Annotated in this window: 55 protein-coding genes and 1 tRNA gene (2 of these 56 cut by a window edge); 20 read left to right on the forward strand and 36 right to left on the reverse strand. The window is 62.7% G+C overall.

Annotated elements, in window-relative coordinates; all coding sequences use genetic code 11:
- The 3 genes from RX330_RS22880 to RX330_RS22890 all read left to right on the forward strand — a co-directional run.
- Positions 1 to 351: the 3' portion of a helix-turn-helix domain-containing protein gene (locus RX330_RS22880; RefSeq protein WP_317239901.1), read on the forward strand. The gene continues 171 nt to the left of window position 1, outside the view; 351 of the gene's 522 nt are visible here — the last part of the coding sequence; its start codon lies off the left edge, out of view; the stop codon is at positions 349 to 351.
- Between the two features lie 15 nt (positions 352 to 366).
- The gene (locus RX330_RS22885) at positions 367 to 582 is read left to right on the forward strand and encodes a hypothetical protein (protein ID WP_317239902.1); all 216 of its coding nucleotides are present in this window, start codon (positions 367 to 369) and stop codon (positions 580 to 582) included.
- Between the two features lie 313 nt (positions 583 to 895).
- Positions 896 to 1,942 carry a type I restriction enzyme HsdR N-terminal domain-containing protein gene (locus RX330_RS22890; protein ID WP_317239903.1) on the forward strand — a complete coding sequence of 349 codons (1,047 nt, stop codon included), beginning with the start codon at positions 896 to 898 and terminating at the stop codon, positions 1,940 to 1,942.
- A 349-nt stretch (positions 1,943 to 2,291) separates the two neighbouring features.
- Here RX330_RS22890 and RX330_RS22895 read toward each other — a convergent pair whose 3' ends face one another.
- Together RX330_RS22895 and RX330_RS22900 are read right to left on the reverse strand one after the other, a co-directional pair.
- Positions 2,292 to 2,444: a hypothetical protein gene (locus RX330_RS22895; RefSeq protein ID WP_317239904.1), complete on the reverse strand. Its 153-nt coding sequence runs from the start codon at positions 2,442 to 2,444 to the stop codon at positions 2,292 to 2,294.
- 154 nt (positions 2,445 to 2,598) lie between these two features.
- Positions 2,599 to 2,823 carry a hypothetical protein gene (locus RX330_RS22900; protein WP_317239905.1) on the reverse strand — a complete coding sequence of 75 codons (225 nt, stop codon included), beginning with the start codon at positions 2,821 to 2,823 and terminating at the stop codon, positions 2,599 to 2,601.
- A 776-nt stretch (positions 2,824 to 3,599) separates the two neighbouring features.
- On the opposite strand from RX330_RS22900, the gene RX330_RS22905 reads away from it, so the two are divergent.
- The 3 genes from RX330_RS22905 (at position 3,600) to RX330_RS22915 (ending at position 6,987) form a co-directional block, all read left to right on the forward strand.
- Positions 3,600 to 4,283: a recombinase family protein gene (locus RX330_RS22905; RefSeq protein ID WP_317239906.1), complete on the forward strand. Its 684-nt coding sequence runs from the start codon at positions 3,600 to 3,602 to the stop codon at positions 4,281 to 4,283.
- 130 nt (positions 4,284 to 4,413) lie between these two features.
- Entirely contained in the window at positions 4,414 to 4,926 is a 513-nt protein-coding gene (locus RX330_RS22910; protein ID WP_317239907.1) for a hypothetical protein, read from the forward strand.
- Positions 4,927 to 5,844: 918 nt separating this feature from the next.
- Entirely contained in the window at positions 5,845 to 6,987 is a 1,143-nt protein-coding gene (locus RX330_RS22915) for a hypothetical protein (RefSeq protein WP_317239908.1), read from the forward strand.
- Between the two features lie 437 nt (positions 6,988 to 7,424).
- Here the strand turns inward: RX330_RS22915 and RX330_RS22920 are convergent, their stop codons facing one another.
- From RX330_RS22920 to RX330_RS22930, 3 genes are all read right to left on the reverse strand, one after another.
- On the reverse strand, positions 7,425 to 8,042 hold the full coding sequence (locus RX330_RS22920) for a hypothetical protein (RefSeq protein ID WP_317239909.1): 618 nt from the start codon (positions 8,040 to 8,042) through the stop codon (positions 7,425 to 7,427).
- On the reverse strand, positions 8,018 to 9,883 hold the full coding sequence (locus RX330_RS22925) for a hypothetical protein (protein WP_317239910.1): 1,866 nt from the start codon (positions 9,881 to 9,883) through the stop codon (positions 8,018 to 8,020). Before RX330_RS22925 ends, RX330_RS22920 begins: the two co-directional genes overlap by 25 nt.
- Positions 9,884 to 10,247: 364 nt before the next feature.
- Positions 10,248 to 10,321, reverse strand: a tRNA-Gln gene (locus RX330_RS22930).
- 299 nt (positions 10,322 to 10,620) lie between these two features.
- Between RX330_RS22930 and RX330_RS22935 the strand changes: the two genes are divergently transcribed.
- Entirely contained in the window at positions 10,621 to 11,352 is a 732-nt protein-coding gene (locus RX330_RS22935) for a DUF3750 domain-containing protein (protein ID WP_317239911.1), read from the forward strand.
- A gap of 22 nt (positions 11,353 to 11,374) precedes the next feature.
- Here the strand turns inward: RX330_RS22935 and RX330_RS22940 are convergent, their stop codons facing one another.
- From RX330_RS22940 to RX330_RS22955, 4 genes are read right to left on the reverse strand one after another with little or no spacing between them, the layout of a single operon-like run.
- Complete coding sequence (locus tag RX330_RS22940; protein WP_317239912.1) at positions 11,375 to 12,277, reverse strand: ribonuclease Z; 903 nt, start codon at positions 12,275 to 12,277, stop codon at positions 11,375 to 11,377.
- 28 nt (positions 12,278 to 12,305) lie between these two features.
- Positions 12,306 to 13,289, reverse strand: coding sequence for an antibiotic biosynthesis monooxygenase (locus RX330_RS22945; RefSeq protein WP_317239913.1), 984 nt, complete (start codon positions 13,287 to 13,289; stop codon positions 12,306 to 12,308).
- A 15-nt stretch (positions 13,290 to 13,304) separates the two neighbouring features.
- Positions 13,305 to 14,702, reverse strand: a complete 1,398-nt coding sequence (guaD, locus tag RX330_RS22950; RefSeq protein WP_317239914.1) for a guanine deaminase — start codon at positions 14,700 to 14,702, stop codon at positions 13,305 to 13,307.
- A gap of 15 nt (positions 14,703 to 14,717) precedes the next feature.
- A complete protein-coding gene (locus RX330_RS22955; RefSeq protein ID WP_317239915.1) occupies positions 14,718 to 15,935 on the reverse strand; it encodes a multidrug effflux MFS transporter in 1,218 nt (405 codons plus the stop codon).
- 515 nt (positions 15,936 to 16,450) lie between these two features.
- On the opposite strand from RX330_RS22955, the gene RX330_RS22960 reads away from it, so the two are divergent.
- Positions 16,451 to 17,947: an amidase gene (locus RX330_RS22960; protein ID WP_317239916.1), complete on the forward strand. Its 1,497-nt coding sequence runs from the start codon at positions 16,451 to 16,453 to the stop codon at positions 17,945 to 17,947.
- Positions 17,948 to 17,957: 10 nt separating this feature from the next.
- On the opposite strand, the gene RX330_RS22965 is transcribed toward RX330_RS22960, so the two are convergent.
- Positions 17,958 to 18,563: a TetR/AcrR family transcriptional regulator gene (locus tag RX330_RS22965; RefSeq protein ID WP_317239917.1), complete on the reverse strand. Its 606-nt coding sequence runs from the start codon at positions 18,561 to 18,563 to the stop codon at positions 17,958 to 17,960.
- A 200-nt stretch (positions 18,564 to 18,763) separates the two neighbouring features.
- Between RX330_RS22965 and RX330_RS22970 the strand changes: the two genes are divergently transcribed.
- Positions 18,764 to 20,008, forward strand: a complete 1,245-nt coding sequence (locus RX330_RS22970) for an efflux RND transporter periplasmic adaptor subunit (RefSeq protein WP_317239918.1) — start codon at positions 18,764 to 18,766, stop codon at positions 20,006 to 20,008.
- 162 nt (positions 20,009 to 20,170) lie between these two features.
- Positions 20,171 to 23,359: a multidrug efflux RND transporter permease subunit gene (locus tag RX330_RS22975; RefSeq protein WP_317239919.1), complete on the forward strand. Its 3,189-nt coding sequence runs from the start codon at positions 20,171 to 20,173 to the stop codon at positions 23,357 to 23,359.
- Between the two features lie 52 nt (positions 23,360 to 23,411).
- On the opposite strand, the gene RX330_RS22980 is transcribed toward RX330_RS22975, so the two are convergent.
- From RX330_RS22980 to RX330_RS23005, 6 genes are all read right to left on the reverse strand, one after another.
- On the reverse strand, positions 23,412 to 23,909 hold the full coding sequence (locus RX330_RS22980) for a hypothetical protein (protein WP_317239920.1): 498 nt from the start codon (positions 23,907 to 23,909) through the stop codon (positions 23,412 to 23,414).
- Positions 23,910 to 24,008: 99 nt separating this feature from the next.
- A complete protein-coding gene (locus RX330_RS22985) occupies positions 24,009 to 24,455 on the reverse strand; it encodes a MaoC family dehydratase (protein ID WP_212086888.1) in 447 nt (148 codons plus the stop codon).
- 381 nt (positions 24,456 to 24,836) lie between these two features.
- Positions 24,837 to 25,259, reverse strand: coding sequence for a hypothetical protein (locus RX330_RS22990; protein WP_212086891.1), 423 nt, complete (start codon positions 25,257 to 25,259; stop codon positions 24,837 to 24,839).
- A gap of 12 nt (positions 25,260 to 25,271) precedes the next feature.
- Complete coding sequence (locus RX330_RS22995; RefSeq protein ID WP_018319783.1) at positions 25,272 to 25,493, reverse strand: hypothetical protein; 222 nt, start codon at positions 25,491 to 25,493, stop codon at positions 25,272 to 25,274.
- 110 nt (positions 25,494 to 25,603) lie between these two features.
- Entirely contained in the window at positions 25,604 to 26,422 is an 819-nt protein-coding gene (locus RX330_RS23000; RefSeq protein ID WP_317239922.1) for a lytic transglycosylase domain-containing protein, read from the reverse strand.
- A gap of 34 nt (positions 26,423 to 26,456) precedes the next feature.
- Complete coding sequence (locus RX330_RS23005) at positions 26,457 to 28,310, reverse strand: flavin-containing monooxygenase (protein WP_317239923.1); 1,854 nt, start codon at positions 28,308 to 28,310, stop codon at positions 26,457 to 26,459.
- A 176-nt stretch (positions 28,311 to 28,486) separates the two neighbouring features.
- Here RX330_RS23005 and RX330_RS23010 point away from each other — a divergent pair, with 176 nt between their 5' ends.
- The 3 genes from RX330_RS23010 (at position 28,487) to RX330_RS23020 (ending at position 32,572) form a co-directional block, all read left to right on the forward strand.
- Complete coding sequence (locus tag RX330_RS23010; protein ID WP_317239924.1) at positions 28,487 to 30,112, forward strand: long-chain fatty acid--CoA ligase; 1,626 nt, start codon at positions 28,487 to 28,489, stop codon at positions 30,110 to 30,112.
- A 104-nt stretch (positions 30,113 to 30,216) separates the two neighbouring features.
- Positions 30,217 to 31,326, forward strand: coding sequence for a glycoside hydrolase family 172 protein (locus RX330_RS23015; protein ID WP_317239925.1), 1,110 nt, complete (start codon positions 30,217 to 30,219; stop codon positions 31,324 to 31,326).
- Between the two features lie 34 nt (positions 31,327 to 31,360).
- Positions 31,361 to 32,572: an acyl-CoA dehydrogenase family protein gene (locus tag RX330_RS23020; RefSeq protein ID WP_317239926.1), complete on the forward strand. Its 1,212-nt coding sequence runs from the start codon at positions 31,361 to 31,363 to the stop codon at positions 32,570 to 32,572.
- A 200-nt stretch (positions 32,573 to 32,772) separates the two neighbouring features.
- Here RX330_RS23020 and RX330_RS23025 read toward each other — a convergent pair whose 3' ends face one another.
- From RX330_RS23025 to RX330_RS23045, 5 genes are all read right to left on the reverse strand, one after another.
- Positions 32,773 to 33,681 carry an amino acid ABC transporter substrate-binding protein gene (locus RX330_RS23025; protein ID WP_317239927.1) on the reverse strand — a complete coding sequence of 303 codons (909 nt, stop codon included), beginning with the start codon at positions 33,679 to 33,681 and terminating at the stop codon, positions 32,773 to 32,775.
- 148 nt (positions 33,682 to 33,829) lie between these two features.
- Positions 33,830 to 35,263, reverse strand: a complete 1,434-nt coding sequence (locus tag RX330_RS23030; protein ID WP_317239928.1) for an amidohydrolase family protein — start codon at positions 35,261 to 35,263, stop codon at positions 33,830 to 33,832.
- A 15-nt stretch (positions 35,264 to 35,278) separates the two neighbouring features.
- Positions 35,279 to 36,304: an ABC transporter substrate-binding protein gene (locus RX330_RS23035; protein ID WP_317239929.1), complete on the reverse strand. Its 1,026-nt coding sequence runs from the start codon at positions 36,302 to 36,304 to the stop codon at positions 35,279 to 35,281.
- 45 nt (positions 36,305 to 36,349) lie between these two features.
- Positions 36,350 to 37,126: an ABC transporter permease gene (locus RX330_RS23040; RefSeq protein WP_317239930.1), complete on the reverse strand. Its 777-nt coding sequence runs from the start codon at positions 37,124 to 37,126 to the stop codon at positions 36,350 to 36,352.
- Positions 37,126 to 37,983 (reverse strand): ABC transporter ATP-binding protein, encoded by an 858-nt coding sequence (locus RX330_RS23045; RefSeq protein ID WP_317239931.1) that lies wholly within the window; start codon positions 37,981 to 37,983, stop codon positions 37,126 to 37,128. Before RX330_RS23045 ends, RX330_RS23040 begins: the two co-directional genes overlap by 1 nt.
- A 195-nt stretch (positions 37,984 to 38,178) precedes the next feature.
- Between RX330_RS23045 and RX330_RS23050 the strand changes: the two genes are divergently transcribed.
- Positions 38,179 to 38,937: a GntR family transcriptional regulator gene (locus RX330_RS23050; RefSeq protein ID WP_317239932.1), complete on the forward strand. Its 759-nt coding sequence runs from the start codon at positions 38,179 to 38,181 to the stop codon at positions 38,935 to 38,937.
- A 92-nt stretch (positions 38,938 to 39,029) separates the two neighbouring features.
- On the opposite strand, the gene RX330_RS23055 is transcribed toward RX330_RS23050, so the two are convergent.
- A complete protein-coding gene (locus RX330_RS23055; protein WP_212086966.1) occupies positions 39,030 to 39,446 on the reverse strand; it encodes a nuclear transport factor 2 family protein in 417 nt (138 codons plus the stop codon).
- A 149-nt stretch (positions 39,447 to 39,595) separates the two neighbouring features.
- Between RX330_RS23055 and RX330_RS23060 the strand changes: the two genes are divergently transcribed.
- Together RX330_RS23060 and RX330_RS23065 are read left to right on the forward strand one after the other, a co-directional pair.
- Entirely contained in the window at positions 39,596 to 40,837 is a 1,242-nt protein-coding gene (locus RX330_RS23060) for an amidohydrolase family protein (RefSeq protein ID WP_317239933.1), read from the forward strand.
- Between the two features lie 205 nt (positions 40,838 to 41,042).
- Complete coding sequence (locus tag RX330_RS23065) at positions 41,043 to 41,363, forward strand: hypothetical protein (RefSeq protein WP_212086972.1); 321 nt, start codon at positions 41,043 to 41,045, stop codon at positions 41,361 to 41,363.
- 14 nt (positions 41,364 to 41,377) lie between these two features.
- On the opposite strand, the gene RX330_RS23070 is transcribed toward RX330_RS23065, so the two are convergent.
- The 6 genes from RX330_RS23070 to RX330_RS23095 are packed head-to-tail and all read right to left on the reverse strand — an operon-like array spanning position 41,378 to position 46,256.
- Entirely contained in the window at positions 41,378 to 42,295 is a 918-nt protein-coding gene (locus RX330_RS23070; protein WP_317243955.1) for a DUF1932 domain-containing protein, read from the reverse strand.
- The gene (locus tag RX330_RS23075; protein ID WP_317239934.1) at positions 42,292 to 43,161 is read right to left on the reverse strand and encodes a hypothetical protein; all 870 of its coding nucleotides are present in this window, start codon (positions 43,159 to 43,161) and stop codon (positions 42,292 to 42,294) included. The genes RX330_RS23070 and RX330_RS23075 overlap by 4 nt, the downstream gene beginning before the upstream one ends.
- A gap of 21 nt (positions 43,162 to 43,182) precedes the next feature.
- Entirely contained in the window at positions 43,183 to 43,866 is a 684-nt protein-coding gene (locus tag RX330_RS23080) for a 4-carboxy-4-hydroxy-2-oxoadipate aldolase/oxaloacetate decarboxylase (RefSeq protein WP_317239935.1), read from the reverse strand.
- Entirely contained in the window at positions 43,863 to 44,576 is a 714-nt protein-coding gene (locus RX330_RS23085) for a PIG-L deacetylase family protein (protein WP_317239936.1), read from the reverse strand. Before RX330_RS23085 ends, RX330_RS23080 begins: the two co-directional genes overlap by 4 nt.
- 55 nt (positions 44,577 to 44,631) lie before the next feature.
- The gene (locus RX330_RS23090) at positions 44,632 to 45,516 is read right to left on the reverse strand and encodes an amidohydrolase family protein (RefSeq protein ID WP_317243956.1); all 885 of its coding nucleotides are present in this window, start codon (positions 45,514 to 45,516) and stop codon (positions 44,632 to 44,634) included.
- Positions 45,517 to 45,545: 29 nt separating this feature from the next.
- Entirely contained in the window at positions 45,546 to 46,256 is a 711-nt protein-coding gene (locus RX330_RS23095) for a TetR/AcrR family transcriptional regulator (protein ID WP_212086997.1), read from the reverse strand.
- 105 nt (positions 46,257 to 46,361) lie between these two features.
- Here RX330_RS23095 and RX330_RS23100 point away from each other — a divergent pair, with 105 nt between their 5' ends.
- On the forward strand, positions 46,362 to 47,342 hold the full coding sequence (locus RX330_RS23100; protein WP_317239937.1) for a tripartite tricarboxylate transporter substrate binding protein: 981 nt from the start codon (positions 46,362 to 46,364) through the stop codon (positions 47,340 to 47,342).
- A gap of 22 nt (positions 47,343 to 47,364) precedes the next feature.
- Here the strand turns inward: RX330_RS23100 and RX330_RS23105 are convergent, their stop codons facing one another.
- Positions 47,365 to 48,510, reverse strand: a complete 1,146-nt coding sequence (locus tag RX330_RS23105) for a mechanosensitive ion channel family protein (RefSeq protein ID WP_317239938.1) — start codon at positions 48,508 to 48,510, stop codon at positions 47,365 to 47,367.
- Between the two features lie 125 nt (positions 48,511 to 48,635).
- On the opposite strand from RX330_RS23105, the gene RX330_RS23110 reads away from it, so the two are divergent.
- The gene (locus RX330_RS23110; RefSeq protein WP_317239940.1) at positions 48,636 to 49,886 is read left to right on the forward strand and encodes a DUF763 domain-containing protein; all 1,251 of its coding nucleotides are present in this window, start codon (positions 48,636 to 48,638) and stop codon (positions 49,884 to 49,886) included.
- Positions 49,887 to 49,920: 34 nt separating this feature from the next.
- Here RX330_RS23110 and RX330_RS23115 read toward each other — a convergent pair whose 3' ends face one another.
- From RX330_RS23115 to RX330_RS23145, 7 genes are all read right to left on the reverse strand, one after another.
- Positions 49,921 to 50,163 carry a hypothetical protein gene (locus RX330_RS23115; RefSeq protein ID WP_317239941.1) on the reverse strand — a complete coding sequence of 81 codons (243 nt, stop codon included), beginning with the start codon at positions 50,161 to 50,163 and terminating at the stop codon, positions 49,921 to 49,923.
- Between the two features lie 33 nt (positions 50,164 to 50,196).
- Positions 50,197 to 50,460: a hypothetical protein gene (locus tag RX330_RS23120; protein WP_212087026.1), complete on the reverse strand. Its 264-nt coding sequence runs from the start codon at positions 50,458 to 50,460 to the stop codon at positions 50,197 to 50,199.
- A gap of 16 nt (positions 50,461 to 50,476) precedes the next feature.
- On the reverse strand, positions 50,477 to 50,677 hold the full coding sequence (locus tag RX330_RS23125) for a hypothetical protein (protein ID WP_317239942.1): 201 nt from the start codon (positions 50,675 to 50,677) through the stop codon (positions 50,477 to 50,479).
- A 14-nt stretch (positions 50,678 to 50,691) separates the two neighbouring features.
- A complete protein-coding gene (locus RX330_RS23130) occupies positions 50,692 to 50,877 on the reverse strand; it encodes a hypothetical protein (RefSeq protein ID WP_212087032.1) in 186 nt (61 codons plus the stop codon).
- A 138-nt stretch (positions 50,878 to 51,015) separates the two neighbouring features.
- Entirely contained in the window at positions 51,016 to 52,287 is a 1,272-nt protein-coding gene (locus tag RX330_RS23135) for a cytochrome P450 (protein WP_317239943.1), read from the reverse strand.
- A gap of 82 nt (positions 52,288 to 52,369) precedes the next feature.
- Positions 52,370 to 52,693, reverse strand: a complete 324-nt coding sequence (locus RX330_RS23140; protein WP_212087038.1) for a hypothetical protein — start codon at positions 52,691 to 52,693, stop codon at positions 52,370 to 52,372.
- A 108-nt stretch (positions 52,694 to 52,801) separates the two neighbouring features.
- On the reverse strand, positions 52,802 to 53,575 hold the full coding sequence (locus tag RX330_RS23145; protein ID WP_212087041.1) for a ferredoxin--NADP reductase: 774 nt from the start codon (positions 53,573 to 53,575) through the stop codon (positions 52,802 to 52,804).
- Between the two features lie 158 nt (positions 53,576 to 53,733).
- On the opposite strand from RX330_RS23145, the gene RX330_RS23150 reads away from it, so the two are divergent.
- Together RX330_RS23150 and RX330_RS23155 are read left to right on the forward strand one after the other, a co-directional pair.
- Positions 53,734 to 54,930 (forward strand): amidohydrolase family protein, encoded by a 1,197-nt coding sequence (locus tag RX330_RS23150; protein WP_212087046.1) that lies wholly within the window; start codon positions 53,734 to 53,736, stop codon positions 54,928 to 54,930.
- Positions 54,931 to 55,050: 120 nt separating this feature from the next.
- Positions 55,051 to 55,480, forward strand: partial view of a hypothetical protein gene (locus tag RX330_RS23155; RefSeq protein WP_317239944.1) — the 5' portion only. It continues 260 nt past the right edge of the window; only the first 430 of its 690 coding nucleotides appear in the window; the start codon lies at positions 55,051 to 55,053; its stop codon lies beyond the right edge, outside the window.

Here is a 55,480-nt window from a genome sequence, read left to right on the forward strand (position 1 = left end):
GCCCACTGGCACGCCGCGGACCGGATGCCCTTTCCGCACAGCATCACGATCGCTAAGCGCATGGGGGTTAGTCCGCGGACGGTTCAGCGGTCCCTGTCACGCCTGCAGAAGGGCGGCTTTATCCGGAAGATGAAGAAGCGGCACCCGAAGGACCCGGTGGCCTACGACATGAACCCACTTGTCGAGATGCTCACGCCCTACGCCGAGTCGCGCATCAGGATCACCGCGCCGACCGAGTTCGAGTCCAACCTGGACGAGGCGTTTCTGCGGTCGGTGACCCGGATGAGTGCTTCCGAGATGTTCAAGGAAGTTGCCGCACTCGTGAAAAAATCCGCGGCGGACGATTTATAGGAGTCAGCGTGCCTGATGAGTGAACCGGCACCCACGAAGCCCAAGGCGACGCCCACTGAGTCGGACCTCAGCCAGGTGATGGCGCACGGGCCGGCATTGTCTCAGGCCTTCGGTCCACGGCTCGGCGCGCTGGTCTTGATGTTCGGCCTTGCCAAGACCCGTTACGGTTCGTTTGGTATCGCGACGATCATCACCGCAGTTGGTGGCATCGTCTACAATTTCTTGAAATAGAGCTGATGGCTAGGGTAACTTAGCCGGCTTTGTTCGTCGGCGCGAAGAGTGGTCCGATGCCAAGCGCTTGGTGAGGAGGTGGCGGTTCATGAGCCGCGCTTCCAGTAGGGACATGGATGAATTCTGGTTTACGCTCAGGCGCTGAATTCCGCGTGGCTCTCGGGACACTTGCACAAGAAACGTGGAAAGACCGCCAAGCCTCGATGCACTTTTCATTGTCGTCTGTGCACAATGGCACGAAGTCCTTTGAGACAAAGTACGGCAGCCAACGGGAAATGCTAGAAGTTGTGCCTTCACCGATTTGAGGCACGCGATGCTATTTCCGCCCATGAATTTCGACGGGATGAATGAAGCGGATATCCGGGCCGAGATAATCGATCCGCTTCTTCGCCATTTAGGCTATCGATCAGGCACGGAATTTAACATCGTGCGCGAGAGAGCCCTTCGGTACCCTCGTCGAAGCTTAGGCCGAAAGAAGCCTACTGACCCAGAAATCAAAGGTCGCCCGGACTACATATTGGAGATGCGAGGCGTCGATCGTTGGATTGTTGAGGCCAAGCCGCCAGGTTTCAACATCTCCCTGGACGACATCGAGCAGGCCTTTAGCTACGCATTTCTTCCGGAGGTAGCCGCCGGCTACTTCGTGCTTTGCAACGGCAAGCGCTTCATGATCTTCAAGACCATCGACGGTCCGACTGCCCCTCCTCTCATAGATCTTCCTTACGAGCATCTCGGCAGCAAACTCCAGGTCGTCAGCAACGTGCTCGCCCCTTCCAGCTTCCGGCGGTCCTTGATGTCGAAGCACATCGACACAGCTCGCCCTTTGGCTCCGGGATGGGGCTCTACACTGGATATTGTTGCTGGCGAGGTTGAATACACCGAAGCCTCAGGCTCTCTGCCTCAGATCGCTGAAAAGATAAGCCGCATGGTTGGTGTGCGCCTCCCGATGGATAATGGCTTCGTATGGCGGCTCGACAACCAAATAGCCGTGAAGGCGAGGCAAGGCTTTCTTCATCGACATCATCAGGCGACATCGGAAGCGATCGGAGTTGGCGAGGCGATCTATTACTCTTCCGACTCCGAACTATCAACGGAGCGTAGCCAACCAAATATCTTCGAGTCTACGAACATTTACTCTGTGCCACGAGGCCAGCCGCTCTTTGATGTTTTTACCCAAGAACAATCCGTAGCGGATATTGACCTCAAGATGACGACCTTTTCAGAAGCTGTAGGTTCGTTGGAAGACGACCGGTTCACCGGTAGATTTTTTGGAGGAGCCGAAGTGGTCTACAACCTGCCCGGGGCGCCGGCGCTCACTGTGGACATCTCAGGGATTTTTTATCTCAAACTTCGAGGTTGAGGATTCTTCATGATGATAAGCGGCAACTTGCGCTTGGCTCTACGGATATCCGTGCCGACTCGTGCCGGGGCCTCGCCATGTGCCTGCAATCCGAGCCGCGCAAGAAGGCAGAGTCGCGATTGATGGGCGCCTTCTCAAGCTCTTTGTAGCGAACACTGACGAGGTGTTCGTTCACGGGCGTGCTGGCGTCGATGCCGCTATCAGAATGAATGTTGCTAAGCCCACTCTTTTTGACTGGCTCTGCGAACAATCAACCAGCGAGAAGCCAAATGAGTGAGCCAGACCACCAACACCCCCTCAAGTCCCACAGAAGCGGTGAGCCGGATAGAGAGATGCAGCGTACCAGCAGCTATCGGTTGCTGTAACCGGCCTCGTCGACGAACTCTTGGGCTTCGGGGCTCAGCGCGTCTTCCGGAATCTCGGCAACCTTCGGCGCCTCCACCTCCCGCACGATTACCGTAACACGATACTCGCGCGTCACCGTCTTCTTCTCGGTACTCATAAGGCAAACTCCATCGTGGCGAGAAACGACCTCGCAATCAGATTGACAAAGAGCCTGATGGGAGGGAGAACCCCCGAGTTGAAGGCGGAGAGTTTCGGCTCACCACCAGGCGCGTCAGGTGACGTTGTTCCAAGAACGTCACCTGACTTCCCGCCTAAGTGCTTTGCGCCGACTCGGCAAGCGAAATCGCCTCGGCTTCCACCGGTCTGTCAGAGTTCTCCCACAGATTTTTTTGAGAAGCTCCATCCAGCCATGATGACTGGAAATAAATTCCAAACAAATCAGATGCATAGGAAGTCGCAACAGACGACAGCAACTGATCAAAGCAAGTCAACCTGTATTGACAATTAAACACAGGCAACGACAGCAGCATCAGCAACAAATTAAGCTCACCAATATCAGCACCACCAATCAACTACAAAAGAACGCAACAACCTTCTCCAACCGATCACCGCTACGATTACCGCGATGGATTTGCGCCGTTGATTATTGGACGCCCGTCCTTCGGACCTAAGACCCCACGCCGCCCGCCCTATAGACGTCACAAAGAGACGTGGGGCTGTAGACACGGGGCAACGGAGAGAACGGAGACCTGGGCAGATTCTGCGCCACCCCAAGCCGAGAAAGCCGAGGAAAAGGTTATTCGCCATTTTAGAGACACTGTCCCCGAACTGTCCCCGACCTTGCGCACCGTCGTGAGTTTAGCGCCCTATCCTGCCAATGCGGGAGGCGCTAAGAGCCAGAAAGAACTGTCGTACACTTGGTGAGGTGTGGTTGTGTAAACCAACGGCCAAGCACGAATTCTCTGAGATCAAAGACGTTCCGCAGCTCTAAGATCTGAAGACGCGAGAGCAATCAGAAAGTCCCGGCCGATATTGCGGAAAGGGTACCGCATCTCAGAAGTGACCATGCGGCAACTACTCGGCAGCCCCCCCGTACCCCGTCGGAAAGCTGAGATCTCCCTTCAAAGCAAAGAGCGCAGCCCCTGGTCATCTGCCAATCGCCATGCGTGCGGATGCGCGATGAAGACCGGCGCGCGTGAGTCAATAAGCCGCATTCATCTTGATTTGGTGGAGGCTTCCTGCGTCACTAACAATGGTGTCAACGCTCGTTGACTAAGTTGTAATCGCGCAAGCGCCAGTAAAGGGCCATGAAATGAGGGGCAAGTTCGTCGCTTACTACCGCGTCTCCACACGAAAACAGGAAGCCTCGGGTTTAGGTCTTGAAGCACAGAAGACTACAGTTGCGACCTACCTTATTGGCCGGGAAGCTAGGTTGGTCGCTGAATTCACGGAGGTAGAGAGTGGACGGCGAAGTGATAGGCCAGCACTGGAACTTGCGCTAACGGCTGCCCGTGTACATCAAGCGGCGCTAGTGGTGGCGAAGGTGGATCGGCTCACTCGCTCTGTAGGCTTCCTGTCACGCCTCTTGGAGGCCGGTGTTGATGTCCGGTTTGCTGATCTGCCTGCCATTGAGGGACCAACGGGGCGGTTCATGCTCCAACAGATGGCGGCGGTTGCTGAGTTGGAGGCCGGGCTTATCTCGTCACGCACCAAGGCTGCTCTGTTCGCCGCCAAAGCAAGAGGGCAACGGTTGGGAGGCAATCGAGGTGTGACGCTGTCAAGCAAGGCGAAAGCTAAGGGACGAGAAGTACAGCGCGATTCAGCGAAACAAAGAGCGAGCGATTTGGCTCCGCTCTTGGACGAACTTCGCGCAAGTGGACACAGATCTTCGGCCGAAATTGCTAAAGCACTTACTCTCCGGGGCATTCCGACAGCACGGGGCCATTCGACTTGGGCAGCGATTCAGGTCCAGCGGCTACGGGCCCGACTACGATAAACCGCCGCAATAGCACATTCGCATGTATAATCAATAGGATAGCGCAAAGATCGCCGATTTATGACCCACTGATATTGATTACTTTTCGCCGTCTACTACATGAATTAGTGGGTTATAAAAGGAGACATCGATGCGTGTTGCATTTGCGACGAGCACTCACAATTTCGGTTTTCGTAACACGGTCATTGCGTTCACAGTGAAAGGAGGTCCGATCGAAGTCTTCCGCGACGACTCGACTGAACAGCGGAGCCTCTATGTATTCTTCGCGCTTATGATCCAGCGATGCCCGCGCAACGAACGATTGGTCCTCCAATCCTCGCCGAAGCCAGCAACGCAGGTGGTCCAGAACCTCAAGCAGCATGAGGCAAATCGGTTCGAGAAGAAGGCTTACCGGCCGGAGCTGGTAGCCTTGAACGATCTCTCAAAGTCTCGGTCAGTAGAAATTGTTTGCGAGCCGATTGCTGGAGATAAAATGCAACAGCTGGATGACCACCTTAGGCTCGTTCGGACCGGCCGCCTGAAGGAAAGGCCTATCAATTTAGCACCGGGCGACCCTCCGGAAAATCCATGGGGTCGCGCCAAAGAGACTTTCTGGGACTGGTTCAATCGTGCCATCAGAAAGGATCAGCGCGGTGAGCGGTAAGTCTCCCGGCACCCGGAGATTCCTACAACGGATATCGACGTGCGACGATGGCGCTTTCAGGGTCTGTCCCATTCCTGGCTGCGGACGCCCGCCTCAGGCTCGGGCCGGAAAAGGCGCGTCACTTATCCACTGTGATCGGTGCTGCCGACGACGCAACCGCCATGGCGATCTTATCAAGAAGACCTACAGCGCGGCCGAGCTTCGACCCTATCTAGTGGCAGCGCAGCGCTTTATCAAAGCTCACCCGAAGGACTTTCACCTCAATGAAGCTGAGCGTCGATTGGCACTTCTGTTGGAGTTTGCCGGCCCCTCGCAGCGAATTGTAGACTTCCCTCGCTTGCGCCCTAGTCAAAAGGCCCAAGCAGTGCTGGCCAGAATGCACCGCAAGGGCGTACCCCCAAGACGATTGTTGGCAATTGCACTCGCCGTCTCGGCTGCAGTGCTTGACGATCCGATCCGACCTATCGGGACTCCGGGCGAATACCGAATTGTGCAGCTGGGCAAACGAGCGCTGCGTCAAGCCTCCGGTCAGCACTCTGTGTATGGGCCAAATAATGCATATCACCGCTATCCCCGTTCAGCAGGCGAAATGCTCAGATGTCTTGGGAGACTTATCGAAGAGGCCGCCGAACCGGCCAGCGGTCACGTTGCAAGAATCTTGGAGCTGAAGTCGACCTACTCGGGTCAATTTCAGTCCGTCATTTGTCAAAAGAGCTAGACGTGAAAAAACATAGAAGAGCCCGTTCGAGTCGTCTGGTCCCATCTCAAAGGGTGTCAGAGTTCGAGCCTGCTGTGTTGTTGGAGCCCGACTCCTTCAGACCATTCGACCCATGGTTGGCGTCCAACAGGAGGTTTTTTCACGTCATCGCAGAGAACGTAGCTGCCCAATACGAAGAAGTAGTGCCCCGGAAGAGGAGGATGAAGGCGAAAGACCGGAGCAATTTAGAGACAATAGTGAAAACGCTGCTCGCGAACATTGGCTTAGGTATGGCCTCTGGAAACGAGCGCCCCATCATCACGGTGAGTTTGCGTGCTCCTAAGCGCAAGATTAGCCGCTACGATCGCAAGGGCTTCGCTCTACTACCCCGCATTTTGGAAGTCTTAGCCACCAAGAGCGATCTGATTGAGCTGCGCAAATCCAACCAGAAAGGGATAGCCAGCTCGTTCGCGCCGGGCGCCTCCCTGACAGCCGATATGAGACGTTTCCGGCTTGCGCCTGAACATTTTTATTGGGAAGCCGGTATTGAAACCATCAGGTTGAGCAAAACGAGGCGCAACTTCGCCGAAAGGACTAAGACAGTCGAGCTTGTTGACTACGCTGACACTCCGGAGACTGTTGCGTTGCGAGATCAGATGAGCGGCTTGAATGATTTCTTACGGGCCGCAAAGTTCACCTTTAAGGACGACGGAGGGCCACCGGTTCTAACAACCCATCGAGATCTCGTGAGACATTTCAAGGTAGCTGAAGGGGAGAAACCAAGGTTTGACCTGGGCGGTCGCATGTTCAACGGGTGGTGGCAGGAGCTGCCCTCCAGTCGCCGTCACGCAATACGGATCAGCGGGGAGCCCGTTGCCGATTTGGATTTCTCATCCGCTTTTCTGCGGCTCGCCCATATCAAAGCGGGCATTGAGGCACCGGCCGGCGATCTCTATGCGAGGATTCCAGGTATCGACGCTGAATTGTACCGTGACGGGATAAAGCAAATAGTGAGCGCAATGCTTTTTCGGGAGACGCCCCTCACTCGCACGCCATCAGAACTCAAGGATAAGTTGCCGCGCGGAATGACGGGAGCCCAAATCCGCAGCGCAGTCCTGGCTGCGTATCCGAGGTTGTCCGACGTCTTTGAAAGCGGTGCAGGCCTGGGCCTGATGTTTCTAGAATCTCAGATAATGCTCCAGGCGCTCGTTCGTCTGGCAGAGTTAGATATTCCGGCAATGAACATGCACGATGGACTCATGGTCCAGCGCTCGAAGGCTGACGTTGCCGCTCGAATTATGGCAGAAGCGGCCAAGAAGATCACCGGGACAACCATATCTATCGTGTTGAAATCTCTTTATTAATTACGACCCACCTAAAGGCCTGGAGGGGGGGGTCCTTGAGGGCAAATCCACGATGTTGCTTCGGACGTCCATCGAGGAGGTTCGTAGGACCCGCTGAAGGACTCCTCCACGCCCCCTCCCTTTTCGGCTGCCTTCGGGAATGGTGAGTGATCACCGACCACTTTTCGGGACTCTCCCGAGCTTGCAAGCATCCGGCAGCATCGATTGTGACCGAGCCCGACCTTTAGTGGATGAGTACCGGCTAAACTACGTGCTCTGCTAACGCAGATTCTTCGGAGTTATTGGCTAGGTTGTTGGCATGGAAAAGCCAACCAGTGAGGGCTGCATTGAGGGGCATCAACGACATCATCGAGTCGTGCGGCACGTGTGCGGACTAATTCGGATGAGATGCCGTTGGAAGGCGCTCAGTAAGCTCCGACATCGGGAAGCGAAATCATCTAGCGCTGAATGAGTGGAGGATATCCCACGAAGGCCGCACAGTCTGAAACTACGCTCTTCAGCTGCTCTTCGGTCGGAACTGTGCGGGCGGTGATGGTTTGCCGCACTTTTCCGTTGTCGTCCGAAAGCACCAACTTATCGAGGTCCCACGCCTTGCTCTCGCGCCCCGTCCTGCCTTCAAACCCGAGGCAGGCCAAGGTAACGTCGCCTGTCGATAGACTGAAATCCGACGTTCCAGCGGCTTGGACGACCGAAACTTTTGGGGCCACCGGGCCGGCGTTAGCCACCCGGACATACCAAGCGCGAAAAACATCATTGCGCGCCACGCCACTTACAAGCCTTTTCTGACAGCTGTTCTGGAGCAATCCAATTGACTTGTCGCCGAGCTTCAAGGTGGCATCGTTCTTTGCCACACAAGAAAGCCCATGCTCAGGCACTACGATATAATCATACGAAACTCTATAGCTGGATAAGCTATCTACAATTTTGGGCCAAAGTAGCCAAAGGCCACCAGTTGCAGAAATCAAACCTACGACAGAAGAAGCAAGCGCTACCCCCGCGGGAATGCGTTCCGTCCACCCTGGCTTTTTCGCTATAGGTTTCCGTTCTTTGGGCATGAAATTCCCTTGCTCTTGATATCGGCGCGGGCGCGACGCTGAACCTCCGCCAAGTAAGCATCTAATGTCGTCAGATCTTGTCCTTCGATTTTGCGGTTACGAGCAACCAAATCAGCCGCCTTTCGGATTATGCCAACGTCAAGTCGACTGCCCCCCTGCCCACGCCTCTCTCTCTCATCGCCATAGTGAAACAGGGACCAAGCGACGTAATATGCAGCACGCATTTCATCACTTGCCTGATCGTTGAAGAACGCAGCAGGCATTTCGAGCTGTCTTATTAGGTACTTTGCATCGGTCGCGCTATCAGACACATGACAGGCGGCTGCGGTTTGAAAGACAGTAAAGGGTTGATCATCGATTGCTTGGTCGATTTTTACAACTGAACCGACCTCGGGACCCTTATAGCTCGGATCCCCAATCCCACTGAAGAATCGTCGCATATCTTCAAGAGCCCATTTGTCCGATGACTTTGAAACGGCAGCTTTGAATATCTGAAGTGTCCGCTCTCCTTGAGCTGTGGCACGTCCCTCAGCCATAAACGGCTGCGATTGCCTATTGATCGGGTCGCTGAACATGTGCGCTAGTTCATGGAAAAAGGCTGGCGGCAGTTTGAATACTGGCTTGCCCCCGATGCTAGGGTAGACGTCGCCAACAGCTACCAGAGGCGCAACGCTGACAAAGAGTCGACGATCGTGAGTGCAAAGCAAAGCCGCCCGCTTGCCAGCCAGGGATTGTCCGCTACATGGCCAGTCGGGCAGAGCGTCTGTAAAATAGATCTCATAGTCATGTGGCGAATTCGCCCATACCGTTTCGAACGGAGGCGCCTCGATCAAAGTTGATTCAGATATGACGTTGAACTGAAGAAGCATAAGGGTCATGAACGATTTGCCTGAGGCGAGAATCCCTCTCCAGTCTAATAGGTCGGCGGCTTTACCACCCATCGCCTCACTGATTATGTTCCGTGCGGTGACATATATAAATATCGCATCCGCAAGCGCGGCAACGGACCGAATGTCAAACTGCTCGGTCACCAAGGTGATGTCCTTGCCGAGGTAATAGCGTCTCAGCCCATTTTCGGTTGGGTCATCATTCCAAGGCACGTTCGCCTTGAAGACCCGCAGTTTCTCCAATGTCGAGGATGGAAGCTTGTCCTTGAACGTTGCAACTATCGCTTCATCGGCCTTCGCCAGAGGCAAGAGACGCTCGATCAGTGCGAAGTCCCGAAGCTCGTCCGGGAGTGATTGCATCATCGCCGCAATTTCGGGATGGTTAGGTAACAGGTCAACGAAGCCAATATTTGCCTGGTTCAACGCGCCCCGAAGTTTACTCATCGTGGCCTGATTCCATGGATGAGCACAGAACATATCGATTTCAGGTGGGACCGCGAGGAATTGAGACTGTGGAAACGAAGTCCGTAAGCAATCGCGCGAATCCCAAATCTTTGCGCTTATGGTCGGGCGCTGCTTCACAAGATCGGAATTACCGCCTCTTTCTATGGCGACTTGGTTATTCAGCGTAGTCCAGGCAAGAGAGCCGAGCACCGTCAACAACACCGTCACCAATATCAGCGAAGGAATGACTCTGCTTTTCTCGGTGCTGACCGGTTTGCCTTCTGATTTCGTAGAGTTCTCGATCTCTACCGTGGGAATTGGCGGTGGTACTGCTCCTAAATCTGAGGTGATGGCCAGTGGGCTTTTCGGCCCCGCCGAAGATTCCGCTTTTTGGCGTAACCCCACGCCCAGTAACCCGCCGATGAAAACGGATCCATAAAAACCCCAGGAGTGCTCGCCGAAGATCAGCAAGCCGAGAAATGCGCCGACCATCATCCCCACAAGCTGCATCTTTCTCTCCGATGTGCTTGGCTGGGATAGTATGCTCTACAACCGCATCCTTGTGGCGTGATCTACTTCACAAAAACCAACCGCTTTGCGGACCCCAGCTCGCCAGCTCGGGCGGCACGTGCAGCACCCACAGGAGGTCCCTTTGCGTATCTAGATCATTCCGCCCACGCGGGCGCCTGTGAAGGCGCACAGACGTTCCCGTGACTCGTTCTTCGGCAGCTTTCGAAGCAGCTGACCCATACTCACTGTTGCCAAATCACCGTTTTGCGTTGGGGGCAACCGTTAGGGGCGGCGTTAGGGTACGGTGTGACCCAGCGCAAAAAAAGGCTAGCGAAATCAATTCTAAAGCTAACGCACCGAATGTTGGCTGGGGAACCTGGATTCGAACCAAGACAAACAGAGTCAGAGTCTGTTGTGCTACCGTTACACCATTCCCCAACGGAATAGTCGAACAAATTCAATAACTTCCTGATTTGTTCGACTGTCGCCGGAAGCGCGGTGGCGCAAATCACGGCTCAGGCGTGGCAGGGTTCTACCCGCTCGTCCCCGGGCTGGCAAGCGCTCCCGTGGATTGCCCCTCTCCTCAACAGCGGAAGGGGGAAGAAGAGAGGCCACGTCGTCTGCGACGGCGAAAACGCCGCCGGACTTCGCGCGCTGGCGAGCATCATTATGGAAGAGATTTCGAGACTTATATCGTCAACGCGCCCTGCCGAACCTGATCTCCCTTGAGAAAATCCGTGCTCATATTTTTGCTGCTGGTCGTCGTGCCGATCGGGATTTCGGCCGCTCGATATTTCTGGGTCGGGGATGGCCGCGGCAACTGGCAGACCGCAGATCGTTCCAGCGCCGGCCTGCTGCCTCCCGCCGCCTCGCATCCGGACGCCCTGATCCGAGTCTACGCCGCACGAACGGTCCGATGGCGAAGCATATTCGCGGTCCACACCTGGATCGTCGTCAAGGAGAAGGACGCGGCAAGTTACAGTCGTTATGACTACACGGCTTGGGGGGAACCGATCCGGAGCAATGGTTTCGTCCCCGACGGCCGCTGGTTCGGGGCCATGCCGGAAACAGTCGTCGCCATCGACGGCGCCAAGGCGGAATCGCTGATTCCCAAGATCCGATACGTCGTCGAGAACTACAGATTTCGGACCTATGGCGATTACAGCGCTTGGCCGGGTCCGAATTCGAACACCTTCGTTCAAGCCGCTTTGGACGCCGTGCCCGAGCTTCGGGCGGTTCTGCCGCCGACTGCCGTCGGCAAGGACTATCCCTATTCCGGACGATGGATCGGCTTGACCGCCTCCCGCACCGGCTTCTACGCCTCGCTCTCCGGCTACCTCGGCCTCACGCTCGGCTGGGTCGAAGGTCTCGAGATCAACTTCTTCGGCGCCGTGCTCGGGTTCGACCTTCGACGCCCCGCGGTGAAGCTGCCCGGCATCGGCCGTCTTGGTGTTGCTGCCGGCCTGTGAGGCCCGCCGAAACGATGCCTCGCTAGACGACGGTGCGATCGAAGTCGGCTGCGATCCGGGTATTCGGAAAGATCGCCACGGCCTCCGCAAGGACCTCGCCGTCCTCATAGCGGCCCGACTGATGCGTGAGCACGAGCTGTTCGACACGGCTCGCGGCCGCCAAGGCAGCCGCATCGCGCGCAGTCAGATGTCCATAGTCGCGCGCGGTCGAAGAGTCGCGATCGAGGAAGGTCGCCTCGATCACCAGCATGTCGGCGTCAGCGACGTATTGCGACAGGCCATCGATGGTTTCGGCGTCGCCGATCACGACGAGCCTCTTGCCGCCGCTCGGCGGGCCCAGGACGTCTTCCGGGTCGATCGTTCGATCGGCGATCACGACCGGCCGTCCTGCAGCCAGCTCGCCGCGCACGGGACCATCCGGGACGCCAAGGGCTGCGAGGCGATCGGGCCGAAGGTGGCGACGTGCGGGGCTTTGGAGCACGAAGCCAAAGCTGTCGGTGTCGCGGTGGCGGACCGGAAAGCAGGCGATGGTGAAGTCACCGGCGTCGATGACCTGTCCCTCGGTCAGGGCAGCGAATCCGACCGCGATCGGCGCCCTGCCCGCGCCCCAAAGGCCTGCGAGCATCCGGATGACGATGTCGAGCGTACCCTGCCCGCCATGAATCGTCATCACGTCGGCGCTCTGCCGCAAGCCCAGCGTTGAAAACAGGCCGGGGATGCCGAGCACGTGGTCGAGATGAGCGTGCGTCAGCAGGATGCGATCGAGTCGCCGAAAACCGGCGCCACTGCGCAGCAGCTGGCGCTGCGTGCCCTCGCCGCAATCGACCAGGATGCGCTTGCCCGCGGCTTCCACCAGGAGCGCCGGATGGTTGCGTTCCACCGAGGGAACGCTGGCCGAGGTCCCGAGAAATGTCAGGGCGAACATGTCGTCACGTGTCCGGCGGTGGACGGTCTCACCGCCCCCAATGCCACGTGAGCAGCAGCGCGTACAGGCCCATCGAGGCGGCATAGAGCGCGGCAAGGAGTGCATAGCCGGCGATCTGGCGACCGATCGTCGCCTTCGGCGTGACCCACCAGCCGAGCGCCCTGAAGGCCGCAGGCACCAGCCACCAGCCGAGCAGCTGGGTGCTGACGAGATTGCCGATGAAGAGCGACAGCCAGACCGGCACGCCGTTTCTGTCGATCAGCGGCGCGCTGATGAAAGTGCCCCAGAGATAGACCACGGGATAGAGCACCAGCAGCACGATGAGGTTGCTCTTCCAGATCAGGCCTAGGCTCTGCTCCGGAGCCTGCGCCTTGCCGGCGGGAAACCAGAAATTGAAGCCGTAACTGGCCCGCTTCACGTTCATGCCGGCGTTGAAGCGCTCGCCTTCTTTCAGCAGCGTCTGCCGCAACGGCGAGTCGAGCCATGCGTTGAGGTTCGCATCGCTGTCGAACGTCAGGATGACGATCCATTCGTCGTGCAGACCTGGAATCGGTCGCTCGATCTTGTGGCGCAGGAAGCCCTTGAACTCGGCCTCCGCGGCCTGGATGCGCTGCTGCCATTTGAGGAACGCGTCTTCGAGTCCATCCGGCACGTTGAAGGAGATCACGGCGGAGACCGCATTGTCACGCTGGACGCCGCTGTCGGGCAGGATATGGACGTCCTCCGGACCGACGAAGAAGTGCTGCACCTCTCCGATCAGCCGCGTCCGCTCCTCGCTTTGAAGCCAGGCGCGCGCTGCGGCCGGGCTTGCGAAACGCAGGACCGTCACCCAATCAACCTGGGCCGGCGGTCGCGGCGGCACCACTTCCTGGCCCAGAAATCCAGGCCATGCCTTGAGCACCTCGCCCACTTCGCCGTTCCAGCGCGCGAACGCGGCAAAGCCGTCATCGGCGATGCGGCGCTGGATGACGAGGGCGACCGGCTGGCCGGACGTATCAGGAGATGCGCTCATCAGCGGCCGTCCGCTTCAGTTCTTCTTGTAGAGACGCTTGCCCATCACCCAGGTCTCGTCGACGCAGCGATCGTCGCCGACCATCATGACGGCGAACAGCATGCTCGCGGCCTCGTCCATCGTGCGCGGGCCGGCGCCATCGGCGATCAGCGACTGGTGCCACGCTTGCGCGATCTGCCCGCCATTCGGATCGAGCGCGACGAAATCGGCTTCCTTGCCGGGCTCGAAATTGCCGAGCTTGTCGTCGATATAGAGGCCTTCGGCTCCGCCGAGCGTGATCGACCAGAAGCCGCGATAGGGCGAGAGCTTGTTGCGCTCGGCTTCGGCCAGATCTTTGCGGGTCGGATCGATGCTGCCGTCGAGCAGCGTGTTGTTGCACATGCCGACCTTGTAGGCGTCGTCGAGCACGGAGATCATCGAAAAGCGGTTGCCGCCGCCGACGTCGGTGCCGAACGACATCTTCACGCGGTGCTCCGGATCGGTGGCGCGGCCGAGGCGGAACAGGCCGCTGCCGAGGAACAGGTTCGAGCACGGGCAGAACACCACCGCCGCGCCCTTCTTCGACATGCGGCGGAATTCGTTGTTCGAGAGATAGACGCCGTGGCCACCGGAGAATTTCGGGCCGACCAGGTCGAACTTCTCGTAGACGCCGAGATAATCCTGGCAGTCCGGGTGCTCGACCAGCACGCCGCTGCACTCGGCCGGGTTCTCGGAGATGTGGGTGTTGACCCAGCAATCCGGATGCTCGTGCTTGAGGCGCTGGCAAGCTTTCAGCAGCTCCGGCGAGGCGCCGAAGGCGAAGCGCGGCGTGATGGCGTAGAGGTTGCGGCCCTTGTTGTGATACTGCGCGATCAGCCGCTTGCTGTCGCGGTAGAAATTCTCGGGCGTATCGATGAAATCGGCCGGCGCGTTGCGATCGATGCCGGTGAGGCCCGCGATGACGCGCATGTTGCGGCGGGCCGCTTCCTCGAACAATTTCTCGGTGGAAACAGGGGATGAGCTCGTGAAGGCCTGGCAGGTGGTGGTGCCGGACGCCAGCAGCGCGTCGAGGAAACGCTTCACGCCCTCGCGCGCGTAGTTGCGATCCCGGTATTTGAGCTCTTCCGGATAGACCCACTTCTGCAGCCACGGCAGCAGCTGCTCGCCATAGGCCCCGAGCACGCGAGTCTGCGGCAGATGGATGTGACCATCGATGAAACCGGGGACGATGATGCGGTCCTTGATGTGGGTGATCTCGACGCCCGGATGCGCGGCGGCGACCTTGTCATACGGACCGAAAGCCTTGATCACGCCGTCCGTGACGACCATCAGGCCGTCCTGGTGAAAGCGCGCGGCGGCCTGCTCGTTGCCGATGTGCTTCCAGGGGTCGTCGACGAAATCGAAGAACGTGCCGCGGATACCGACGGTGGTCATAAGCTGGTTCCTTCCCTAGGTCCGTGTGGCCTGGCGCGCTGACGGCAACGAGATCGCGAGCAGCGTGCCTGCAATTGTGCAGAGGCCGAGATAGAGCCATCCGATCGGCGCCTGCGTCGCCTCGGGCAATACCGCCGTGATCGCCATGGCGCCGCTGACGGCGAGATAGCAGAGCGCGCTGATGAGACCGCCGATCAGGCCGTGGTCGCGTTCGAACAGGCCGAGCGCCATGCCGTACATCATCGGACACAGCACGCCGCAACCGGCGAGCACCAGCGCGCCGCCGATCGTGATCGACGCAAAGTCGAGGCCGAGGATCATGCCTGTTGCGGTCAGGACCACCGAGCCGGCAAGAAACAGTGCGAAAGCGCCGAAGCCCAGCACCCGCGCCGGCATGAAGCGCGCGAAATGTGCGCAGCCGAGCTCGCCGGCGAGATTGACGCCGCCGAGGCCGAGCGCGACGAGGCCGTAGATCGCGGCCGAATAACCGAGGCCGGTCTGGTAGAAGAAGGGCGCAACGACACCGAACGCGAGCTGCGCACTGGCCGCCGCGGCAAACACCAGGACGAAAGCCAGGAAACCCGGACGCAGCAACGCATCGCGCAGGATGCCGGCCGTGCGGCGCGGATCGAACGGTGCCCGCCGATCAGCGGGCAGCGTCTCGGGCAGAAGCCATGCGACGATGACGGCAACGATCGCCGCGGCGGCGGCGATGATGACGAAGACGCCGCGCCATGACGTCAGCTCGACGATGAAGCCGCCGGCCGCAGGCGCAAGCACTGGCGCGAGCCCCCAGGCCGCACCAAGCAGGCCGGAGATCGCCGTGAGCTCGCGACCGCGAAAGCAGTCGGCCGCAACCGCATAGGCGACGACGAGGCAGGTGCAGCCGCCGACGCCTTGCAGGAAGCGCAAGCCAAGCAGCAGCGAGGCGCTGGTGGCGAGCGCACACGCGATGCTCATCGCGACGAGCACCGACAGGCCCGCGAGCAGGACGTTGCGGCGGCCGAGCGTGTCGGACGCGATGCCGACCGGCACCAGCGCCAAACTCATGCCAAGCATGTAGGCAGTGACGGTGTTCTGCATCGCGGCCGCATCAGTGGCGAGATCCACGACCATCTGCGGCAGGCCGGGCGTGTAGGCATCGAGCGGAATCTGGCTGAACGGCACGACGCACAACAGGATCGGCACGATCCCGCCTCTGGCGCGACCGGCGTCGGAAGCTAGTGCAGTCATGGCTTACGCCCCTCGGTTCCCGCGGGGCCCGTCTTTTCGTGCGCGCGATAAGAAGCGACGATGCAGGTTGCGGACATTGTCGCGCGCAACGTGCCAGAACTGTGTGTAGGAATTCTTAGGAGCGCCCGTATCGATACCGTCTCTGACGGTTGATGTCCGGCCCGGGGGACCTCCAAACAAAAAACGCGAAAACAACCCCATGCAAAGTACAAATCATTGAAGAATATTGCGCCGCACCGCGCGAGGCCCCGCCAGCACCGACGTTTGACACGTCGGGCAACACAGGCGCAGAATTGCATGATGGCCGCTTGTCAGTTTGCAGTCGCGCCGATCCGTTAACGGGTCGGAAGGCATAGCTGCTTCGAAGCCCGGCTTCCGCATCGGTGCCGCCGGCAAGCAGATCTGGTGCCCATTGCGCTGCCTCCTCATCCCGCTTTCAAAGTTGCATGTTCGGTGCCCGGATCGGTTTGCATCCGGAAGTCTCGGCACGGCGATGGGATACAACGGAGTTCGTGATGAGCGCAGATGGCGCTGAGTGGGATTACAGATCGATCAGCACACTTCTGGACGTCCTGCGCGCGCGCAAGATGTCTGCGTCGGAGCTGCTCGAACACACGATCGCGCGGATCGAGGCGCTGGACGGGCAGATCAACGCCATCATCGTTCGCGATTTCGATCGGGCCAGAGACGCAGCCCGTGCCGTCGATGCCGCGCTCGCGCGCGGCGAGCGGTTGCCATTGCTCGGCATTCCCGTGACGCTCAAGGAACCGTTCAACGTCGCGGGCCTGCCGACGACCTGGGGCTTTCCGCATTTCAGGGATTTCCGACCGGCGGAAGATGCCCTCGTCGTCTCGCGGTTGAAGGCAGCGGGCGCCGTCATCATCGGCAAGACCAACATCCCGATCGGGCTCAGGGATTTCCAGAGCTACAACGAGATCTACGGTACGACCAACAATCCTTGGGACCTCAGCCGCTCGCCCGGCGGCTCATCAGGCGGATGCGGAGCCGCCCTCGCGGCGGGGTTCAGTCCGCTCTCGATCGGCTCGGATATCGGCGGCTCGATCCGGGTGCCCTCGCATTTCTGCGGTGTGTTCGGACACAAGCCGAGCCTCGGCCTGGTCCCGCTGCGCGGATACAGCCTGCCGCCGGCACCGCCCGTCCCTGGCCAGGGCGATCTCGCTGTCGTCGGGCCGATGGCGCGCACGGCTTCGGATCTTGCGCTGGCGCTCGACGTGATCGCCGGCCCGGACGAGACGCGCGACGGCATCGGCTATCGCCTTGCGCTGCCCGCCCCGCGGCATGACGATCTCAAGAATTTCAGGATTCTCGTGATCGATACTCACCCGCTGATGCCGACGGGTGACGCCGTGCGTTCGGCGATCGGGCGACTGGCAGACCGGCTCGACAGATCGGGCGCACGGGTCGCGCGCGCGAGCCCATCGCTGCCCGATCTCGCTGAATCCGCCCGGCTTTACATGAAGCTGTTGAACGGAGCGCGGAGTCCCCGCCTCACGCCGGCAGCCCTCGCGGAGGCGCAAGGGCTTGCCGCGACACTCGCGCCTGACGACCGCAGCCTGCAGGCCCAGCGCGCCCGCGGCTGGGGCATGCTTCATCGCGAGTGGCTGGCGACTGATGCGGCCCGTCTGCAGCTGCAGCAGAAATGGCATCAGTTTTTCCGCGAGTTCGACGCGGTGATCTATCCGGCCGCAGCGGTGCCGGCCTTTCCGCAGGACCAGTCCGAACCGTTCGATGCGCGGCAACTCGACATCGACGGCAAGCTCTACAATTACTCGGATGCCTGCTTCATCTGGGCCGATCCCGCCTCGACCTGCGGACTTCCGGCAACCGCCGTCCCGATCGAGCGCACGCCTTCGGGCCTGCCGATCGGCGTCCAGATCATCGGCCCCTATCTCGAGGACCGCACGACGATCGCGCTGGCCGGGCTGATCGAGCGCGAATTCGGCGGCTTTGTGCCACCGCCGGGGCTGCCTGCAATGCAATCCGCGAGATGATGGAGATCGACTACGTTCTGTCGGCCGACTGCGCCTCGACCGCCTGCACGGCTACGCTCGCCACCTGTCGCAGCGCTTCGCGATCCGCGCCCGAGGAGGCCATGACGCCCATGCCGACCGACACCGCCAGGACATAGCGCGCGAGCGCGGCGGGATCGGAGCTCGGCTTGAGATCACCCTCGGCCTTGGCGCGGATGAAGCGGTCGCGGAGCTGGTCTTCGTTCTCGGCGCGGCGGGCGGCGAGTTCGAACGGGACATTCTCGGAGCCGCTGCCGCAGGCGATGCCGCCCTGCACGAGCAGGCAGCCGGGCGGATTGGCGGGATCGGTCTGCTTGTCGGCGATGCCCATCAGCATCCGCTCGGCGACGTCGCGGGCGGTGGCGGCGGCGACCACCTCGTCCATCCAGGAACCGCGCAGCTTGCTGTAGCGGTCGAGCGCGGCTTTGAGCAGGCCTTCCTTGTTGCCGAAACAGGCATAGAGGCTCGGGGGATTGATGCCCATGGCCTCGGTCAGCTGAGCGATGGTGGCGCCTTCATAGCCATGGCGCCAAAACACTTCCATCGCCTGGTCCAACGCAATATCGGCATCGAATTCGCGGGGGCGTCCCATGCCCATGTGCCTGTCTCCTCCGAATCGGCGTCCAATATCGGCCTAACGCCTGATCCTATCTATTTGTTCTAGCTTTCTTTTTCTTGTGTCTTCCCATTGTCGCGGTATCGGCGTACAATTTTCTTTAGTGAATGATACATAAGTATCTTGCACTGCGAGATCCAGCTCCACATCTGTAGTGAACACTACATATCTGGAGCGCGCAAATGCACCCCGCCCGAAATACCTCCCGTACCGGCCGCTTTCGCCGCCTCCTCGGCGGCGTGGCCGTCGTGGGCACCCTTGCCGTCGCTGGTACGATCGCGACCGGCCGCTACTTCCACGCGGCGCAGGCGACCGCACCGGCCGCCGCGGCCGAACAAGCCGTTTCCGTCACCGTCGCGATGATCGAACCGCGGCAGACCGCGCTGTGGGACGATTTCTCCGGTCGGCTCGAGGCCATCAACCGCGTCGAGCTTCGCCCTCGCGTCGCCGGCGCGATCCTTGCGACCAAGTTCACTGAAGGCGCGCTGGTGAAGGCGGGCGACGTCCTGTTCAAGATCGATCCGGCGCCTTATGCGGCGGAGGTCGACAAGGCCAACGCCCAGCTCGAGGCGGCGAAGGCACGCGTGGTGTTCACCACCAGCGAGCTCGAACGCGGCGCGCAGCTCGTCGGCAACGCCGTCGTGACACGCCGCGATTTCGATCAGCGCGAGAACGCCAACCGGGAAGCGATCGCCAACGTGAAGGCGGCCGAGGCAACGCTGCAGACCGCAAAGCTCAATCTCGACTACACCGAGGTGCGCGCGCCCGTGGACGGCCGCGTCGGCAAGATCGAGGTCACCGTCGGCAATCTCGTCGCCGCCGGCACCGCCTCCCCGGTGCTGACCTCGCTGGTCTCGGTCAATCCGATCTATGCGTCGTTCGATGCGGACGAGGAGATCGTGCTGCGTGCACTGAACTCGATCGCGGATGCCACGGGCCAGCGTGGCAAGCTCGACCAGATCCCGGTGGAGATGACGACCTCCGGCGGCCTCTCGGCGAAAGGCCATATCCAGCTCATCGACAACCAGGTCAACGGCCAGAGCGGCACGATCCGTGTCCGCGCGGTCTTCCGCAACGAGGACGGGCGTCTCATCCCCGGCCAGTTCGCCCGCGTCCGCATGGGCCAGCCGAAGCAGCAGACGCTCGTGATGATCGACGAGCGAGCGATCGGCACCGACCAGGACAAGAAGTTCGTGATGGCGGTCGGCGACGACAGCCGCGCGGTCTACCGGCCGGTCACGCTCGGCGGCGCCGTGGACGGATTGCGCATCGTGACTGACGGCTTGAAGCCCGGCGATCGCATCGTCGTCAACGGCCTGCAGCGTGTGCGTCCGGGCGCCCTGCTCAAGACCGAGGTCGCCGCAATGGGTGCGCGTGGGCCACAGCAGGCTTCCAACCACAGCAACCAGGACGTCGTGCAACGCTAGCGCACCTCGTCATCCCGGGGCGCGCATCGCGCGAACCCGGGATCTCGAGCGTACGAAACTCCGATCACATCATCTCTGGATTCCGGGTTCGCGCTTCGCGCGCCCCGGAATGACGGCGGAGCCGACCGGGGACGACCAAGAAATTTGCCCAGGGGCAAAGCCATGAATCTCTCGAAATTCTTCATTGATCGTCCGATCTTTGCCGGCGTGCTGTCGGTCCTGATCTTCCTTGCCGGCCTGATCTCGCTGTTCGCGATGCCGATCTCGGAATATCCGGACGTGGTGCCGCCCTCCGTCGTGGTGCGCGCGACCTATCCCGGCGCCAATCCCAAGGTGATCGCGGAGACAGTGGCGACGCCGATCGAGGAGCAGATCAACGGCGTCGAGAACATGCTCTACATGTCGAGCCAGGCGACCACTGACGGCGCCATGACGCTGACCGTGACGTTCCGGCTCGGCACCGCCCCCGACAAGGCGACCCAGCTGGTGCAGAACCGCGTGCAGCAGGCCGAGCCGCGCCTGCCCGCCGTGGTGCGCCAGCTCGGCATCATCACCAAGAAGTCGTCGCCCGATCTCACCATGGTCGTTCACCTGCTCTCGCCGAACGGCCGTTACGATATGACTTATTTGCGCAACTACGCCGTGCTCAACGTCAAGGATCGGCTCGCGCGGATCGACGGCGTCGGCGACGTCCAGCTTTATGGTGCCGGCGACTATTCGATGCGGATCTGGGTCGATCCGCAGAAGGCCGCCGAGCACGGCCTCACCGCGAGCGACATCGTGCGGGCGATCCAGGCGCAGAACGTCGAGGCCGCCGCCGGCGTGGTCGGCTCCTCCCCGAACGTCGCGGGCATCGACCTGCAACTCTCCGTCAACGCGGAAGGCCGCCTCGCGAACGAGGAGCAGTTCGGCGACATCGTGGTCAAGACCGGCGGGCGCGGTGAAGTGGTGCGCCTGCGCGACGTCGCGCGCGTCGAACTCGGTGCCTCCGAATACGGCCTGCGCTCGCTGCTGGACAACAAGCAGGCGGTGGCGATCCCGATCTTCCAGGCGCCGGGCTCCAACGCGCTCCAGATCTCCGACAATGTCCGCGCCACCATGGCGGAGATCAAGAAGAACATGCCCGAGGGCGTGTCCTACCAGATCGTCTATGACCCGACCCAGTTCGTGCGCTCCTCGATCGAGGCGGTGATCCATACGCTGCTGGAAGCGATTGCGCTGGTCGTGCTGGTGGTGATCCTGTTCCTGCAGACCTGGCGGGCATCGATCATCCCGCTGCTGGCCGTGCCGGTGTCGATCGTCGGCACGTTTGCCGTGATGCACGCGTTCGGCTTCTCCATCAACGCGCTCAGCCTGTTCGGCCTGGTGCTCGCGATCGGCATCGTCGTCGACGACGCCATCGTCGTGGTGGAGAATGTCGAGCGCAACATCGAGTCCGGCCTGTCGCCGCGCGACGCCACCTATCAGGCGATGCGCGAGGTCTCGGGACCCATCATCGCGATCGCTCTGGTGCTGGTCGCGGTGTTCGTGCCGCTCGCCTTCATCTCCGGCCTCACGGGGCAATTCTACAAGCAGTTCGCGCTGACCATCGCGATCTCGACCGTGATCTCGGCCGTCAACTCGCTGACGCTGTCGCCGGCACTGTCGGCACTCCTGCTCAAGGGCCACAATGAGCCGAAGGACAGGCTGACGCTGATCATGGAAAAGAGCCTTGGCTGGTTCTTCCGCGGCTTCAACAAGGCGTTCACGCGTTCCTCGGAAAATTACAGCGGCAGCGTCAGCAAGGTGATCTCGGGCAAGGCCGCGGTGATGGGCCTCTATGTGGTTCTCGTCGGCATCACGGCCCTCTTGTTCCAGCAGGTGCCGGGCGGCTTCGTGCCGGGCCAGGACAAGCAATATCTGGTCGGCTTCGCCCGCCTGCCAGACGGCGCCGCGCTCGACCGCAGCGAAGAGGTGATCCGCAAGATGAGCGACATCGCGCTGACCCAGCCCGGTGTCGAGAGCTCGGTCGCCTTCCCCGGCCTGTCGATCTCCGGCTTCACCAACTCCTCCAACGCCGGCATCGTGTTCTCGACGCTCAAACCGTTCGACGAGCGGAAGGATCCCTCGCTCAGTGGTCCCGCCATCGCCGCCGAGCTGAACAAGAAATATGCCGGCATCCAGGAAGCCTTCATCGCCATGTTCCCGCCGCCCCCGGTCAACGGCCTCGGGACCATCGGTGGCTTCAAGCTGCAGATCGAGGACCGCGCCGGTCTCGGCTACGAAGCCCTCAACGAGGCGACGAACGCTTTCATGGCGGCGATGCAGAAGGCGCCGGAGATCGCCGGCGTGTTCTCGAGCTTCCAGGTCAACGTGCCCCAGCTCTTTGCCGACATTGATCGCACCAAGGCGCTGCAGCTTGGCGTGCCCGTCACGGAGGTGTTCAACACGCTCCAGATCTATCTTGGCTCCTACTACGTCAACGACTTCAACAAGTTCGGCCGCACCTATTCCGTCCGCGTCCAGGCCGACGCACCGTTCCGCGCGCGGGCCGACGACATCCGGCAGCTGAAGGTCCGCTCGTCCTCCGGCGACATGGTGCCGTTGTCGGCGCTGCTCACAATCCGCCAGAGCGCGGGGCCGGAGCGTGCGATCCGCTACAACGGGTTCCTGTCGTCCGACATCAACGCGGCGGCGGCGCCCGGTTTTTCATCGGGCCAGGCGCAGGAGGCTGCGACGCGGATTGCGGCGGAGGTGCTGCCGCCGGGGTTTGCCTTCGAATGGACCGACCTCACCTATCAGGAGTTCATCGCCGGCAATTCCGGCATCTGGGTATTCCCCCTTGCGATCCTCCTGGTGTTCCTCGTGCTGGCCGCGCTCTATGAGAGCCTGACCCTGCCGCTCTCGATCATCATGATCGTGCCGATGGGCCTCCTGGCCGCGATGTTCGGCGTCTGGATCTCGAAGGGAGACAACAACGTCTTCACCCAGATCGGGCTTATCGTCCTCGTGGGACTTTCGGCCAAGAACGCGATCCTGATCGTCGAATTCGCGCGCGAGCTCGAATTCGCAGGCCGCACGCCGATCCGGGCCGCGATCGAAGCGAGCCGCTTGAGGCTGCGCCCGATCCTGATGACGTCGATGGCGTTCATCATGGGCGTGCTGCCGCTGGTGCTCTCGACCGGCGCGGGCGCGGAGATGCGGCGCGCCATGGGCGTTGCGGTGTTCTCCGGCATGATCGGCGTCACCGTGTTCGGCCTGTTCCTGACGCCGGTGTTCTACGTGCTGCTGCGGACCGTCACCGGCATGAAGCCGCTGACGCATCACGGCAGCGACGTCAGCGCGGTGCCGGTCCCAGGGCCTGCCGAGTGAGCCAGCGTCCCGCCGGGACACGCCCCCGGCGGGACCAACGAGATCGGATCGGCTATTTCCGGTTCTCCTCGCAGAACTTCAGCGCCGCCAGCGCTTCGCCGGCGCGCGGCGTCTGCATCTCGATACTGTCGTCGTCATCGTCCTCGAAATCGATGGTGAGGCGCTTGGCCTTCGACAGGCGATCCATCATCGACTGGTCGTATTCGAAGATGCCGCGCACAGTGGTCTTGTCCATGACCTCCCACTTCGCCTTCTTCATGATGTCGGCATCGTCAGTGCCGACATCGGCCCGAAGAATCTCGCCGACCTTCTCCCATTCCCAGCCCTCGTAGATCATCACGATCACGATCGCCTTCTCGGAATAGGTGATCACGATGACGTAGTCGCGGTTCTCGTCATCCTTGTCCTTGTAGCCACGGCTCGCATTGCAGTGCGTATCCTGCGTACGCTTCTCGATGGTCCAGTCGCCGACCTTGGATTGTTGTGCAAGCGCCGGCCCGGCGCTCAAGGCCCCAGCGAGCAGGCCAGCTGCGAAAAGGAATCGTTTCATTCCCGGCCTCCCGCGTCTGCCCCGGACCGAGATGACCACCTCTGCCGGCGAGCCGCAAGGGTGTGCGGCGCGGCATGAGGCCAAGGGCGTGCCGTGGCCTCAGCTCCGCCGCGGTACGATTGCGATCGGAGTGAAGGTGTAGACCTCCTCGCCGTTCTGGTTGAACATCGTCCACTTCACGAGCGCGATGCCCTGCGGCTTCGACTTCGACGGCGTCAGGCTCATGACCTCCCCGATCAGATGCAGGCGATCGTTGGGCCGCACCGGAACGGGCCAGCGCAGACCATCGACGCCGGCGCCGATGAGCGGGTGCGGACCGAAAGGACGGGTCTGTACGGCCAGGTTCATGGCAATGGCGGCGGTGTGCCATCCCGAGGCAGCGAGCCCCTTGAACAGGGTCTGCTTGGCGGCCTCGTGGTCGAGATGCATCGGCTGCGGGTCGAACTCGGCGGCGAAGCGCTTGATGTCGGCCTCGGTGACCTCGACCTCGGGGGACCTGAACTGCATTCCGATGGTGAGATCGTCGAACCATTCGACCTGCGCCATGATTTTGCCTCGCAATCTGATGCGCCGCCCTCGAAAACGCGGCTAAGGGCTTAAGCTATACCGGGCCCGCAGTGCACAAACCTGCCCCCGGGGTTCCCCCGCGAAACCGCTTTTCCAATGTGACGAAACACGCCTGAAACAGATGGTCGTCTAAGTAGTTGTCAAAATAAATACAGGGACGGCCACCATGCAATTCCTCCTCGAACTGATCTACGAATATTCCTGCTGCCAAAACCTCGTTGCTGAGCCGCTGCGGGAGGACGAGCTATGATCGAGCTGATTTCTGGCCTGCTCGCCCTTTGCAGCGTCGGCGTCTTCACGGCGCATGCAGTGGATGCCTACCGGATGACGCACGACTGACGGCTCTACCCGTCGTCGGCCCTAGAACGGCCGCCGATAGAAGTGCTCCGAATGCGTGGCCGGCGGAAACCGGTTGGCGAGCGCCAACGCTCCCTTCTCGTCGGTCTCGAGCGCGATCTTCTGCGCCAGCATCACGTCGCCGGGCACGAGGAAGCCTGACGGGACGAAGCACCATCCCATCAACGCCCGACCCTCGCCGTCGATTTCGTGGACGTTGGCCGCGGTGCCGTAGTGAATGCGATAGGTCTTGCCGGTGTCGCAGCCGACGACGTCGAAATACCGGTGCTCCTCGAATTGCGCGCGTTGCGCGGGCGAGAGCCATTCGAACAGCAGCCGGCGGCCGCGGGCATCCGGCGTATTCTCGCCGAAGAACCGCCGATAGAGTTCGCGCAGCGCATGCAGACGCGCACGCGCCGGCGCGCGGAGCCAAACAGCCGCGATCATGACCAGCTCAGATCAACCGCCGACCAGGCGGGGATAGAACAGCGTTTCCTGCGCGGTCGGGTCGAACGATCTGATACGGGTGACTTCGCCAGGTCCGTTTCGCAGGGCGGCGGTGAAGCCCGCGCCGGTCAGCTCCCGAAAGCGCCGTTCGGCTCGCGCCAGCGCCTCGGCATTGCCAGGATCAAACTCGTGGCGTGTATCGCCAGTCTGGTCCATCACGATCTGGGTAGCCATGTTGAGTCTCCTCATGCCCAGCCCTGAATCTGATCAAAGCAAACGTCATGCCGTCTGTTCCAGATGGCAACAACTTTCTCACACCGGCGCATCACGCCTTGCTGAGCGGCCTAGCGCAAAGCCGCAGCCCCGCCGCCCTCGTCGATCTGCCGGCCCATCAGCGCGATCGCCTTCTGATAGACGCCGGCGGCATTCCAGGCCTCGATGGCGGCGAAATTCGGCTCGCCCGGCTGGTAGCCGGCTCCTGCTTTCCAGCCGTGAGCCCTGAGAAAATTCGCCGTCGAATTCAGCGCGTTGGCAGCCACTTCGAGGTTACCGGTGCCATAGGCCAGGATGCTCTTGGGCATGAACTGGGTCTGGCCGACCTCGCCGTGCATGGAGCCGCGCGTTGCCCCCGACAGCGTGCCGCGGTCAATCAGCTTCAATGCAGCATAGAGCTGGTCGGTGAAGAATTCGGGACGGCGGCAGTCATAGGCCAGGGTCGCAATCGACGACAGCATGTTCTGGTTGCCGCGCTGGCTGCCGAAGCCGGTCTCCATGCCCCAGATCGCGATCAGCGGTCCGGGCGGGACGCCATAGCGCTCCTGGATGGAGGCGAACAAGGCGGCCTGCGATTGCTTGAGCTGCCGCCCCTTGGCGACGATGGTGGTGGCGCCGCGCTTGGCCAGGAACTGGTCGAGCGTCAGCTGGAAGCTGCGCTGGCCGCGGTCGGCTGCAATGGTCGCGCTGGCGTAATTGGTCTGCATCAGCGCGGCGAGCGCGGTCTGGCCGATGCCCTTGCCCTGTGCCTCCGCACTGAATTCGCGCTTCCAGGCCTCAAAGCCGGCCGGCGAGCTACCGCACTGCGCGGCCTCGGCGGCGGGCGCCAGGCAACCAAGCAGCGCCACCGCGCCAAAAACCGCCCCCGCAACAGACCTGCCCCTGATCATACCCACCATCTCCCGTCGTGAACCGATCGCAATCTTACCTGCTCGAACGCGCCGACTCCATGGCCTGATCATAGGACAATTCGAGGCCTTCCAGATTGCCTTCCTTCCGCCATTTGTCGAGCAGCCGCAGGAATGCCACCGGCCCGCGCCAATATTGGCTGTTTCTTGCCGCGATCGGATCGAACACGCCTTCGTTGTTGTAGTAGCCGGGCGTGCATTCGGCTAGGTAAGTCTGGCGGCCGAGCGCGGCCCTGACGACCTCGTCGACCCAGGCATTCTCGGCGGCCAATGTCGGCTCCAGGGTTCGCACCTTGCGCTTGCGGGCCTGCTTGATCACGTACGCGATGTGCTGCGACTGCTCGTCGATGATGTGCGGGAAGTTGGCACTCTGGCCCGCCTGCACGGTGACGATCAGGAAGCAGTTCGGGAAGCCGCGGCTGTAGAAACCGTGCATCGTCTTGACGCCGTCCTGCCAGCGCTCGGACAGGCTCGTGCCGCCGCGGCCATAGACCTCGAAGCCCATGCGTCGCGCGTAATCGGTGCCGACCTCGAAACCGCTGGCATAGATCAGGCAATCGAGCTCGTAGGCCTTGCCGCCAGCCACGACGGCGTTCTCGGTGATGCGCTCGACGCCCTTCCCGTCGGTATCGACGAGATGCACGTTGGGACGATTGAAGGTGTCGAGATATTCGTCGTGAAAGCACGGCCGTTTGCAGAACGCCTTGTACCAGGGCTTGAGCGCCTCTGCAGTCGCCTCGTCATTGACGACCGCATCGACGCGGGCGCGGATCTCCTCCATCTTGCGGTAGTCGGCCTGCTCGATGACCTTCAGCGCCTCCTCCATCGAGGTCACGGGTTGCGCCTGACGACGCGGCGCCAGCAGGATCTCGCCAAGCAGGCCGGTCCAGCCGTCCTGCACCAAATCCCGTTCGAACGGCTCGCCCGAGATCACGGCGGTGAAATTGTCCATGCGCTCGCGTTGCCAGCCGGGCTCGAGGTTCTGTGCCCAGCCCTGATCCGTCGGCCGGTCGTCGCGCACGCCGATCGCCGATGGCGTGCGCTGAAACACATAGAGCTCCTTCGCGGAGCGGCCGAGATGCGGCACGCATTGCACGGCGGTGGCGCCAGTGCCGATGATCCCGACGCGCTTGTCGGCAAGCCCGGTCAGACCGCCATCCGCATCGCCGCCGGTATAGCCGTAATCCCAGCGACTGGTATGAAAGCTGTGGCCCTTGAAGGATTCGATGCCGGGTATGCCCGGCAGCTTCGGCCGGCTGAGCGGACCTCCGGCAAGAATGACGAAGCGTGCAAGGATCTGGTCGCCGCGATCGGTCTCGACCAGCCAACGCGCCTCGTGCTCCTGCCACACCATTCGCGAGATGACGGTCTGAAACAGCGCGCGCTCGTAGAGACCGAAATGACGGCCGATGCGGCGGGAGTGCTCGTAGATCTCCGGCGCCCGGGCATATTTGCGCACGGGCATGTAGCCGGTCTCTTCCAGCAGCGGCAGATAGATGTAGCTCTCGGTATCGCAGGCAGCGCCAGGATAACGATTCCAGTACCAGGTGCCGCCGAAGTCGGCAGCCTTTTCCACGATGCGGAACTCATCGATGCCAGCCTCGCGCAGGCGCGCGCCGCAGAGAAGGCCGCCAAAGCCGCCGCCGACGACGAGCACTTCCGTCTCTTCATTGATAGCTGAGCGTGCAAATCCGGGATCGGCCCAGGGGTCGTCGAGGTAGCGGCCGAAATCGCCGGTAACCTCGACATACTGAGCCTTGCCCTCGGCCCGCAAACGACGGTCGCGCTCGTCACGGTAGCGCGCGCGGAGAGCCGCAATGTCGACCGTAGGTTCGCCGGCTGCACCGGTCTTGTGTCTTTCCGCTGACATGCATTTCCTCCACGGAAGAGCGCCGCTTCGCCGGCAGCTCACCTCACGTTAGCCCCGAAAAAGTGACGCATGCAATCACGTCCCATCTTTTTGCGTGAACGCCGCGCGACGTTCCGCTAACCTCGATCGCAAATCACAAGCGTACGCCACGCAACGACGTGGCTGTGGAGGAGACCATGCAAGGGTTGATGATGGACATGCCGCTTCTGATCAGCGGCCTGATCCAGTTCGCCGCGGACTATCACGGCGAAGCCGAGATCGTCGCGCGCGAGATCGAGGGCGACATCCACCGCTACACCTATGCCGACGCTCATCCACGCATCAAGCGCATGGCGCTGGCGTTGAAGCGGCTCGGCATGAAGAAAGGCGACCGCGTCGGCACGCTGGCCTGGAACACCCACCGGCATTTCGAGATGTTCTACGCCGCGCCGGGGATGGGCTATGTGCTGCACACCGTCAACCCGCGGCTGTTTCCCGAACAGCTCGTTTACATCATCAACCACGCCGAAGACCGCCTCCTCTTCATCGACCGCGCCACGCTGCCGCTCGTCGAGGCGATCGCGCCGCAGCTGAAAACGATCGAGGCTTACGTCGTGATGTCCTCGCGCGAGCGCATGCCCGAGACGAAACTTGCCAATGTGCATTGCTACGAGGAGCTTCTGGAAAAGGAGAACGAGGCCGGTTTCGCCTGGCCGGAGTTCGACGAAAAATCCGCCTCCACTATCTGCTACACGTCCGGCACGACAGGCAATCCCAAGGGCGTGATCTATTCGCACCGCGCCGCGATCCTGCAGACCATGACCTGCTGCAATTTCGACTTCCTGCCGGGACATCTCGAAGGCGTGCGGGAGGTGATGATGCCGATGGCGCCTCTCTTCCACGGCAATGGCTGGAACATGCCGTTCACCGCGCCCTATACCGGCTCGAAGCTGGTGCTGCCCGGCCGCAACTATGAACCCGACAAGCTCTATGAACTGCTCGAAGGCGAGAAAGTGACGCTGTCGGCGGGGGTGCCTAGCTTCTGGCTGATCCTGCTCGATTGGCTGGGCCGCACCGGAAACAAATTCTCGACGCTGCGCGCAACGCTGTCGTCGGGCTCGGCCCCGCCGCGCGCGATGATCGAGAAGCTCAAGCGCGACTACAACATCGACTACATCCAGGCCTGGGGCATGACCGAGGCGCTGGGCTGCTCGATGCCGGGCCTGCGACCAGGATCGGAACATCTCGGCGAGACCGAGACATTCGACCGCCGCCAGGTCTCCGGCCGCGCCTGTTTCGGCACAGCCTTGCGCATCGTCGACGATGCCGGCGTCGAGCTGCCGCGCGACGGCAAGACCGTCGGCCATCTGCGCGCCCGCGGGCCGTGGGTCGCCTCCGGCTACATGAAGCTGGATGAGGGCCTCGACCGCGACGGCTGGCTGATCACCGGCGACATGGCCGTGATCGATCCTCAAGGCCACGTCACGCTGACCGACCGCTCCAAAGACGTGATCAAGTCCGGCGGCGAATGGATCTCCTCGATCCAGCTCGAGGACGTTGCCTTGTCCCATCCCGACGTGCTGCAGGCCGCCGTGGTCGCGATCAACCACGAGAAATGGCAGGAGCGCCCCCTCCTCCTCGTCGTCCGCAAGAAGGGCGCGACGGTCGACGGCAAGACGCTGCTCGACCACATGCGACCGAAGATTGCGAGCTGGTGGATGCCGGACGCCGTCGAATTCCTCGACGAATTTCCGATGACGGGGACCGGCAAGGTGCTGAAGTCGGCCCTGCGCGAGAAGTTCAGGGAGTACCGCGTCGCGTGACCTCTGCGGCTGCGCACGGGCCTCTCCGTGCGCAACCATCTTCATCTTTTGGTAGATTTGGAGGCGATATAGCGAGACGTCGCTAATCCCTTATCGAGGACACCATGGCGTTTTCCGGATTGGGCCTGCATCTCGGCAATCTATCGCGCCTGTCGGATGCGCAGACGCGCTCGATCAGCCCCGAGAACTTCACCGGCGAGAAGGGCAAGGGCGGCATGTCCGTCGACGGCCCCGCCGCGCGCCAGGCCCGCGATCTCGGACAGGGATGGAAAGTCTCTCCCTATGTCGTCATCGATCCGGGCACGACTTTCACGCTCGCCGACATCCGGGGTCAGGGCGCGATCCAGCAGATCTGGATGACGCTGGCCCGCGGACGGCTGCGCCACTCGATTCTGCGCATCTACTGGGACGACCAGGAACAGCCGAGCGTCGAATGCCCGGCCGGCGATTTCTTCGCCTGCGGATGGGAAGAGTTCGCGCAGGTGTCCTCGCTCGCGGTTTGCGTCAATCCCGGCCGCGCCTTCAACTGCTATTGGGAAATGCCGTTTCGCAAGCGTGCGCGTTTCACGCTGGAGAACCGCAGTGAGGAGCAGCTGACGGTCTACTACCAAATCAACTACACCCTGACCGACGTGCCCGAGGACTGCGCCTATTTTCATGCGCAGTTCCGTCGCACCAATCCGCTGCCTTACAAGCAGGTCTACACCATCCTCGACGGCATCAGCGGCGCCGGCCATTATGTCGGCACCTACATGGCGTGGGGCGTCAACAACAACGGCTGGTGGGGCGAAGGCGAGATCAAGTTCTTCATCGACGGCGACGGCGAATTCCCGACGATCTGCGGCACCGGCACCGAGGACTATTTCTGCGGCGCCTACAATTTCGATCCCCATGTGGCGCATGCCGGCCAGGGGCAATCGCGCTACGTGGAGTTCACCACGCCCTATGCCGGCCTGCCGCAAGTGATCCGCCCTGACGGCGTCTACAAATCGCAGCAGCGCTTCGGCCTCTATCGCTGGCACATTCCCGACCCCGTGCGCTTCCGCTCCGATTTGCGCGTAACGATCCAGGCGCTGGGCTGGCTGCCCGGCACGAAGGACGGAAAGTACCTTCCACTGCAGGACGACATCGCCTCGGTCGCGTTCTGGTACCAGGCGCTGCCGACCGCGCCATTCCCGAAGCTGCCCGACCCGGACTATCTCGAGATCGGCTGATCCTGCCGCCGCTCGACCACCAAGGAGACCAGAGATGCTCTACCCGATTTCGCCAAAAGTCGTCGAGCTCAAGCGCAAGCTCGAGAGCTTCATGGACCGGCACATCTATCCGAACGAGGAGCGGTTCTATCGCGAGGCCGAAGAGCTGGGACCGTGGAAGGTCTTTCCCGTCGTCGAGGAGCTGAAGCCGCTGGCGCGCAAGGAAGGCCTCTGGAATCTGTTCCTGCCGGAATCCAGCCATGGCGCGGGCCTGACCAATCTCGAATACGCCCCGCTCTGCGAGGTGATGGGCCGCTCGCATCTGGCCCCTGAGGTGTTCAACTGCTCGGCGCCCGATACGGGCAACATGGAGGTGCTGGAGCGATACGGCACCGAAAAGGACAAGGAGCGTTGGCTGAAGCCGTTGCTGGCAGGCGAGATCCGCTCCTGCTTCGCCATGACGGAGCCTGCGGTCGCATCATCCGACGCCACCAACATCGAGAGCTCGATCGTGCGCGACGGCGATCATTACGTGATCAACGGGCGCAAATGGTACACGACCAACGCGACGGATCCCCGCTGCAAGATCTGCATCTTCATGGGCAAGACCGATCCTGACAATCCGGACCGGCACAAGCAGCAATCCATGATCCTGGTGCCGATGGAGACATCAGGCATCGAGGTGAAGCGCGCCCTGCCCGTGTTCGGCTTCTACGGCGTGCCCGATCGCGCCTCCGAGGTCGTCTTCACCAATGTGCGGGTCCCGAAGGAAAACATGCTGCTCGGCGAGGGCCGCGGTTTCGAGATCGCGCAGGGCCGCCTCGGTCCCGGCCGCATCCACCACTGCATGCGGCTGATTGGCCTCGCCGAACGCACGCTGGAGAAGATGTGCCGTCGCGTCCGCAGCCGCGTCGCCTTCGGCAAGCCGGTCTCGGAGCAGACGGTGACGCAGGAGCGCATCGCGGAAGCCCGCATCATGATCGAGCAGGCACGGCTGCTGACGCTGAACGCGGCTTACGCGATGGACACGGTCGGCAACAAGGTGGCGAAGGCCGAGATCGCGATGATCAAGGTCGCCGTGCCGAACATGGCTTGCCAGATCATCGACTGGGCGATCCAGGCCCATGGCGGCGGCGGCACCTCGAACGATTTCGGTTTGACCCAGGCCTACGCCACCGCGCGCCTGCTGCGTCTTGCCGACGGTCCCGACGAGGTGCACAGAAACCAGATCGCGCGGTTCGAGCTGAAGAAATACTCGAATGCTTAGAAGCTGCGCGTTTGGTGCGGCGACGGCGGTGCGCACTTCCTTCTCCCCTTGCGGGAGAAGGTGGCGCGAAGCGCCGGATGAGGGGTCTCTCTCCGCGGAGGCAGACCCCTCACCCCAGTGAATGTGGATCGACCAGCGGAGCTGCCCTCTCCCGCAAGGGGAGAGGGCACAGCAGCGCGCAGCGCGCCTCGCCCCCCGCCTCAGTTCACCACGTACACGTCCGGATCTGCGCTCCAGCTCGGCTTCTTGAAGGCGTTGCGCAAGGCGGCCGACAGCGGGACGTTGTAGTTGAGGCCGTTCGGCGGCGTCGGCGACTGCAGCCATTTCTTGTAGAGCACCTCGATCTCCGGGCTGGCGTAGAGCTCCGCCGTGGCGCGATCGGCGAGCGCCTTGAACGGCGCATCCTCCCGCCGCAGCATGATCCCGTAGGGCTCCGGCTTCGAGAAAGCCTCTTCGCTGATCATGAAGGCTTGCGGGTCCTTCGACCGCGCGATCGCGACCGCGAGCTGGACGTCGTCGAGTGCATAGGCCTGGGCGCGGTCGGTTTCCAACAGCAGGAAGGCCTCGGCCTGGTCCTTGGCCGGCATCACATTGATGCCGAGATTGCGCTCGGTGTTGACCTTGGCGAGCTGCGTCAGGTTGACCGACCCGGCCACGGCCGTGACCGCCTTGCCCTTGAGATCGTCGATGGTGTTGATCTTTGCAGCCTTCTTGGCTGCAAATCGCGTCGCACTGAGGAAATGCGTGTTGGTGAAGGCAACCTGCTTCTGGCGATCGGCATTGTTCGTGGTCGCCGAGCAATGCAGATCAAGGGTGCCGTTGACCATCAGCGGAATCCGGTTCGACGACGTTACCGCGAGCGTATCGACGGCGATGTCGGGCATGCCGAGCTGCTTCTTCACGGCATCGACGATTTTCAGGCAGATATCCATGGCAAAGCCGACCGGCTTCTGGTTGCCGTCCAGATAGCTGAAGGGGACCGAGGCTTCCTGATAACCCAGCGTGATCTTCTTCGTCTCTTTGATCTTCTGGAGGGTGCCCGAGAGATCTTCCGCCGAAGCGGCGCCCGCAAGACATGTGGCGGCCAGGAGAACAGTCGTAAGACGCATCGGTGGCTCCTCAGGGAGTAATCGTCAACTGCGCCGGCGCGCAATCGTGCAAGGTGATACCCCAGAGCTGGACCGGTCGCCAGACCAGGTTCCGTCTACCAGCTATCGCGGTTTTCGATGCGCAGGTGCAGCGACATCATGCCCTGCTTTATCCGCAGGTGAGCTGCCGCTCGAACCAGCCGGATAGTCGCTCCGACAACGGAAGCCACATCCGCTGGAAGTTTACGAATTTGCCGGCATTGGTCCGGTACATGCCCCGCAGTTCCTGCTCGATCGCCGGCAGATCGACGCCGGCGCAGACCCCATCCCTCACGATCGCCTTCCCGGCAACGACAACCTCTCGCACCAGCGAGGCGTTGCCTCGCGCAAACAGCAAGGCCATGGGATCGGCAGGCATGATCCCGTCACGGTCGAGCCGATCAAGATCGATGACGACGAAATCAGCCGGATTTCCGGCGACGAGCTCGCCGCTTCCGGGTGCGCCGGTGGCGCGGCGCCCGTTGCGGATGGCGAGCGCAAACATTTCGGCGGGCGTCCATGTCGGCTTGAAGCCAAGGCCGCCATGGACCATCTGCACCAGCCGCATCTCGCGCAGGATGTCGTCGTCCTCGTCCAGCGCCAGCCCGTCGACGCCGACCGCGATCGCGCAGCCGCATTTGTGAGCGGCGGCAATCGGGGCGAGCCCCGAACGCAGATGCATGTTCGAGCTGAAATTGGTGACGATGCGCGTGCCGGACGCCGCAATCATCTCCAGCTCATCCGGCCTGGCGTGAATGCAGTGCGCGAGCGTCAGCCGCTCCGAGAGGAAGCCGATGTCGCGCAGCCAGCGCACCATGTCTGGAAAGTGCTGGTCGGCCCAGGCCCGCTGGTACACGGTCTCCAGCAGATGCATGTGGATGCGGCGGCCGGTCAGTGCCGAATTCTCGGCCACCGCCTCCAGCAGCGGCTTCGAGCACCATTGCACGCCCGCAGGCCCGAGCTGCACGTCCACCATCGGGCCGCAGATGGCAGCAGCAATCGCGTCGGTCAACTCGAGATATGCCTTGGGCGCCATTGGCGCGCGGACGAAGAGATCGTCGATGGTCTTGCGGTCTTCGCGGGACAGACCCGAGAGTATCGGCTCGGCATCCCCATAGACGATCGGGTTCTGGTCGCGCACGGCCATCGCAAAGGCGATGCGGATGCCGACGTCGGTTGCTGCCTGCGCGACAGCCCTGGCTTCGTCGATCAGGGGCATCGTCCCGCTGGGGCGGGTGTAGTGCACCATCATGGCGGCGCAGCCGGCCTTGGCCGAGCGAGCCAAAGCAGACGCCGCGGTCAGGTACGGATCGACCGGCGTGCCGAGCGCGGTTCGCAGGATCCAGCTTTCCAGAGGCATGCCGACCGCACCGAACGACGACGCGGTGGCGCGGGCATGGTCATGTGCGTTGACGAAGGCCGGAATGACGAAGGAGCGGGGCCCATGCCCCGCCCCTTCGGAGATCTCGGTGATGACGCCGCCGTGGTGCCGCAGCACGACGTTATCGCTGACGCCGCGGTCAGGCCCATGGAACAGGCTGGTCGCCGAAATCTCCGTGGCCATGAGCGTCTCCGGGGATCAATTGGCAGTATAAACCAATTCCCGCTCCGCGCGCGGCGGCAGGAATTCGCGCGAGAACACCTCCGCCGGCGTCGGCGCGCGGGCGAGCTGATAGCCCTCGACCACGATGCCGATGGCGCGCGCCATGCGGTCATCCTTGATGTCGCCGATGCCGATCTCCTTCATCTCGGGCGAGACGATCAGCTTCTCGAACGAATATTGCAAGCGCCGCTTCTCGACATCCGCGTTGATGAGGTTGTCGTAGTTCACCGCCGCCTTCATGCCGGCATTCTGGTCCTTGGCGATCGCAATCGCCCCCTTGTTGATGGCACGCACCAGGCCCGCGACGGCCTTCGGGTTCGAGGCGATCAGCTTGCGCGACACCATCACGCCGTTCGAGTAGAGATCGAGCCCGTACTCACCGAACGAGAACCATTTGAAGTCCTTGTCCGGGTCCTGGCGGTTGAGCACGAGGTTGAAATAGCTGGTGATGTTGAAGACGAGCGCTGCATCGATGTCCCCCTTGATCAGCATCGGCTCCTGCAGGTTCGGCGCCATGTTGGAGATCTTGATCTTCTCGCCGTCGAGACCATTCTTGCGCGTGAACACCGGCAGGAGGCGCGTCGTCGGCGTCCCCTGCGCGCCGCCGAGCGTGCGGCCTTCGAAATCCTTGATGGTGTTGATGCCGCTGGACTTCTTGGCGACGATCGCGAACGGAGGCTGGTTCCACATCATGTAGACCATGACGGGCGCGTCCTTCGGCTTGGTCGAGGCGTTCTGGATGATGGCATTGACGTCGCCGAAGCCGGCGTCATAGGCGCCGGACATGATGCGCGTGACGGTGGCGCCGGAGCCTTCGCCCTGATCGATGACGACGTTGAGGCCTTCCGCTTTGAAGTAGCCGTTGTCCTTGGCGTAGAAGAACGCGGCGTCGCTGCCTTGGGTCTTCCAGCCCAACGTGAACTTGATCGTGGTGTCCTGGGCCAGGGCTGCGCCCATGGACAGCCCCAATCCCATGAGCGTGGCAGCTACTCTTCTCAACATCGAGACCTCTCCTCAGCTTCGTTGCGTGATGATTGTTCAATTTGGTCAGGTGGCGATCACGTCGTTCTTGCGCGTGGCCCAGCCGGTGACGCGACCTTCGATCAGCGAGAACACCGCGTAGAGTGCGACGCCGAGGCCGGCGAGCACGAACAGGCCGGCGAACACCAGCGGCACGTTGAAATTGGAGGATGCGGTCATCATGACGTTGCCGATGCCGCGGTTGGAGGCGACCGTCTCCGACAGCACGGCGCCGACGAAGGCATAGGAGATCGCGACCTTCAGCGAGGCGAAGAAGAACGGCATGGTGCGGGGCAGACCAACATTCCAGAGGATATCGAGCTTGCTGGCGCCCAGCGCCTTCAACACGTCCTCGAGCTCGGGCTCGGTGGTGGCAAGGCCCGTCGCGATGTTGACCACGATCGGGAAGAAGCAGATCGACAGCGCGGTCAGCACCGCCGGCACCGTGCCCGAGCCGAACCACAGCACGAAGATCGGCACCACCGCGACCTTGGGGATCGATGAGAAGCCTATCAGCAGCGGGTAGCAGGTGTCATAGGCCGTCTTGGAGACGCCGATGATGGCACCAAGAGCGACACCGAGCGCAACGCCGAGGACGAAGCCGAGCAAGGTGGTCGCCAATGTCTGCACGATGTGCGGCCACAACACCGGAAAACGCTCGACGAGCGTCGCGAACACCTGCGAGGGGCGCGGCAGCACCAGATCGGACATGCCGGTCATGAGGCAGAACAGCTCCCAGCCGACGAAGAACAGCACGATCAGTCCCGCCGACCACGCCTTCTGCCTGACATCGATCCCGAACATCAGCCTGCTCCCTGCTCGCCCGCGCTGCGCGCATCCTCGATGAAGGCCCGCAGCTTCTGGTTCAGAGCGACGAAATCCGGCTCGAAGGTCATTGCCACGGTGCGCGGCCGAGCGAAGTCGACGCGGCTGTCGTCGAGGATGCGGCCGGGACGTGAGCTCATCACGCAGATGCGGCTCGCAAGGAAGCCGGCCTCGCGCAGATCGTGCGTGACCAGCAGCACCGTCGGCTTGTGCGCCATCCAGAGATTTTGCAGGATCGCCCACAGCTCCTCGCGGGTGAACTGGTCGAGCGCGCCGAAAGGCTCGTCCAGCAGCAGCATGCGCGGCTCGTGGATCAACGCGCGGCAGAGATTGGCGCGCTGGAGCATGCCGCCGGAAAGCTGCCAGGGATGCTTGCTGCCGAAGCCCTTGAGGCCCACCTGCTCCAGCAGCGCGTTGGCCTTGTCGCGAAACTCGGTCTTGCGCAGCCTGCGGAAGTTCGATCGGAACGGCTCGACGATCTTCAGCGGCAGCATGATGTTCCGCTCAATCGTCATCCACGGCAGCATGGTCGGATTCTGGAACGCCATGCCCACCCGCATCGCCCGCGCCGCCACCTCGCGGCCTCCGACGATGACCACGCCGCTGGTGGGCTGCACCAGGCCGCTGACGAGACGCAGAATGGTCGATTTGCCGCATCCGGATGGGCCGACCAGTGCGACAAACTCGCCGTCGGCGATCTTGAGCGTGGTCTTCGACAGGGCCGGCACGGCGCGGTCGCCGCGCCCGAAGGTCACGGAGGCGTCCGACAGTTCGATGGCGGTCCCGACCGCACCTTGGGCAACGGCCCGGCCGTCAAACGTGGTTCTGGGTTGCATGCGCATCACAACAAAAGTGCATGCAAGCTAGATGCCAGACCCCAATTCCCGCCCTATCGCGCCGCTGATGAAGGAAGCGTCCCGGGAGCCGGATACGATTTGGGCAATCCCACTGCTGAACTGCATGCAATTGGAGCGCCGAACTGGCGCGGGACTGTGCTAGGACGAGGTGTCGACCACTCCAGGGATTCGCCGATGGCGGCGCGCCGCACCAGCAAGACTTCTGAATCGTCGGACAAGGTCAGCGTGATCTGCCGTGCCTTGCGGCGCGCGATCATCGAGCAGGCTCTCGAGCCCGGCGCCAAGCTGCCGGAGGATGCGCTCGGCGACCGTTTCGGCGTCAGCCGTACCATCGCGCGCCACGCGCTTGGACAGCTCGCCGCAGAAGGCCTGGTCGAGCTCCGTCGCAACCGGATCGCGGTGGTGGCGACGCCAAGCTGGCAGGAGGCGCGCGATGCGTTCGATATCCGCATCCAGCTCGAAGGCCTCGTCGTCCGCCAGCTCGCCGGCAAGCTGACCAAGAGCCAGATCGCCGAGCTGAACGCCCATGTCGAGGCCGAGGACCGCGCGCGCGGCAGCACGGATGCGGTCTCGATCCGGCTCGCCACCGAATTCCACATCCTGCTTGCGCATATGACCAACAGTCCGATCCTGGTGCGCTATGTCAGCGAGGTCGCCTATCGCTGCTGCCTGACGCTGTCGCTCTACAGCCGGCCGCATTCCACCGAATGCGCCATCAACGAGCACCGCGCCATCATTGCCGCGCTCGCCAAGGGCGACGCCGTCAAGGTGATGGAATTGATGCACCATCACCTGGATTCCGTGGCCAATCGCGCATTGGTGGCCCCTGCCCCGCAACGCGGCCGCGATCTGCTCGATATCCTCGCCCCCTATGCCGACGAGCTGACGAGCGATCGCGTCGTCAAGCTGCCGAAGATGGTTCGCAGGCGCTAAAGCGCGATTGGGATGAACCGTCGTCGCGCTTTAGGTGGTTGTTCGAGCATGGTCTTCTCGGAAAACCGCTGCGCGCATTTCCGTATCATGCTCTAGGCCTCGATCCCGCGCTGGACGAGTATCCGCTCGGCACTGTCGTTCCAGACGTCCATCTTCACGATCTGGCCGCCTCGCACGACGAAGCGATCGACATAGCGGTTGCCCTCGAACGGCGTGCCGTCCATCCACTCGCCGTAGAGCGTGCCGACGCTGTAAACGACGGTTTCGTCCGCCCCCGGGCAGACGTCGAACCGATCCATCTTCTTCTTGACCCAGCGATAGCGCTTCGCGTTGAAGCCGGTCGGCCCGCGCGGGTGATCGAACTCCCGTCCGCCGGTGAAGGTGATCACCGTGCCCGGCTTCATGTAGGCCGAAGCGGCGTCGGGATCGGGTATCATCGACGCCGTAAGATAGGCTTCGACGATCTCGGCGTCCGTCATCGGGCGTTCGGTTTTTGCGGGGGCGGACATGGTGGATCCTCCAAGGGTGTCAGCATTCTACAATTCACACCCCAAACTGCATGCACATTTTTTGGACAATTTGACGCCAAGAGTGCACACAATCTGGAGCTGCCTGCCCCCAGACCTTCCGCTAGGCTACCACAGCTGAATCCGATGCCATGACCACCCAGACCGCTTTCGACCTCATCTTCCGCAACGCGCTGCCGCGCTCATCCGCCGCACCCGTCGATATCGGCGTGAAGAGCGGCCGTATTGCCGCGATCGAGCCGAAGCTCGCCTGCGAGTGCGTCGAAGTCGACCTCGGCGGGCGTCTCGCCCTGCCGGGCTTTGTCGACACCCATATCCATCTCGATAAAGCCTGCCTGCTCGGCCGCTGCGGGCATGACCACGGCAGCGTCTCGGATGCCATCCGCGCCGTTGCCGGGATGAAGCGCGATTTCACGGTCGAAGACGTCTATGCCCGCGGCGCCCGGGTGCTCGAACGTGCGATCGTGCACGGCACGACGCGCATGCGCACCCATGTCGAGGTCGATCCGCGCATCGCCTTGCGTGGCTTCGAGGCGGTCCGGGCGCTGAAGCGCGATTATGCCTGGGCGATCGAGCTGTCGCTTTGCGTCTTCCCGCAGGAAGGCCTGACCAACGATCCCGGTAGCGAAGACTTGCTGATCCGGGCGCTGCGCGACGGCGGCGAGGTGATCGGCGGCTGCCCCTATATGGACACTGATCCGAACGCGCATCTCGAACGCATCTTCGACCTCGCGCAGGAATTCGACGTCGACGTCGACCTCCATCTCGATTTCGACCTCGATCCTTCCTGGTGGCATCTCGACGAGGTCTGCCGCCAGACCGAGCGGCGCAATTATCAGGGACGCGTGGCGATCGGCCATGCGACAAAACTCTCGGCGTTGCCGCCGGAGCGGATGAAGGCCGCCACCACGCAACTTGCGAGAGCCGGAATCGCGGTGACCGTGCTGCCCGCGACCGATCTCTATCTGATGGGACGCGAAGCCACCCACAACGCGCCGCGCGGGCTGACACTCGCCCACAAGCTCGCGGGCGACGGCATCGTGTGCTCGGTCGCGACCAACAACGTGCTCAATCCGTTCACGCCGTTCGGCGATGCGTCGCTGCTGCGGATGGCGAACTTCTACGCCAATGTCGCGCACGCCTCGGTGAGCGATTTCGACACCTGCCTCGATCTCGTGACCGAACTGCCGGCGCGGTTGATGAATCTTGACGATTACGGCATCAAGCTCGGCAACCCCGCCGATCTCATCGTGCTCGACACGAGGGATAGCCGGTTCGCCATCGCCGAGCTGCCTGATGTGATGATGGGCTTCAAGAACGGCCGACAGACCTTTGTGCGACAGCGGCCCGCTCTGTTCCGGCCCGGGAGCTGACGGCGTTTCCGGCGGAATCTCCAACGGTAAAATCGTCGGGGACGCGGGTGATCATCGGACCAATTCCTCCAGTTTTACTGTCGATTCCGGCCCAAATCCGAGTCCGGTAGAATCCCGGACCGTAGCTGCGCGCATTGAACAAGATGCGGTCCGGATCATACTAAGGGCGCCCTGAACCATCTGGGTTCAGTCGGGAAGTATGTCTATGTTCAGCGCATTCAGCAGCATCGATTATCGCTCCATTCGGGCCAACACGCCTGCGGAAACGGCCGTCAAGCGGCTGAATGGAATCGGCGAGGTCCTGTCGGATCTGGATATTTCGGCGATCCACACGCAAGACGACATGACCCGCGCGCTCTTGACGCTCGATACCGCGGACAAGTGCATCCGCATGATCCTCACGGATTTCCGCACCGCGCCCGCCAAGGAGCAGGTGGTCCGCAAGGCCAAGAGCCTGGTCGACTTGATCGAGCTCGCCCGCGACGAAATCTCGAACTATCGCGACGCCGGCAAAGTCTTGAGCTGAACGCGCGTGCGGCGTCAGCGCCTGATCCGCGCCAGTATCCGGTCCGCCTCGATGCGCCAATCCGCGCTGCAGGCGAACTCCTTGGTTCCCCTGACGCCAAACAGCCCTTCATCGGCGAGGTCGGCGACCCAGGCCTGACGCTCGGCGGTGCCCTGCGCGGACCAGGGCGTCAGCCCTGCCTCGCGCACGGTCTCGGCGACCTCGCGCACTTCCTCGGCACGCCGGCGGCCATGCTCGATCACGCGCTGAAAGCAATAGGCGCCCTGCTTCTCCCAATCGATTCCGGGGAACGTCTCCGCGAGCGAGGTCAGCATCGCGTCCTCGACCCCATAGGCGCGCGCCGTCGTAAAGCTCTCGATGACCATGGCCTCGAGGCCCTTGATCATGATGCTGCGGCACATCTTCACCGCCGAGGACACGCCGAGCTTGTCGCTCGCGACCTTCGCAGCAAAGCCGATCGCGTTCAGAAGCGGTTCGATCTCCCTCGCCCCAGGACCGCCGAGCAGCAACGGTACCTTGATGCGATAAGGCGGCACCGAGGTCATCACCGCGCCCTCGACATACCGGCCGGCAGCGCCATCGATCAGCGCCGCCGCGCGCTGCTTGGCGCCGGGAGATGCCGAGTTGAAGTCGAGGAACCAGGTGCCCTGGTTGATCCCCGCCGCACAGGCCTTCGCCACCGGCACAGCCTGGCTGGCGGTGACGGCGGAGATGATAAAGTCGCATGTCGCGGCCAGCTCGGCATGAGAGGCTGCGAGCGTCACGCCGAATTGCGCAGCATGCTCTTCCAGCGCTACGCCGGTTTCGCGACCGAGCTTGATATCATAGGCAGCGACCTTGATGTCCTGCCGGCGGAGGTCCTCGGCCAGAATCCTGCCGACCTCGCCATATCCAACGAGCCCGATCTGCCATCGCTTCGGATCAGCCATCAGTTCAATCCCCGTGTCGTTTCGTCGAACAGCTCCTCGACCGCATAGCGGCGCGGGATCAGCGCCTGCTGGAACGCATAGTCGACGATCAGTTCCAACGGCTTCCTGTTCGCCTCCACGCCGAACGGGAGGAGATCCGGCGAGGCCGCAGGCCCCATCTGCTCCTTGTTGCGCTTGAGGAGATCATAGATGCCCGCGACCACGTCGGGGCGCGACTTCGCGAGTTGCTCAGTCACGACCACGAGATGGTTGACTGGGACCACGGCGCGCCGCGCGTACCATCTGGCGGCCTCCGCAGCCGGATCAGGGAATAGCGGCTTCAGCTTCGGATCGTTCGAGACCTCGCCGAGCACAGCATCGAGCTCGCCGTCGAGCAGCATCTGCAGGATCTTCTTGTCCTTCGGGGCACGCTCGGTGGTGTCGACATATTCGGCGACGTGCGGATCCTCGAAGGTGACCCAGCGGATCTTGTCGAGGTTCACGCCATGGTCGTTGGCGAGGATTCCCCTGATCCAGGCTCCGGTCGTGGTCGTGAACGAGCGGATGCCGACGCGCTTGCCTTCGAGATCGGACGGCCCGAGCATTCCCCGCGCGGGATTGTATAGCCCATAGGCATGCTGGAAGCGGCCGAGCATGGTCGCCGGCAAAAGCACCAGCGGCTTTCCATGCGCCTTCGCCATCAGATAGGTGACGATCGCCATCTCGCAGACGTCGAAGGCCTGCTCCCGCACCATCGGCTTGAATGCCGTGTTGGTGGGCGTGTGCTCGACGAAGTCGAGATCGAAGAGCTCGGAGCGGAGCTCGCCGCTCTTCACCGCCTGGACGTGGGGGTGACTGCCGAGCACGGCCTTCAGCTTGACGCGATCCATCCGCCCGCTCCCGCCGTTGCCCTAGACGTCCTCGGGATTGTCGACATAGACGAGCCCGGCCTTGGCGAGCGTCTCGCGCATGTTGTACATGTCGAGACCCAGCTCGCCAGAGGCAAGCCGTCTGCGCTTGCCGTCTTCGTCGGCGTTGCGCTTCTTCGCCTTCTCGGCGACCTCGACGGCATAACGCTTCGGCACCACGACGACGCCATCGTCGTCGGCGACAACGATGTCACCGGGATCGACGTTGACGTTGGCGCAGACCACGGGAATGTTGACCGAGCCGAGCGTCGCCTTGACCGTGCCCTTGGCCGATACGGCGCGCGACCACACCGGAAACCTCATCTCGTGCAGTGCTTCGACGTCGCGGCAGCCGGCGTCGATGACCAGACCCTGCACGCCGCGCGCCTGCAGCGAGGTCGCCAGCAGTTCACCGAACATGCCGTCGGTATTGTCGGTGGTGCAGCCGACGACGAGGATGTCACCCTTCCTGCATTGCTCGACCGCGACATGGATCATCCAGTTGTCGCCGGGCTGCGCCAGCACGGTGACGGCAGGCCCCGCAATTGCCGCGCCCGACCAGACCGGCCGCAAGTAAGGCTTCATCAGGCCGATGCGCCCATAGGCCTCGTGCACCGTCGAGACGCCGTAGTCCGCCATGCCGGCAGGATCGGCTCGCTCAATGTTGCGGACGACGACAGGCTTCATACCAGCTCCTCCGCAACGGTCGGAAACAGGCGTTGATAGGCCTCTCCATAGGTCATGGGCACGCCGGTGTTGCGGCTGCCCTGAATGCCGCGATTGAGCGCGACGCGCTCGTAATAACCCCAGAGATGTTTCTGCGCGGCCAGGATCTGGAATGCCTCGTACTTCTCCTTCCAGACCTCGTCGATCTTGAGAAGCAGATCGGGCTTGTAGTTGCACTGTTCCGGCTGATGCGGCTCGAACAAGAACACCGGCGGCGCCGAATATTTGTACTGCGCACCGGGCTTGTGGCCCATCGCCTGCGCGACCACGCGCGTTTCCTGCGCGAAATGCGCGGCGTTGGGATGGTCGAAATTATATGGGTCCTCCAACGCGTGCGTCAGAACGAAGCTCGGGTTGAGCTCGCGGTAAATGTCGACCATGCGGTCGAAATGCGCCTCGGTGAGCTTCAGCGGATAGTCGCCGCAGTCGAAGAACTCGATCTCTGCACCCAGAAGCCTCGCCGCCCGCTCCGCCTCGTCCTTGCGGCCGGCCTTGACCGATTCCAGCGTCGCGCCTTTTTCCTTCCAGGCGAATTGGCTTTCGCCGCGCTCGCCGAAGGACATGCAGACGATCTTCATGCGGTAGCCCTTCTTCGCATGGAGCGCGATGGCGCCGCCGGCGCGCCAGACGAAATCGCCGGGATGGGCGGTGATCACCAGACCTGTTTTCATGGGACACTCCTTTCGTTCGCATGCATCCCGCGCAGCTCGTCGATCGTTAGCGACCTCATTGGCCGAACCCGAACAGACGCGCGGGATTGTCGACCAGGATCTTCCGCTGCAACTCCGGCTCCGGCGCGAACAGCGGAATGAGGTCGACGAGGTCGCCGTCGTTCGGCATCACCTTGACGTTGGGATGCGGCCAGTCCGTGCCCCAGACGACGCGGTCGGCCGCGGTCTCGACGATCCTGCGGGCGAACGGCACCGCGTCGGTGAACGGCGGACCGCTCGACGACACCCGCTCCGAGCCGCAGATCTTGACCCAGCATTTCTCGTCACGCCGCATCAGCTCGATCAGGATCCTGAACGGAAGCTGGTCGAGCCCGTCGGACGCCTTCACCCGTCCCATATGGTCGATGGTGTAGCTCAGCGGCAGCTTCGCCAGCATGTCGGCATAGTCCGGCAGGTCGACCGCGTCGAAATGCAAATCGATGTGCCAGCCGAGCGGCGCGACCATGGCGATGACGCGATCGAACACGCCCTTGTCAGGCACCCCGCCGAGATGGCGGACGAAATTGAATCGGCAGCCGCGAAAGCCGCCTTCGTGCAAAGTGCGAAGCCCGCGCTCGGTGATGGTGTCGTCGATATTGGCGACGGCGCGGTAGGCACCATTGCTCTGCGCGATGGCATCGAGCGCCACCGTGTTGTCCGTGCCGTGCACGCTGGCATTGACGATGACCGCGCGCTCGACACCGAGCTTGGCATGCAGCCCGCGAAAGGCCTCGAGCGGAGCATCCGGCGGCGTGTAGGAGCGATCCGGCGCATAAGGATATTTCGCGCCTGGCCCGAAGATATGGCAGTGCGCATCGCAGGACAGTTTCGGCAGCTTGAACGCCGGCGTGCGCGTGTTCGGATCTGGCGGCGGGATGGTCGGCGTGTACATCATCGTCATCAGGTGAACCGCCGAAGCGAGACGTTCATTCAAGTCTTGCCGCTGACGGCCGGCCGCCGGCGCGCCGGCGCGGCATGATCGAGCGGCGGCGCCTGGAACGCGGCAACCGTGGCCTGCACCAGTTGCTCGATGGCACCCGCGGGATCGCCGCCATCGGCCTCACCGCGCGACAGGCGCGTCACGCGCTCCGGCGTCACCAGCGAATAATAGAGCGCGCCGAGCAGGAAGTGACTGCGCCAGACGATGTCGGTGCGGGGGATATGCGGCAGGCTCGCGTGGATCGCATCGATGAAGGCGTGGCTGGTGTCGTCAAAGGTCTGCGCGATGATTTTACGCGCGACGTCGTTACCCTCGGCTGACATCACGGCGCGCAATCGCGTGAAGCGCGCCCCGCCGCCGGCAAGATCGCTGCCCGAGGTGAAGGCTGGCACGACATAGGCGCGCACGATCGCCTCCAGCCGGTCCTGGAGATCGCGCACGCGGCTTGCGGCGGCGAGCAGTTCCGAACGGCGCAGGTTCATCGGCCCGCAATGGCGCCGGTAGATCTCCAGCAGCAGGCCATCCTTGGTCTTGAAATGATAGGTCACGCTGCCGGGATTCGCCCCGGCGGCTTGCGCGATGTCGCGCACCGAGACGGCATTGAAGCCGTTGGTGGCGAACAGCTCCTCGGCGGCGGCGAGGATCGCCTCGCGCATGTTCGGCTTGCGGGCCGTTTCCTTGCTGACGGGGTTGCGTGCCATGAGATTTGTACTATCGTACAAAAGATCAGGTCTCGTCAACAAGAACCGAGGGCCATGGCCGGAGACCGCCGGCACGCGCACGAATGCCCTTTTGGAGTGCTGGGAATGCTGGGTTTGAACAAGAAGATCGGCGCTCTGATGCTGGGTGCCGGCCTGCTGCTGGCGGGCAGTGCCGCGCAGGCCGCGGACAATTATCCGAGCAAGCCGGTCCACATCCTGGTCCCCTACGCCGCCGGCGGCGCGGTCGACGTGCTCGCGCGCACGCTGGGCCAGGCGCTGGCCAAGACCTGGGGACAGCAACCGGTGGTCGACAACCGTCCCGGCGCCGGAGGCATCGTCGCCTCGCAGGCGCTGACTCAGGCCGCGCCCGACGGTTACACCTTGATCCTGGTCGCGAGCGGCCATCCGCTCAACCAGTTCATCTATCCGAGCGTGCCCTACGACACGTTCAAGGATTTCACGGCGATCACAGAGGTGGCCTCCTCTCCGCTTGCGATCGTCGTGGCCAAGGACAGCCCCTACAAGACGCTCGGCGATCTCCTGGCGGCCGCGAAGAAGGAGCCGGACAAGCTCTCCTACGGCATGTCCGGCAACGGCACCTCGGCGCATCTGGCGGGCGAGCTGTTGAAACACATGTCCGGCACCAAGATCGTCGCGATCCCCTACAAGGGCGGCGCGCCCGCGCTGACAGCCGTGATCGCAGGCGAGATCCCGCTCAGCATCAATCCGCTCGCAGAAGCGATCGGCCAGCTTGAAAACGGCCCGGTGCGCGCGCTCGCCGTGACTTCGGCCGAGCGATCCAAGGCGCTACCGGATGTGCCGACCATCGCCGAGTCGGGTATACCCGGCTACGACGTCTCGGTCTGGTGGGGCGTGCTGGGACCGGCAAAGATGCCGCCGCAGATCGTGGCGAAGCTCGAGACCGATCTGAAGGCGGCGCTTCGGGATCCGAACGTGCTGTCGACGCTCGGCAAGATCGGCGCAACCCCGGTCGGCTCCTCGGCCAAGGAGTTTGACGCCTATCTGCACGCCGAGGCGACCAAGTGGGAGCCGGTGCTCAAGGCCGCCAACATCCGCGCCCAGTGAGCTCTTCAGATGCAAGCCGCGGTCAGTTATGCGCACTCGCCCGCATCTTCTCGGGCGGCGCGGGGCCCTGCACGAAATCGGCATCATCGCCACCGCCCGACGGGATCAGGATCGCCCGCTCGCGCGGCAGCGCCTCCGGCATCTCGTCACGAATGAAGGCCACCAGTCTTTCCCGGATCTCGCAGCGCAGGTCCCAGGATTGCGGCGCGTTGCGCGCACTGACCAGTGCCCGCAGCTCGATGGTGCGGGCATCCGCATCGATCACCTGAAGATTGACCACGGCGCCATCCCAGAGCTTGGACTCCTTCACCGCCTCCTCCAGCCAGCGCCTGATGCGCGACACGTCGGCACGGTAATCGACATGGAGCGCGATGACGCCGATCAGAGATGCGGTGTCGCGGGTCCAATTCTGGAACGGCTTCTCGATGAAATAGGACAACGGCACCACCATGCGGCGCCAGTCCCACAGCCGGATCACGACATAGGTCGCGGCGATATCCTCGATCCAGCCCCATTCGTTCTCGATGATCACCGCGTCCTCGATGCGGATCGGCTGGGTGATGGCGATCTGCAGGCCCGCGATCAGGTTGCTGAGCAGCGGCCGTGCGGCAAGACCGACGATGATACCGGCCGCACCGGCGGAGGCGAACAGGCTGACGCCATATTGCCGGACCGAGTCGAACGTCATCAATGCGGTCGATACCGTGATGATGACGATGATGGTGTCGGTGACGCGCTTGAACACGCGGACTTGCGTGACGTGCTTGCGGGCGACGAAATTCTCGGTGACGTCACGAAAATTCTGCAGATAGCGCGCCGCACTCATGTCGACGATCCGGATCGAGATCCAGCCGATCAGGGCAATGACGGCGACGACGAACAGCCGCATGAGTGGCGTGCGGATCGTGTCGTCGAGCGGCGCGAGCGGCAGCACCAAGGCGACCGCGCCAAGACACAGCGCCAGCTGAGCCGGGCCCGTCGTGCGCTCGATGAACACGCTTAAAAGCGGGAGACGAGTTCCGAAGGCGCGATTGAGAAGCCAGGCCGCAAGCCGATGCAGGGCAAGGGCCAGCAGGATCGCGCCGAGCACCAGGCTGAGGCCGACAAACCACGACGGTATCCAGCCGAACATGCTGTCGATGTCCGCCATGAGGGCCTGCCAATTCATTGCTGTCCCCGTTTGCATTCGCGTAGCCGGCTCAACGCCTCCCGGCCGCCTTCGGTCCCCCGCCCTGTGCAACGCAGCATTCCACAAGTGCAACCGTTGCCGAATTGGGCTAGTTTGCGACGCTCATGACTCGACGTAGCGGCAGTGCCGATCTTCCCTTGCATACCGGACGGGTTCCGCCGTGGCTGGCGAACCGTATGGCCTCACTCGGGTCGATCGTCACGCAGGCGATTGTGCAGCATTATGGCCGCGATGCGTTCCTCCAGCGGCTATCCCATCCGTTCTGGTTCCAGTCATTCGGCGCCGTCATGGGAATGGACTGGCACTCCTCCGGCATCACGACCTCCGTGATCGGCGCGCTGAAGCGCGGGCTCGGGCCGCTTCAGGACGAGCTCGGGATCTATGTCTGCGGCGGACGCGGCCAGCATTCGCGCAAGACACCGGACGAATTGATGCAGCTCGGCGACCGCGTTGGATTCGACGGCGCAAAGCTGACTCGCGCAAGCCGCCTGGTGGCGAAGGTCGACAGCGCGGCCGTGCAAGACGGCTTCGACCTCTATCTCCACGGCTTCTTCGTCACCGCCGACGGCAAATGGACGGTGGTGCAGCAGGGCATGAATGGCGACAAGCGGCAGGCGCGACGCTATCACTGGCATTCCGAGGCGCTGAAGAGCTTCGTCGATACGCCGCATAGCGCGATTGACGGGCCGCAACAGGGTGAGATCGTCAATCTCACCGACCATCGCGCCGAAATCTCGCGGAGCGCGCAGCTCGATCTGCTGGGGGATCTCGGCCCCGATCGCATCGTGTGCGAATTCGAACGGCTCTTGGGGACCGGGCCCGAGCCGGCACAGGCGATGCTGCCGCACCTGATCATGCCCGCGCATCACGATGTCAGGCCCAAGGACGTGTTCGCGCGCCGCCTGCACGGCACCCTCGCCGCCGCAGCCGAGCGCGGCCCGGTCGATTTTCCCGAACTGCTGCTGACGCCGGGCGTCGGCGCGCGCACCGTCCGCTCACTGGCGATGGTCGCGGAGGTCGTGCACGGCGCGCCCTACCGTTTCGAGGATCCAGCACGTTTCTCGCTCGCCCATGGCGGCAAGGACCGGCATCCCTATCCCGTCCCGATCAAGGTCTATGACGAGACCATCCGCGTGCTGAAGGGTGCGGTCCGGAACGCGAAGCTCGGACGCGACGAGGAAATGCAGGCGATCAAGCGCCTCGACGACCAGGCGCGGCGGCTGGAACGCACGGCGAGCGGGCCACCGATCGAGGCCTACATCGCAGACGAGCGTGCGGCTTCGCCGGATCTCGATGGCCGCTCCGTGTTCGGTTGGGAGCGCGACCTAAAACCGACAAAAAAGCGGACCGGCTGAACGCCGGTCCGCAAGTTCAGCGGGAGGAACGTTCTCAGGTCTCGTCGGTCTCCGGCTTCTCGTCGAGCCGGTTGGCTGCGTGATCCTGATACTGTTCGGTCTGGATGGATTTGCCGTCCATGCCACGAATGTCCGAATGCTGCTTCTTGTCGCGGTTGGACAGCACCATGTTGTCGCCGATCTTGTCCTTGGGAATATCGGCCATGGCGCCGGTGCCGTCGCCCTTGCCCTGCATGCCCGATCTGAAGTGCGTCTTGCTGCCGTGCCCACTTGGCATCGGTTTCTCCTCTTGTAGTGATCTCACGACGACTTAATGCTTCTGTTGCGCCGGTGTCGGTTTCGGCGGCTTGTGGCCACTCTGGCCAGCGTGATTGTGCTTGTTGTGGTCGCTCTCCTGGTTGAGACCGCCGCGGCTCACCGGAAATTCGCTCTGCCGAGCTTCAGGCTGCGTACGACGGATGCCCGCATCCGGGGGACTGCGACCGGCGGCCCGATCGAGCTCTTGCCCGTCGGGGGTGTCGGGCTTGCGCTCGAGAATGCGCACCTGCTGTTCGTGGGTTTTCCTGCCTTGCATCCGGATCTCCCAATCCTCACCTGCCTCCGCCCTTTCCCGTCTCGTCGTGGGCGTGACGCGAGTCGCGCTCGCCTCCGCCACCCGAGACGCGGCTGTGATTGCGCTGCGAATTATCCGCCGGCGGCTTCTTCACCTGCAGCGGCGCCTTCGCGTTCTCATGTGATGCGCCAGGTCCGCCCTGGCGAATGCTGTTTGGTGTCTTGGTGGATGTCGACATGGGATGTCGCCTCCTCAGCGGTCTTGCTGGTAGCCCTGATTGGTCGTGTTTTGCTTGATGTTGCCCTGCTGCCCCTGCTGGTCCGGATTTTCCGCACGCTGCTGGCCGCGCGGGCCCTGATCGGGCGACATTTGTTTGCCGTCGCCAGTTCCCTTCCGGCTCTGATTGTCCGGCGGAACATTCGGCATTCTGCTGGTCATGATCCAACCTCCGTGAGATCTGGAAACCTCGGGCACGGAGCCTCTTCGGTGACGTGCGCGCGGTCCTGGAGGACAACAGCAAGCGCTGCGCACCGTTCCTGGCAGCCCACGATCAGCGACGATTTGCCAAAGGCAAGCTCAATTCGCGCGCGCAAGGGAACGATCGACTGTCGTTTCCCCAGACGCCGCGGCATGCGTTCCATGACCCTCCGGCGTGACGGGAAGCTTTGCGATGGCACGAAGGCCCGGCCGCCTGCGCCAGTGGACCTGCGCAGGATCGACGGCGAGACCAAGTCTCGGCCATCGCGCGAACAGCGCCTCCAGCGCGCAGGCCGCCTCGATACGCGCGAGCTGATGGCCGAGACAAAAGTGGATTCCCGTTCCGAAGGAGAGATGACGGTTCGGCTTGCGTTCGAGATCGAGCCTCTCCGGACGGTCATGCATCGCCGGATCCATGTTGGCCGCGGCGAGCATCACCATGACGCGATCGCCCTTCTTCAGGCGAACGCCTTCGATATCGACATCCCGCCGCACGTAGCGCGGCTTGGAGAACTGCACCGGGGAGACGAAGCGCAGGAACTCCTCCACGGCGAGCCCGACGCGGCTCCAGTCCTGTTCCAGCCAATGGCGCAGGCCGGGATTTCTGAGGAGCTCATAGGCGGAACCGCTGATGAGATGCGTGGTCGTCTCGGAGCCGGCCGCAAGCAGCAGAAACACCATGGAGACCATCTCATCCGGCGTGATCCGGCCGCCCTCACGCTCGACCTGGATCAGCTCGGCAATCAGGCCTTCGCCGCCCTGTGCCCGCGCGATCTGCAATTGCTGTGCGAGATAGGCGCGCATCTTGCGGAACGCGAACAGCAGGCGGAAGAAGCTGACGACATTGGTCAGCGAGGACATCGCGTTGGCCCAGGCAATGAATCTGGGACGATCGGCCAAGGGCAGACCCAGGAGCTCGGAGATCACCGCGAGCGGCAGGATGCGCGCGTAGCGCTGGACGAGATCGGCAGGATCGTCATGCGCGAACAGCTCGCCCGCGAGGCCATCGGCGATGGCACGGATGCGGGGCTCCATCGCGACGATCGCGCGACGACGAAAGGCCTCATCCACGATGCTGCGCAGCCTCGTGTGATCCGGCTCGTCCATCGTCAGCATGTTGTTGGCGATGGTCCTGACGTATCCCGGCATCCACCAGCGCAGACCGGCGACGTCGCCGTCCTCCTTGCGCAGCGTGAAGGTCGCGCTGTCCTTCAGAACCTGCGCGGTAGCGTCATGGGTCGTGGTGACCCAGACGTCACCGACGAGAGGAAATCGTGTCGCGACCACGGGGCCGGACATGCGCAGCGTTTCGATCGCCTTGGGCGGATCGCGAAAGAAGGCCTCGCTGGTGAAATCGAGGCGCACTGTCATGGCATCACCGCACTGATTGCTGGCGTCTCACCCAGATGGGGGGCGGCACCGCCGGTGCAAGGGCGCTGGAAGCGAGATGCGTCTATCCGCGCCCGGGCGAACGCTGGCCTGTCTTGCGCTGCAGTTGCGTATAGGCGTCCCAATGGCTCCAGCTGCCATTGCTGAGACTCTGGAGATCGGTTGCGAGCGGACGGCGCGTGCGCTTGTCGTGATCGGCGATGGTACGCTCGGACTGCGCGATCTTGCGCTTGAGTTCCGCGACCGCCTTCTGGGTCTGGCCGTTCCGCTTCGACGAGGCGATCTCGCCCATCGTGAATCGCGCGGTCTCCAGCGCCTTCAACTCGGCGCGGTTCTTCTTCAACTGGACCCGGTGCCAGGCGATGTTGCTGTCGCTGTCCGCAACCATGTGGGAACTCCGCTGATTCGTTCCCCCACAGTGTATCAAGCGCCGAATCGGCGCCGCAACGGGCGCCACGCGGCGAAAATGCGGTCTTATTGCGCAGGAAGATCGACGTTATCGCTCCGCAAAGGCCTTTTCGACCACGAATTGGGCGGGCTCCCCATGATTTCCCTCGACAAAGCCGCGCTCGCCCAGGAGCGCGCGGGTGTCCGCCACCAGCGCCGGGCTGCCGCAGATCATGACGCGGTCGTGGGCGGATTCCAGGGCCGGCAAGCCAATGTCGCTGAACAGCTTGCCCGACGTGATGAGGTCCGTGATGCGGCCGCGGTTGTGGAAGGGATCGCGCGTCACGGTCGGGTAGTAGATCAGTTGGTTCCGGATGTACTCGCCGATCAGCTCGTCCTTCGGCAGCGTCTCGTTGATCATCTCGCCGTAGGCGAGCTCCTTGACGTGCCGGCAGCCGTGCAGAAGCACCACCTTCTCGAACCGCTCATAGGTCTCGGGGTCCTTGATCACGCTCAGGAAGGGCGCAAGGCCGGTGCCGGTGCCGATGAGGTAAAGGTTGCGCCCCTCCTCCAGATTGTCGATCACCAACGTGCCGGTGGCCTTGCGGCTGACGATGATCTCGTCGCCTTCCTTCAGGTGCTGGAGGCGCGAGGTCAGCGGTCCATCAGGGACCTTGATCGAGAAGAATTCCAGCGTGTCCTCGTAATTGGCGCTGGCGACGCTATAGGCCCGCAGCAGCGGCTTCTCGCCGACCTTGAGCCCGATCATGGTGAATTCGCCGTTGCGGAAGCGGAAGGTCGGGCTGCGGGTCGTCTTGAAAGAGAACAGCGTGTCGGTCCAGTGGTGGACGCTCAATACGCTTTCCTGATTGAAATTGCTCATCTCACCTTCCCTGTCGCGTCAATGCGGTCTTCGAGGCGGTCCAGCTATGCGTCGTTTGTACACGATCATTCGTGTACTAATGAATAATCCTGCTTGCTCCCGGGGTCAAGGCTGCCCAAGATCGAAAGCGTTACAGTTAGGAATAAGGAGCCCCTTCCATGGCGCATGACGCACCCCAGGCCACCGGACCCTCGAAGCTCGTGATCCGGAATATCGGCCTGATCCTGTCCGGCGCCCTGGAAAAGCCCATCCTGGACGGCGACACCATCGTCGCCGAGAACGGCAAGATCACCGCGATCGGCCGCTTCAAGGATCTCAACACGGAAGGTGCGACCACCATCGTGGAGGCCAACGGCACCACGGTGGCACCAGGCCTCATCGACAGCCATGTTCACCCCGTTGCCGGTGACTGGACGCCCCGCCAGAACCAGATCGGCTGGATCGACAGCAATCTGCATGGCGGCGTAACCACCATGATTTCGGCCGGCGAAGTCCACATGCCCGGCCGTCCGCGCGACGTCGTCGGCTTGAAGGCCATGGCGATCTTCGCCCAGCGCGCATTCTGGAATCTGCGCCCCGGTGGCGTGAAGGTTCATGCCGGCGCGCCCGTGATCGAATGCGAGATGGTCGAGGAGGATTTCAAGGATCTGGCGGCGGCTGGCGTCAAGCTGCTCGGCGAAGTCGGCCTCGGCGGCGTCAAGGACGGTCCGACCGCGCGCAAGATGGTCGGCTGGGCCCGCAAATACGGCATCCAGAGCACGATCCACACCGGCGGCCCCTCGATCCCCGGCTCCGGCCTGATCGACAAGGACGTGGTGCTGGAGGCAGACACCGACGTGGTCGGCCACATCAATGGCGGCCACACGGCGCTCCCGGACGACCAGATCCGCTGCATCTGCGAGGGCTGCAAGCGCGGCCTCGAACTCGTGCACAATGGCAATGAACGCTCGGCGCTGTTCACGCTGCGCACCGCACGCGAGATGGGGGACCTGCACCGCGTCATCCTCGGCACCGACGCGCCCGCCGGCTCCGGCGTGCAGCCGCTCGGCATCTTGCGCATGGTCTCGATGCTGTCCTCGCTCGGCGATCTGCCGGCCGAGCTCGCCTTTTGCCTTGCCACCGGCAACACCGCGCGGATGCGCGAGCTCGACTGCGGCCTGATCGAGGTCGGCCGCTCCGCCGACTTCGTCATCATGGACAAGGCGCAGCACTCGCCGGGCAAGAACATCCTGGAGAGCGTCCAGCTCGGCGACCTCCCCGGCATCGGCATGACCATCATCGACGGCATCGTGCGCACCCAGCGCAGCCGCAACACGCCGCCGGCCGGCAAGGTGCCGGAGGTGGTGGCGAAGTGAAGACCACAACGCCCGCCACTCCGCATAGCCTCTCGAACGCGTTGAACTGGTCTCCCGCCCGCTGCGTCTAATGCGGACAGCCCGGCGAGGGCCGCGCATTGCTGGAGCGTCGAGGGGACCATGAAGAGTTCGTCGCGGATTGCCGCCGGCGTCGTAGGTGCGGTGGCGGGCTATGTCGCGATCTTTGTGCTGTTTTCCCTGCTCGATCTGGGCAACCGGGCCGACCCCATCACATCGGGCCTTTTGGCGCTGTTCGTCTACTCTCCCATCGGCGCGATCGGCGGCGCGGTGCTCGCCAGTTGGCTGGTGTCGCGTCCAGGCGAGAACGCAAGCAATGGAAGCGTCGCGCGCGACAGCCTGAAGTCGCTCGGCGTCGTCACCCTGCTCTGCGTCGGAGCCGCCGCCGCTTACCTCGCCTACGCCTACGCAACCGCGACGCCGTGGCTCAACCCGAACGCGGCCAATCCCCTGCTCGTGTTTGAGATACGCCTTCCGCCCGGTGCGGCGATGCCGACCTCACCGCAAAGCATCGCCATCGAGTTGCAGACCG

Origin of the sequence: Bradyrhizobium sp. NDS-1, assembly GCF_032918005.1 — a bacterium.
Lineage (GTDB): Bacteria > Pseudomonadota > Alphaproteobacteria > Rhizobiales > Xanthobacteraceae > Bradyrhizobium > Bradyrhizobium tunisiense.

Excerpts from the sequence above, each read along its gene's own strand:
- RX330_RS22885 (WP_317239902.1), top strand. The coding sequence starts at position 367 with ATGAGTGAACCGGCACCCACGAAGCCCAAGGCGACGCCCACTGAGTCG.
- RX330_RS22890 (WP_317239903.1), top strand. The coding sequence starts at position 896 with ATGCTATTTCCGCCCATGAATTTCGACGGGATGAATGAAGCGGATATC.
- RX330_RS22895 (WP_317239904.1), bottom strand. The coding sequence starts at position 2,444 with ATGAGTACCGAGAAGAAGACGGTGACGCGCGAGTATCGTGTTACGGTA.
- RX330_RS22905 (WP_317239906.1), top strand. The coding sequence starts at position 3,600 with ATGAGGGGCAAGTTCGTCGCTTACTACCGCGTCTCCACACGAAAACAG.
- RX330_RS22910 (WP_317239907.1), top strand. The coding sequence starts at position 4,414 with ATGCGTGTTGCATTTGCGACGAGCACTCACAATTTCGGTTTTCGTAAC.
- RX330_RS22915 (WP_317239908.1), top strand. The coding sequence starts at position 5,845 with ATGAAGGCGAAAGACCGGAGCAATTTAGAGACAATAGTGAAAACGCTG.
- RX330_RS22920 (WP_317239909.1), bottom strand. The coding sequence starts at position 8,042 with ATGCCCAAAGAACGGAAACCTATAGCGAAAAAGCCAGGGTGGACGGAA.
- RX330_RS22925 (WP_317239910.1), bottom strand. The coding sequence starts at position 9,883 with ATGCAGCTTGTGGGGATGATGGTCGGCGCATTTCTCGGCTTGCTGATC.
- RX330_RS22940 (WP_317239912.1), bottom strand. The coding sequence starts at position 12,277 with ATGTTCGCCCTGACATTTCTCGGGACCTCGGCCAGCGTTCCCTCGGTG.
- RX330_RS22945 (WP_317239913.1), bottom strand. The coding sequence starts at position 13,289 with ATGAGCGCATCTCCTGATACGTCCGGCCAGCCGGTCGCCCTCGTCATC.
- guaD (WP_317239914.1), bottom strand. The coding sequence starts at position 14,702 with ATGACCACCGTCGGTATCCGCGGCACGTTCTTCGATTTCGTCGACGAC.
- RX330_RS22955 (WP_317239915.1), bottom strand. The coding sequence starts at position 15,935 with ATGACTGCACTAGCTTCCGACGCCGGTCGCGCCAGAGGCGGGATCGTG.
- RX330_RS22960 (WP_317239916.1), top strand. The coding sequence starts at position 16,451 with ATGAGCGCAGATGGCGCTGAGTGGGATTACAGATCGATCAGCACACTT.
- RX330_RS22965 (WP_317239917.1), bottom strand. The coding sequence starts at position 18,563 with ATGGGCATGGGACGCCCCCGCGAATTCGATGCCGATATTGCGTTGGAC.
- RX330_RS22970 (WP_317239918.1), top strand. The coding sequence starts at position 18,764 with ATGCACCCCGCCCGAAATACCTCCCGTACCGGCCGCTTTCGCCGCCTC.
- RX330_RS22975 (WP_317239919.1), top strand. The coding sequence starts at position 20,171 with ATGAATCTCTCGAAATTCTTCATTGATCGTCCGATCTTTGCCGGCGTG.
- RX330_RS22980 (WP_317239920.1), bottom strand. The coding sequence starts at position 23,909 with ATGAAACGATTCCTTTTCGCAGCTGGCCTGCTCGCTGGGGCCTTGAGC.
- RX330_RS22985 (WP_212086888.1), bottom strand. The coding sequence starts at position 24,455 with ATGGCGCAGGTCGAATGGTTCGACGATCTCACCATCGGAATGCAGTTC.
- RX330_RS22990 (WP_212086891.1), bottom strand. The coding sequence starts at position 25,259 with ATGATCGCGGCTGTTTGGCTCCGCGCGCCGGCGCGTGCGCGTCTGCAT.
- RX330_RS22995 (WP_018319783.1), bottom strand. The coding sequence starts at position 25,493 with ATGGCTACCCAGATCGTGATGGACCAGACTGGCGATACACGCCACGAG.
- RX330_RS23000 (WP_317239922.1), bottom strand. The coding sequence starts at position 26,422 with ATGATCAGGGGCAGGTCTGTTGCGGGGGCGGTTTTTGGCGCGGTGGCG.
- RX330_RS23005 (WP_317239923.1), bottom strand. The coding sequence starts at position 28,310 with ATGTCAGCGGAAAGACACAAGACCGGTGCAGCCGGCGAACCTACGGTC.
- RX330_RS23010 (WP_317239924.1), top strand. The coding sequence starts at position 28,487 with ATGCAAGGGTTGATGATGGACATGCCGCTTCTGATCAGCGGCCTGATC.
- RX330_RS23015 (WP_317239925.1), top strand. The coding sequence starts at position 30,217 with ATGGCGTTTTCCGGATTGGGCCTGCATCTCGGCAATCTATCGCGCCTG.
- RX330_RS23020 (WP_317239926.1), top strand. The coding sequence starts at position 31,361 with ATGCTCTACCCGATTTCGCCAAAAGTCGTCGAGCTCAAGCGCAAGCTC.
- RX330_RS23025 (WP_317239927.1), bottom strand. The coding sequence starts at position 33,681 with ATGCGTCTTACGACTGTTCTCCTGGCCGCCACATGTCTTGCGGGCGCC.
- RX330_RS23030 (WP_317239928.1), bottom strand. The coding sequence starts at position 35,263 with ATGGCCACGGAGATTTCGGCGACCAGCCTGTTCCATGGGCCTGACCGC.
- RX330_RS23035 (WP_317239929.1), bottom strand. The coding sequence starts at position 36,304 with ATGTTGAGAAGAGTAGCTGCCACGCTCATGGGATTGGGGCTGTCCATG.
- RX330_RS23040 (WP_317239930.1), bottom strand. The coding sequence starts at position 37,126 with ATGTTCGGGATCGATGTCAGGCAGAAGGCGTGGTCGGCGGGACTGATC.
- RX330_RS23045 (WP_317239931.1), bottom strand. The coding sequence starts at position 37,983 with ATGCAACCCAGAACCACGTTTGACGGCCGGGCCGTTGCCCAAGGTGCG.
- RX330_RS23050 (WP_317239932.1), top strand. The coding sequence starts at position 38,179 with ATGGCGGCGCGCCGCACCAGCAAGACTTCTGAATCGTCGGACAAGGTC.
- RX330_RS23055 (WP_212086966.1), bottom strand. The coding sequence starts at position 39,446 with ATGTCCGCCCCCGCAAAAACCGAACGCCCGATGACGGACGCCGAGATC.
- RX330_RS23060 (WP_317239933.1), top strand. The coding sequence starts at position 39,596 with ATGACCACCCAGACCGCTTTCGACCTCATCTTCCGCAACGCGCTGCCG.
- RX330_RS23065 (WP_212086972.1), top strand. The coding sequence starts at position 41,043 with ATGTTCAGCGCATTCAGCAGCATCGATTATCGCTCCATTCGGGCCAAC.
- RX330_RS23075 (WP_317239934.1), bottom strand. The coding sequence starts at position 43,161 with ATGGATCGCGTCAAGCTGAAGGCCGTGCTCGGCAGTCACCCCCACGTC.
- RX330_RS23080 (WP_317239935.1), bottom strand. The coding sequence starts at position 43,866 with ATGAAGCCTGTCGTCGTCCGCAACATTGAGCGAGCCGATCCTGCCGGC.
- RX330_RS23085 (WP_317239936.1), bottom strand. The coding sequence starts at position 44,576 with ATGAAAACAGGTCTGGTGATCACCGCCCATCCCGGCGATTTCGTCTGG.
- RX330_RS23090 (WP_317243956.1), bottom strand. The coding sequence starts at position 45,516 with ATGACGATGATGTACACGCCGACCATCCCGCCGCCAGATCCGAACACG.
- RX330_RS23095 (WP_212086997.1), bottom strand. The coding sequence starts at position 46,256 with ATGGCACGCAACCCCGTCAGCAAGGAAACGGCCCGCAAGCCGAACATG.
- RX330_RS23100 (WP_317239937.1), top strand. The coding sequence starts at position 46,362 with ATGCTGGGTTTGAACAAGAAGATCGGCGCTCTGATGCTGGGTGCCGGC.
- RX330_RS23105 (WP_317239938.1), bottom strand. The coding sequence starts at position 48,510 with ATGAATTGGCAGGCCCTCATGGCGGACATCGACAGCATGTTCGGCTGG.
- RX330_RS23110 (WP_317239940.1), top strand. The coding sequence starts at position 48,636 with ATGACTCGACGTAGCGGCAGTGCCGATCTTCCCTTGCATACCGGACGG.
- RX330_RS23115 (WP_317239941.1), bottom strand. The coding sequence starts at position 50,163 with ATGCCAAGTGGGCACGGCAGCAAGACGCACTTCAGATCGGGCATGCAG.
- RX330_RS23120 (WP_212087026.1), bottom strand. The coding sequence starts at position 50,460 with ATGCAAGGCAGGAAAACCCACGAACAGCAGGTGCGCATTCTCGAGCGC.
- RX330_RS23125 (WP_317239942.1), bottom strand. The coding sequence starts at position 50,677 with ATGTCGACATCCACCAAGACACCAAACAGCATTCGCCAGGGCGGACCT.
- RX330_RS23130 (WP_212087032.1), bottom strand. The coding sequence starts at position 50,877 with ATGACCAGCAGAATGCCGAATGTTCCGCCGGACAATCAGAGCCGGAAG.
- RX330_RS23135 (WP_317239943.1), bottom strand. The coding sequence starts at position 52,287 with ATGACAGTGCGCCTCGATTTCACCAGCGAGGCCTTCTTTCGCGATCCG.
- RX330_RS23140 (WP_212087038.1), bottom strand. The coding sequence starts at position 52,693 with ATGGTTGCGGACAGCGACAGCAACATCGCCTGGCACCGGGTCCAGTTG.
- RX330_RS23145 (WP_212087041.1), bottom strand. The coding sequence starts at position 53,575 with ATGAGCAATTTCAATCAGGAAAGCGTATTGAGCGTCCACCACTGGACC.
- RX330_RS23150 (WP_212087046.1), top strand. The coding sequence starts at position 53,734 with ATGGCGCATGACGCACCCCAGGCCACCGGACCCTCGAAGCTCGTGATC.